Annotated in this window: 53 protein-coding genes and 5 tRNA genes (2 of these 58 cut by a window edge); 41 read left to right on the forward strand and 17 right to left on the reverse strand. The window is 66.1% G+C overall.

From position 1 onward, the window contains the following. The 10 genes from rng to M8A51_RS01390 all read left to right on the forward strand — a co-directional run. Positions 1–733: the 3' portion of a ribonuclease G gene (gene rng / locus M8A51_RS01345; protein ID WP_251776318.1), read on the forward strand. The gene continues 728 nt to the left of window position 1, outside the view; the window shows 733 of its 1,461 coding nt (coding positions 729–1,461); the start codon falls outside the window, past its left edge; the stop codon is at positions 731–733. 231 nt (positions 734–964) lie between these two features. Next, the gene (gene tolB, locus M8A51_RS01350) at positions 965–2,242 is read left to right on the forward strand and encodes a Tol-Pal system beta propeller repeat protein TolB (protein WP_251776319.1); all 1,278 of its coding nucleotides are present in this window, start codon (positions 965–967) and stop codon (positions 2,240–2,242) included. A 104-nt stretch (positions 2,243–2,346) separates the two neighbouring features. Next, positions 2,347–2,892 (forward strand): peptidoglycan-associated lipoprotein Pal, encoded by a 546-nt coding sequence (gene pal, locus M8A51_RS01355; RefSeq protein WP_251776320.1) that lies wholly within the window; start codon positions 2,347–2,349, stop codon positions 2,890–2,892. A gap of 10 nt (positions 2,893–2,902) precedes the next feature. After that, positions 2,903–3,691, forward strand: a complete 789-nt coding sequence (gene ybgF, locus M8A51_RS01360) for a tol-pal system protein YbgF (protein ID WP_251776321.1) — start codon at positions 2,903–2,905, stop codon at positions 3,689–3,691. 56 nt (positions 3,692–3,747) lie between these two features. Beyond that, complete coding sequence (locus M8A51_RS01365) at positions 3,748–4,863, forward strand: YeeE/YedE family protein (protein ID WP_251776322.1); 1,116 nt, start codon at positions 3,748–3,750, stop codon at positions 4,861–4,863. Positions 4,864–4,867: 4 nt separating this feature from the next. Beyond that, entirely contained in the window at positions 4,868–5,635 is a 768-nt protein-coding gene (locus tag M8A51_RS01370) for a tRNA threonylcarbamoyladenosine dehydratase (protein WP_251776323.1), read from the forward strand. Positions 5,636–5,672: 37 nt separating this feature from the next. Then, positions 5,673–5,748 (forward strand) — tRNA-Lys (locus tag M8A51_RS01375). Between the two features lie 35 nt (positions 5,749–5,783). Next, positions 5,784–5,859 (forward strand) — tRNA-Lys (locus M8A51_RS01380). A gap of 142 nt (positions 5,860–6,001) precedes the next feature. After that, positions 6,002–6,523, forward strand: a complete 522-nt coding sequence (locus tag M8A51_RS01385; RefSeq protein ID WP_251776324.1) for a hypothetical protein — start codon at positions 6,002–6,004, stop codon at positions 6,521–6,523. A gap of 12 nt (positions 6,524–6,535) precedes the next feature. Beyond that, positions 6,536–6,886 (forward strand): ArsC family reductase, encoded by a 351-nt coding sequence (locus M8A51_RS01390; protein ID WP_251776325.1) that lies wholly within the window; start codon positions 6,536–6,538, stop codon positions 6,884–6,886. A gap of 176 nt (positions 6,887–7,062) precedes the next feature. Here the strand turns inward: M8A51_RS01390 and acnA are convergent, their stop codons facing one another. Continuing rightward, on the reverse strand, positions 7,063–9,822 hold the full coding sequence (gene acnA / locus M8A51_RS01395; RefSeq protein WP_251776326.1) for an aconitate hydratase AcnA: 2,760 nt from the start codon (positions 9,820–9,822) through the stop codon (positions 7,063–7,065). 155 nt (positions 9,823–9,977) lie between these two features. Between acnA and M8A51_RS01400 the strand changes: the two genes are divergently transcribed. Then, positions 9,978–10,742: a DUF72 domain-containing protein gene (locus M8A51_RS01400; RefSeq protein ID WP_251776327.1), complete on the forward strand. Its 765-nt coding sequence runs from the start codon at positions 9,978–9,980 to the stop codon at positions 10,740–10,742. Here M8A51_RS01400 and M8A51_RS01405 read toward each other — a convergent pair. The 10 genes from M8A51_RS01405 to M8A51_RS01450 form a co-directional block, all read right to left on the reverse strand. Beyond that, on the reverse strand, positions 10,720–11,304 hold the full coding sequence (locus M8A51_RS01405; RefSeq protein ID WP_251776328.1) for a thioredoxin fold domain-containing protein: 585 nt from the start codon (positions 11,302–11,304) through the stop codon (positions 10,720–10,722). The two genes, M8A51_RS01400 and M8A51_RS01405, sit on opposite strands and share 23 nt — an antisense overlap. Before the next feature lie 84 nt (positions 11,305–11,388). Next, complete coding sequence (locus tag M8A51_RS01410; protein ID WP_251776329.1) at positions 11,389–12,018, reverse strand: protocatechuate 3,4-dioxygenase; 630 nt, start codon at positions 12,016–12,018, stop codon at positions 11,389–11,391. A 117-nt stretch (positions 12,019–12,135) separates the two neighbouring features. Then, entirely contained in the window at positions 12,136–14,727 is a 2,592-nt protein-coding gene (gene acnB / locus M8A51_RS01415; RefSeq protein ID WP_251776330.1) for a bifunctional aconitate hydratase 2/2-methylisocitrate dehydratase, read from the reverse strand. Positions 14,728–14,883: 156 nt separating this feature from the next. Then, complete coding sequence (locus M8A51_RS01420; protein WP_251776331.1) at positions 14,884–15,348, reverse strand: hypothetical protein; 465 nt, start codon at positions 15,346–15,348, stop codon at positions 14,884–14,886. Positions 15,349–15,457: 109 nt separating this feature from the next. Then, positions 15,458–16,651 (reverse strand): 2-methylaconitate cis-trans isomerase PrpF, encoded by a 1,194-nt coding sequence (prpF, locus tag M8A51_RS01425; protein ID WP_251776332.1) that lies wholly within the window; start codon positions 16,649–16,651, stop codon positions 15,458–15,460. A 29-nt stretch (positions 16,652–16,680) separates the two neighbouring features. Then, complete coding sequence (gene acnD / locus M8A51_RS01430) at positions 16,681–19,272, reverse strand: Fe/S-dependent 2-methylisocitrate dehydratase AcnD (protein WP_251776333.1); 2,592 nt, start codon at positions 19,270–19,272, stop codon at positions 16,681–16,683. 9 nt (positions 19,273–19,281) lie between these two features. Beyond that, a complete protein-coding gene (gene prpC / locus M8A51_RS01435; RefSeq protein WP_251776334.1) occupies positions 19,282–20,442 on the reverse strand; it encodes a bifunctional 2-methylcitrate synthase/citrate synthase in 1,161 nt (386 codons plus the stop codon). 9 nt (positions 20,443–20,451) lie between these two features. Further along, positions 20,452–21,336: a methylisocitrate lyase gene (prpB, locus tag M8A51_RS01440; protein ID WP_251776335.1), complete on the reverse strand. Its 885-nt coding sequence runs from the start codon at positions 21,334–21,336 to the stop codon at positions 20,452–20,454. A 2-nt stretch (positions 21,337–21,338) separates the two neighbouring features. Next, positions 21,339–22,382, reverse strand: coding sequence for an HpcH/HpaI aldolase/citrate lyase family protein (locus M8A51_RS01445; RefSeq protein ID WP_407062186.1), 1,044 nt, complete (start codon positions 22,380–22,382; stop codon positions 21,339–21,341). A gap of 91 nt (positions 22,383–22,473) precedes the next feature. Then, positions 22,474–23,460: a malate dehydrogenase gene (locus tag M8A51_RS01450; RefSeq protein ID WP_251776336.1), complete on the reverse strand. Its 987-nt coding sequence runs from the start codon at positions 23,458–23,460 to the stop codon at positions 22,474–22,476. A 204-nt stretch (positions 23,461–23,664) separates the two neighbouring features. Between M8A51_RS01450 and M8A51_RS01455 the strand changes: the two genes are divergently transcribed. From M8A51_RS01455 to accD, 18 genes are all read left to right on the forward strand, one after another. After that, entirely contained in the window at positions 23,665–24,441 is a 777-nt protein-coding gene (locus M8A51_RS01455) for a GntR family transcriptional regulator (protein WP_251776337.1), read from the forward strand. Positions 24,442–24,548: 107 nt separating this feature from the next. Further along, on the forward strand, positions 24,549–24,968 hold the full coding sequence (sdhC, locus tag M8A51_RS01460) for a succinate dehydrogenase, cytochrome b556 subunit (protein WP_251776338.1): 420 nt from the start codon (positions 24,549–24,551) through the stop codon (positions 24,966–24,968). Between the two features lie 20 nt (positions 24,969–24,988). Then, positions 24,989–25,387, forward strand: coding sequence for a succinate dehydrogenase, hydrophobic membrane anchor protein (gene sdhD / locus M8A51_RS01465; RefSeq protein ID WP_251776339.1), 399 nt, complete (start codon positions 24,989–24,991; stop codon positions 25,385–25,387). 5 nt (positions 25,388–25,392) lie between these two features. Beyond that, positions 25,393–27,168: a succinate dehydrogenase flavoprotein subunit gene (gene sdhA, locus M8A51_RS01470; RefSeq protein WP_251776340.1), complete on the forward strand. Its 1,776-nt coding sequence runs from the start codon at positions 25,393–25,395 to the stop codon at positions 27,166–27,168. 26 nt (positions 27,169–27,194) lie between these two features. Further along, complete coding sequence (locus M8A51_RS01475; RefSeq protein ID WP_251776341.1) at positions 27,195–27,902, forward strand: succinate dehydrogenase iron-sulfur subunit; 708 nt, start codon at positions 27,195–27,197, stop codon at positions 27,900–27,902. 37 nt (positions 27,903–27,939) lie between these two features. Then, positions 27,940–28,209, forward strand: coding sequence for an FAD assembly factor SdhE (locus tag M8A51_RS01480; protein ID WP_251776342.1), 270 nt, complete (start codon positions 27,940–27,942; stop codon positions 28,207–28,209). Positions 28,210–28,238: 29 nt separating this feature from the next. Next, positions 28,239–29,552, forward strand: coding sequence for a citrate synthase (locus M8A51_RS01485; protein WP_251776343.1), 1,314 nt, complete (start codon positions 28,239–28,241; stop codon positions 29,550–29,552). Positions 29,553–29,688: 136 nt separating this feature from the next. Then, a complete protein-coding gene (leuC, locus tag M8A51_RS01490) occupies positions 29,689–31,107 on the forward strand; it encodes a 3-isopropylmalate dehydratase large subunit (protein WP_251776344.1) in 1,419 nt (472 codons plus the stop codon). Between the two features lie 12 nt (positions 31,108–31,119). Next, positions 31,120–31,251 (forward strand): entericidin A/B family lipoprotein, encoded by a 132-nt coding sequence (locus M8A51_RS01495; RefSeq protein WP_251776345.1) that lies wholly within the window; start codon positions 31,120–31,122, stop codon positions 31,249–31,251. A 49-nt stretch (positions 31,252–31,300) separates the two neighbouring features. Next, positions 31,301–31,948: a 3-isopropylmalate dehydratase small subunit gene (leuD, locus tag M8A51_RS01500; protein ID WP_251776346.1), complete on the forward strand. Its 648-nt coding sequence runs from the start codon at positions 31,301–31,303 to the stop codon at positions 31,946–31,948. 126 nt (positions 31,949–32,074) lie between these two features. Beyond that, positions 32,075–33,154: a 3-isopropylmalate dehydrogenase gene (leuB, locus tag M8A51_RS01505; protein ID WP_251776347.1), complete on the forward strand. Its 1,080-nt coding sequence runs from the start codon at positions 32,075–32,077 to the stop codon at positions 33,152–33,154. 104 nt (positions 33,155–33,258) lie between these two features. Further along, positions 33,259–34,392, forward strand: coding sequence for an aspartate-semialdehyde dehydrogenase (gene asd / locus M8A51_RS01510; RefSeq protein ID WP_251776348.1), 1,134 nt, complete (start codon positions 33,259–33,261; stop codon positions 34,390–34,392). A gap of 280 nt (positions 34,393–34,672) precedes the next feature. After that, positions 34,673–37,222: a FimV/HubP family polar landmark protein gene (locus M8A51_RS01515; protein WP_251776349.1), complete on the forward strand. Its 2,550-nt coding sequence runs from the start codon at positions 34,673–34,675 to the stop codon at positions 37,220–37,222. A 31-nt stretch (positions 37,223–37,253) separates the two neighbouring features. Continuing rightward, positions 37,254–38,036: a tRNA pseudouridine(38-40) synthase TruA gene (truA, locus tag M8A51_RS01520; RefSeq protein WP_251776350.1), complete on the forward strand. Its 783-nt coding sequence runs from the start codon at positions 37,254–37,256 to the stop codon at positions 38,034–38,036. Between the two features lie 13 nt (positions 38,037–38,049). After that, positions 38,050–38,724: a phosphoribosylanthranilate isomerase gene (locus M8A51_RS01525; protein ID WP_251776351.1), complete on the forward strand. Its 675-nt coding sequence runs from the start codon at positions 38,050–38,052 to the stop codon at positions 38,722–38,724. A 4-nt stretch (positions 38,725–38,728) separates the two neighbouring features. Continuing rightward, positions 38,729–39,958: a tryptophan synthase subunit beta gene (trpB, locus tag M8A51_RS01530; protein WP_251776352.1), complete on the forward strand. Its 1,230-nt coding sequence runs from the start codon at positions 38,729–38,731 to the stop codon at positions 39,956–39,958. Next, positions 39,955–40,785 (forward strand): tryptophan synthase subunit alpha, encoded by an 831-nt coding sequence (gene trpA, locus M8A51_RS01535; RefSeq protein ID WP_251776353.1) that lies wholly within the window; start codon positions 39,955–39,957, stop codon positions 40,783–40,785. Before trpB ends, trpA begins: the two co-directional genes overlap by 4 nt. After that, positions 40,782–41,654, forward strand: a complete 873-nt coding sequence (gene accD / locus M8A51_RS01540) for an acetyl-CoA carboxylase, carboxyltransferase subunit beta (RefSeq protein ID WP_251776354.1) — start codon at positions 40,782–40,784, stop codon at positions 41,652–41,654. The genes trpA and accD overlap by 4 nt, the downstream gene beginning before the upstream one ends. A gap of 132 nt (positions 41,655–41,786) precedes the next feature. On the opposite strand, the gene M8A51_RS01545 is transcribed toward accD, so the two are convergent. After that, a complete protein-coding gene (locus M8A51_RS01545; RefSeq protein WP_251776355.1) occupies positions 41,787–42,149 on the reverse strand; it encodes a hypothetical protein in 363 nt (120 codons plus the stop codon). Between the two features lie 237 nt (positions 42,150–42,386). Here M8A51_RS01545 and folC point away from each other — a divergent pair, with 237 nt between their 5' ends. The 10 genes from folC to M8A51_RS01595 all read left to right on the forward strand — a co-directional run bounded on the left by folC (position 42,387) and on the right by M8A51_RS01595 (position 50,378). Continuing rightward, a complete protein-coding gene (gene folC, locus M8A51_RS01550) occupies positions 42,387–43,709 on the forward strand; it encodes a bifunctional tetrahydrofolate synthase/dihydrofolate synthase (RefSeq protein ID WP_407062187.1) in 1,323 nt (440 codons plus the stop codon). A 65-nt stretch (positions 43,710–43,774) separates the two neighbouring features. Beyond that, on the forward strand, positions 43,775–44,539 hold the full coding sequence (locus tag M8A51_RS01555; protein ID WP_251776357.1) for an SPOR domain-containing protein: 765 nt from the start codon (positions 43,775–43,777) through the stop codon (positions 44,537–44,539). Between the two features lie 3 nt (positions 44,540–44,542). After that, positions 44,543–45,034, forward strand: a complete 492-nt coding sequence (locus tag M8A51_RS01560) for a CvpA family protein (protein ID WP_251776358.1) — start codon at positions 44,543–44,545, stop codon at positions 45,032–45,034. A 28-nt stretch (positions 45,035–45,062) separates the two neighbouring features. After that, a complete protein-coding gene (gene purF, locus M8A51_RS01565) occupies positions 45,063–46,580 on the forward strand; it encodes an amidophosphoribosyltransferase (protein ID WP_251776359.1) in 1,518 nt (505 codons plus the stop codon). A gap of 12 nt (positions 46,581–46,592) precedes the next feature. Continuing rightward, positions 46,593–47,828 carry an O-succinylhomoserine sulfhydrylase gene (locus tag M8A51_RS01570; protein ID WP_251776360.1) on the forward strand — a complete coding sequence of 412 codons (1,236 nt, stop codon included), beginning with the start codon at positions 46,593–46,595 and terminating at the stop codon, positions 47,826–47,828. Continuing rightward, positions 47,825–49,225: a glutamate--tRNA ligase gene (gltX, locus tag M8A51_RS01575; protein WP_251776361.1), complete on the forward strand. Its 1,401-nt coding sequence runs from the start codon at positions 47,825–47,827 to the stop codon at positions 49,223–49,225. Before M8A51_RS01570 ends, gltX begins: the two co-directional genes overlap by 4 nt. Before the next feature lie 87 nt (positions 49,226–49,312). Beyond that, positions 49,313–49,388 (forward strand) — tRNA-Ala (locus M8A51_RS01580). Between the two features lie 49 nt (positions 49,389–49,437). After that, a tRNA-Glu gene (locus tag M8A51_RS01585) sits at positions 49,438–49,513 on the forward strand. Between the two features lie 57 nt (positions 49,514–49,570). Then, positions 49,571–49,647, forward strand: a tRNA-Asp gene (locus tag M8A51_RS01590). 86 nt (positions 49,648–49,733) lie between these two features. Next, positions 49,734–50,378, forward strand: coding sequence for a 2'-5' RNA ligase family protein (locus tag M8A51_RS01595; RefSeq protein WP_251776362.1), 645 nt, complete (start codon positions 49,734–49,736; stop codon positions 50,376–50,378). Here the strand turns inward: M8A51_RS01595 and M8A51_RS01600 are convergent, their stop codons facing one another. Genes M8A51_RS01600 through M8A51_RS01620 form a run of 5 tightly spaced genes read right to left on the reverse strand, consistent with a single transcriptional unit; the run spans position 50,379 to position 53,923 of the window. Next, positions 50,379–50,543 carry a hypothetical protein gene (locus tag M8A51_RS01600; protein ID WP_251776363.1) on the reverse strand — a complete coding sequence of 55 codons (165 nt, stop codon included), beginning with the start codon at positions 50,541–50,543 and terminating at the stop codon, positions 50,379–50,381. After that, positions 50,540–50,968 (reverse strand): carboxymuconolactone decarboxylase family protein, encoded by a 429-nt coding sequence (locus M8A51_RS01605; RefSeq protein WP_251776364.1) that lies wholly within the window; start codon positions 50,966–50,968, stop codon positions 50,540–50,542. The genes M8A51_RS01600 and M8A51_RS01605 overlap by 4 nt, the downstream gene beginning before the upstream one ends. 44 nt (positions 50,969–51,012) lie before the next feature. Continuing rightward, entirely contained in the window at positions 51,013–51,930 is a 918-nt protein-coding gene (locus M8A51_RS01610; protein WP_251776365.1) for a DMT family transporter, read from the reverse strand. An 8-nt stretch (positions 51,931–51,938) separates the two neighbouring features. Continuing rightward, the gene (locus M8A51_RS01615; protein ID WP_251776366.1) at positions 51,939–52,436 is read right to left on the reverse strand and encodes a methylated-DNA--[protein]-cysteine S-methyltransferase; all 498 of its coding nucleotides are present in this window, start codon (positions 52,434–52,436) and stop codon (positions 51,939–51,941) included. Further along, positions 52,433–53,923, reverse strand: a complete 1,491-nt coding sequence (locus M8A51_RS01620; protein WP_251776367.1) for an Ada metal-binding domain-containing protein — start codon at positions 53,921–53,923, stop codon at positions 52,433–52,435. The genes M8A51_RS01615 and M8A51_RS01620 overlap by 4 nt, the downstream gene beginning before the upstream one ends. 175 nt (positions 53,924–54,098) lie before the next feature. Here M8A51_RS01620 and M8A51_RS01625 point away from each other — a divergent pair, with 175 nt between their 5' ends. Beyond that, positions 54,099–55,490 (forward strand): phosphomannomutase/phosphoglucomutase, encoded by a 1,392-nt coding sequence (locus M8A51_RS01625; protein ID WP_251776368.1) that lies wholly within the window; start codon positions 54,099–54,101, stop codon positions 55,488–55,490. 138 nt (positions 55,491–55,628) lie between these two features. Next, positions 55,629–56,337: the 5' portion of a lipid IV(A) 3-deoxy-D-manno-octulosonic acid transferase gene (waaA, locus tag M8A51_RS01630; protein WP_251776556.1), read on the forward strand. 575 nt of this gene lie beyond the right edge of the window; the window shows 709 of its 1,284 coding nt (coding positions 1–709); the start codon lies at positions 55,629–55,631; the stop codon falls past the right edge of the window.

A 56,337-nucleotide genomic window follows, 5' to 3' on the forward strand; every position in this document is an offset into this window, starting at 1 on the left:
TGCCGAGTACACGCCGAGTTCGGTCCAGAGGCTGCAGCTGTACCGTGGCGAGCGTCCGATCTTCGACCTGTTCAACATCGACCAGGAAATCGAGAAGGCGCTCGCGCGCCGCGTCGATCTGAAGTCGGGCGGCTACCTCATCATCGACCAGACCGAGGCGCTGACGACGATCGACGTCAATACCGGGGGCTATGTCGGTGCGCGCAACTTCGACGACACGATCTTCAAGACCAATCTCGAAGCGGCCCAGGCCATCGCGCGGCAGCTGCGCCTGCGCAACCTGGGCGGCATCATCATCATCGACTTCATCGACATGGTGCGCGAGGACCACCAGGACGCGGTGCTCGCTGAGCTGCGCAAGCAGCTCTCGCGCGACCGGGTCAAGATGACCGTCAGTGGTTTCACGCAGCTGGGGCTGGTCGAGATGACGCGCAAGCGCACGCGCGAGTCGCTGGCCCATATGCTGTGCGAGCCGTGTCCCACCTGTGCCGGCAAGGGCAACGTGAAGACCCCGCGCACCGTGTGCTATGACATCCTGCGCGAGATCGTGCGCGAGGCGCGGCAGTTCAACCCGAAGGAATTCCGGGTGGTCGCCTCGGCTGCCGTGGTCGAGATGCTGCTCGACGAGGAAAGCCCGCACTTGGCGGCCTGTTCCGACTTCATCGGCAAGCCGATCTCGCTGCAGACCGAACCGACGATGTCGCCCGAACAGTACGACATCGTGTTGCTGTGACGCCCAACGACGGGCTCGAGCCGAGGTGCGGGGAACTCTCGCGGCAAATCGGGGACTACCTCGGGGATCTGGTCTTTGCCGGATTTCGTTACTACGGTTACCGGTTATGCGCGTGCCGCACAACGGCGAGCGATCGAGGGCGCGGGATGATGGCTTCTTTTGCCCATGCCGCGACAATACGATGGTCGTCGCGGTTTGCGGCCCCTGCCTAGGAAGGATGCAAGAAGGTCAATGAACAACTGGTCCCGTCGTAGCTTTCTGTCCATGCCCGCTGCCCTGGCGGCAGGTCCCGCGCTGGCGCAGTTCCGTGTCGACATCTCCGGTGTCGGCGCCACGCAGTTTCCGATCGCGATCGCGCCTTTCCGCGGCGAGGCGGGGTGGACCCAGCAGGTGTCGACCATCGTTCGCGCCGACCTGGAGCGCAGTGGCCAGTTCCGCGGCATCGACGTGCGCGACGCCGCGCTCGACGAAGCCGCGCGGCCGGTGCCCCAGGATTGGCGCAGTCGCGGTGCCGACGCACTGGTGGCCGGCAGCCTCAGCAAGCTGGCCGACGGCCGCGTGGACGTACGCTTCAAGCTGTGGGATACCGTGCGGGGACAAGACCTGGGAGGCCAGGCTTACGCAGTGGTCGAAGCCGACCTGCGTCTCGTGGCTCACCGCATCGCCGACTACATCTACGAGAAGCTGACCGGCGAGAAAGGCGTGTTCGCGACGCGCATCGCCTACGTCACGCAGGCTGCCAAGCGCCACACGCTGTGGGTCTCCGATTCCGACGGCGAAGGGGCGCAAGTGGCGCTCGCCAGCGCCGAGCCCATCATCTCGCCCGCCTGGTCTCCGAATGGCAACGAGCTGGCCTACGTCTCGTTCGAGACCAAGAAGGCCGTCGTCTATTCGCAGGACATCGCCACCGGGCAACGCCGGCCGCTCGCCGCGTACAAGGGTTCGAACAGTGCGCCGGCGTGGTCGCCTGACGGCCGGCAGTTGGCGGTGGTGCTGACGCGTGACGGCCTGTCTCAGATCTACACGATGAGCGCCAGTGCCGAGAACCTGCGCCGCCTGACGACCAGCTCCGGTATCGACACCGAGCCGGTCTTCACGGCCGACGGCAGCTCCATCTACTTCGTCAGCGACCGTGGAGGGTCGCCGCAGATCTATCGCATGCCCGCAGCTGGCGGCGCGCCGCAGCGCGTGACCTTCAGCGGCAGCTACAACATCAGCCCCGCGATCAGTCCGGATGGCCGCTGGATGGCCTACGTGACGCGCAACGCCGGCGGCCAATTCCGCTTGCAGCTGATGGAGCTGTCGTCCGGCACCATCACGTCGATCTCCGAGACCAACGACGACGAAAGCCCGAGCTTCGCTCCCAACGGCCGGTTGATCCTCTACGCCACCCGCTCACAGGGCCGCAACGTGTTGATGACCACCACGCTCGATGGCAAGATCAAAGCCACCTTGCTGTCCAACCGCGGCGATGTCCTGGAACCGGTCTGGGGACCTTTTTCGCGCTGAACGGGTCTGACTCGTTGTTCCGGCCCGTCCGATCTGACGAGCGGGCCTTGTCCACCCGGCGCGGCCATGGGGCACGCGCCTCGTTCTTCACAGGAGAAATCGTCATGAAATTTCGCACTGCCTCCTCCATGCTGGTGGCCGCATGCATGCTCGCGGTACTGGCGGGCTGCGGGTCCAGCGTGAAACTCGATGAGACGCCGGTCGAGAGCCGTACCGGCACACCGGTCGGTCAGGTCGGCGCCCAGGGCGGCCGCACCTCCCAGTCGCAGGTGTCGCCGGTGGATCTCTCTGCCCAGCAGAACCCGAACGGTGCGGCCGGCCAGTTGGCCCGGGTCGTCTACTTCGACTTCGACAGCTATGTCGTGAAGGACGAATATGCACCGACGATCGCGTCGTACGCGCGGTCGCTGGCCGGCAATGCTCAACGCCGCTTGACGATCGAGGGTCACGCCGACGACCGCGGTGGCCGCGAGTACAACCTTGCGCTGGGTCAGAAGCGCGCCGAGGCGGTGCGCAAGTCGCTCGAACTGCTTGGAGTGAAGGAAAACCAGATGGAAGCGGTGAGCTACGGCGAGGAGCGCCCCGCGATGCAGGGCGCCAGCGAGGAAGCCTGGGCCAAAAACCGCCGTGCCGAACTGAACCTGCGCTGAGCGGAATCCGATGAAGTACCTCCTACATGGCAGCCGGCTGCGTGCCGCCGTTCGCCTGGCACTGCTGGCATTGACGTTCGCCGTCACCGCGCCGGCTCATGCGCTGTTCGGCGACGACGAGGCACGCAAGGCAATTCTCGACCTGCGCCAGAAGGTCGACCAGGCCCATGAACAGCATCGTGCCGAGCAGGCGCGCATGGCCGAGCAGCTCGACGTGCTGCGCCGCAGCCTGCTCGACCTGAACAACCAGCTCGAGCAGATGCGCGGTGAACTCGCGCGCATGCGGGGCCAGGACGAGGAGGTGGCTCGACAGCTCTCCGAGATGCAGCGCCGGCAGACCGATCTTTCGCAAGGCATCGACGAGCGCATCCGCCAGATCGAGCCGCAGAAGACGGTCGTCGACGGCAAGGAGTTTCTGGCCCGTCCTGACGAAAAGCGCGACTACGAGGCGGCGCTGGACCTGTTCCGCAAGGGCGAGTTCTCTGAAGCCGCGGCGGCCTTCTCGTCGTTCCAGCGACGCTATCCCGGCAGCGGCTACAACGAGGCCATCCTGTACTGGCTCGGCAACGCCCAGTACGGCAAACGCGACTACAAGGACGCGATGGCGTCGTTCCGCAATCTGGTAGCGCTGGCGCCCGCGCATCCGCGCGCGCCCGAGGCGCTGCTGTCCATCGCGATGTGCCAGATCGAACTGAAGGATCGTCCCGGCGCCCGCAAGACGCTGGAGGAGCTGATCAAGACGCATCCGCAGAGCGAGGCCGCGGCCGAGGCCAAGGAGCGGCTCGCATCGTTGCGCTGAAGCAGGCGCGACCCCACGCCGGCGCGGCTTTGGTCCGCCTCTTACAATTCGACGCCATGCCGGACGTCGATCTCTCCTCCGTCGCAGCCCAGGTCCTCTGGGCTGCTTTTGCTTTGTCGGTCGCTTTTGGGGCGATTGCGCAGCGCACGCACTTCTGCACGATGGGCGCGGTGTCCGACATCGTCAACATGGGCGACTGGACACGCATGCGCATGTGGGTCATGGCGATGGGCGTCGCCATCGTCGGTTTCAACGCGATGGTCGGCCTGGGATGGGTCGACGCGTCCGAGACGCTGTACGGCGGGCCCCGCCTGATCTGGCTGTCGGCGCTGGTTGGCGGCTTCCTGTTCGGCGCCGGCATGGTGCTCGGCTCGGGCTGCGGGAGCAAGACGCTGATCCGCATCGGTGGCGGCAACTTGAAGTCGCTGGTCGTCTTCATCACGTTAGGGCTGGCGGCCTATGCCACTCTGCGTGGCATCACGGCCGTAGCGCGCGTCAACACCGTCGACGCAGCATCGATCACGCTGGGCACCGGGCAGGATCTGCCGTCGTTGATGAGCGCGGCGACCGGCTGGTCGAAGACGACCCTCGCCTGGGTGCTCGGCTTGGGGCTCGGCGGGGCTGGCATCGCCTGGGCGCTGGCAAAGCCCGAAGGGCGCTCCGGCAACACCGTGCTGGCCGGGCTGGGCATCGGCGCGGTGATCGTGGGCGTCTGGTGGGTCTCGGGCGTGCTCGGCTATGTTGCCGAAGACCCGAATACCCTGCAGGAGGCCTTCGTCGCAACGAACTCGCAGCGCATGGAGTCGCTCAGCTTCGTCGCCCCGGTCAGCTACACGATCGACTGGCTGATCTTCTTCAGCGACACCAGCCGTGTGCTGACGTTGGGGATCGTCTCGGTCGTCGGCGTCGTCGTCGGCTCGGCACTTTATGCACTCGCTACGCGCAGCTTCCGCTGGGAAGGCTTTCGCGACGCCGAGGACACCGCCAACCACCTGATCGGCGGTGCACTGATGGGCGTGGGTGGCGTCACCGCGCTTGGCTGCACGGTCGGGCAAGGGCTGTCGGGCATTTCGACGCTGGGATTGTCGAGCTTCATCGCGCTCGCCAGCATCATCGCCGGGGCCGTTGCGGCACTGAAGTACCAGGTATGGCGGCTCGAGCGCATGGTCTGAAGCCATGAGCGAGCCGCAAACCGCAACGATCGCTGCTGACGACGAGCGGCGCTTCGGTGGCCTGCGCAGGCTGTACGGGACCGCCGGCTACGAGTGGATACGCGCGGCTCGCGTCGCCGTGGTCGGCGTCGGTGGCGTCGGCTCTTGGGCTGCCGAGGCGCTGGCGCGCAGCGGCGTCGCCGAATTGACGCTGATCGATCTCGACCATGTCGCCGTCTCCAACATCAACCGGCAGATCCACGCGCTGGAGCACACCCTGGGCCAGGCCAAGGTCGAGGCACTGCGCGAGCGCATCGGTGCGATCCACCCGCGATGCACCGTGCATGCCGTCGAGGAGTTCGTCGACGCGCACAACTGGCCTGCGCTGCTGCCGGCGCCTGTCGACGCCGTCATCGACTGCTGTGACCAGGTGCGCGCAAAGGCGGCGATCGCGAGCTGGGCGCTGCGCGAGGGCGTCTTTGCGGTCACGGTCGGTGCCGCGGGCGGCAAGCAGCGCGCACAGGACGTGGAGGTGGCCGACCTGTCGCAGACCACGCACGACCCGCTGCTCGCAGCGCTGCGCCAGCGCTTGCGCAAGGAGCACGGCGCCGCACGTGTCGGGGCGATCGGCCTGACATGCGTCTTCTCGCGCGAGAACATCGTGCGGCCCGCGGAAAGCTGTGATCTGGACGGCAGCCTCAACTGCCACGGCTATGGTTCGGTCGTCAGCGTGACGGCAACCTTCGGGCTCGTCGCGGCAGGTGAAGTGATGCGCCGCGTGGCAGGTGCTTGAGCAGCCTGCAGCGATTGGTTATACTCTAAGGCTTCGCGGGTTGTTAGCTCAGTTGGTAGAGCAGCGGACTTTTAATCCGTTGGTCGCAGGTTCGAATCCTGCACAACCCACCAAGCGCGATTCAAAATATCGCTTGGGATCCATGCGAGGGCTCTTAGCTCAGTTGGTAGAGCAGCGGACTCTTAATCCGTAGGTCGAGTGTTCGAGTCACTCAGGGCCCACCAAAACTTCGAAAGCCGGCTTCCTGTTTCCCCAGGAGCCGGCTTTTTCGTTGTCGGGTCTTGCCAGACCGGACGTGCGGCTCCAAAAGGACGAGTTCACACTTGCACTTTGACGGCGACTTGCATGAGACACAAAGGGGCAGCAATGAAAGCCATGTTCTCCTCCCGCTTCTTGCCGAAACACGCAGGCGCCGTGTTGAGCTGCGCCTTGCTGGGCGCTTGCGCGGGCTACTCACCTGGCGACCTGAAGCCGGGTACGCCGGCGACCGAGGTGATAGCGCGCATGGGCCCGCCAACGGGCGAATACCAGCGACCGGACGGATCGCGCAGGCTCGAGTTTGCGCGCGGCCCGTACGGCAAGCACACCTACATGGTCGACGTGGACACGCAAGGCCGTGTCACCGGCTGGCAACAGGTGCTGACCGAGCCCGTGTTCAATGCCATCCCTCGGGGGGCGAGCCGCGACGAGGTGCTGCAGCGGATCGGCCGGCCATCGGACCGCATGGTGATCCCCCGGCGCAATGAGCTGGTCTGGTCGTACCGCTACGAATCGCCGTTCTGCCAGTGGTTCCAGGTCAGCCTGGACCGGACGACGAACCAGGTCACCGAAACCGGCTATAACGTCGACCCGATCTGCGACGCCAACGACGACCGCAGCGATTCCTGAAACACCGGTCCGATGATCACCGTCTACGGCATTCCGAACTGCGACACCGTCAAGAAGGCCCGGCGCTGGCTCGACGAGCGCGGCGTGGCCTACACCTTCCACGACTTCAAGAAACAGGGCGTGCCCGAGACACGGCTCGACGCCTGGATCGAAGCGCGCGGCTGGGAGAAGCTCGTCAATCGACACGGCACGACCTGGCGCAAGCTGGACCCCTCCGCCCAGGCGGCGGTGCAGGATGCCGCCAGCGCGCGTGCCTTGATGCTGGGCCAGCCGAGCGTGATCAAGCGGCCGGTGATGGAGGCCGACGGCGAGGTGCTGGTGGGGTTTGACGAGCAGGCTTATGCGCGGGTTGCGCAGGCGTGACTGGCATCGCCTTGATCGGAAGACGACCGGTGGGCTGGAGCCTGGAGCCCACCCTACAAGCCCCGGCGCCTCGCGCACGGCTTACGCCGGCACAGCGACCACCGCGGATCCGGCTCTGCCGGTCCGCCAGTGGTGCCCCCTTGAGGGGGCGGCCGAAGGCCGTAGGGGGTGATCCATCAAGCCAATAGCTGACGCAGCACGAACGGCAGGATGCCGCCGTGCTTGTAGTAGTCGACCTCGATCGGCGTGTCGATGCGCAGCTTCAGCGTGACCTGCTGCTCGGTGCCGTCGGTGCGCCGGATCACCAGCGTGGCGTCCTGCTGGGGCTTGATGTCGGAGCCGACCAGAATGTCGAACTCCTCGTCGCCCTTGATGCCGAGCGTCTCCCACGAGTCGTTGCCGAGGAACTGCAACGGCAGCACGCCCATGCCGACGAGGTTGGAGCGGTGGATGCGTTCGAAACTGCGCGCGACCACGGCCTTGATACCGAGCAGCTGCGTGCCCTTGGCGGCCCAATCGCGCGACGAGCCGGTGCCGTATTCCTCGCCGCCGAAGATCACGGTGGGCGTGCCCTGCGCGATGTACTTCATCGCGGCGTCGTAGATGAACATCTTCTCGCCGCCCGGCTGGAACAGCGTGAGGCCGCCTTCCTCGCGCGAGCCGTCCTCGCGCGGCGGGATCATCAGGTTCTTGATGCGCACGTTGGCGAAGGTGCCTCGCATCATCACCTCATGGTTGCCACGGCGTGAGCCGTAGCTGTTGAAGTCGGCCTTGACGACGCCGTTCTCCTTGAGCCACCGGCCGGCAGGTGAGTCCTCCTTGATGGAGCCCGCAGGAGAGATGTGATCGGTGGTGATGGAATCGCCGAACAGCGCCATGGCACGCGCGCTCTTGACGCCGGCCTCGACCTGCTGCGGGGTCATCGTGAAATCCTGGAAGAACGGCGGCTCGGCAATGTAGGTCGACGCCGGCCAGTCGTAGACCTGACCCTTGACGCCCTTGATCTGCTCCCACAGCTTGCCGGGCTTGCTGGCGACCTTCTCGTAGTTTTCCTTGAAGGCCTTCGGGTTCATCGCGTACTTCATGAACTGGTAGATCTCGTCGCTCGACGGCCAGATGTCGCCGAGGTAGATGTCGCGCCCGCCCTTGCCCTTGCCGACCGGCTCGGTCATCAGGTCCTTCGTGACCGTGCCGGCGATCGCGTAGGCGACCACCAGCGGAGGCGAAGCCAGGAAGTTCGCCTTGATGTTGGGGTGGATGCGCGCCTCGAAGTTGCGGTTGCCCGACAGCACGGCGGCGCAGACCAGGTCGTTCCTGTAGATGACTTCGTTGAACTCGGACGCCAGGTCGCCGGCGTTGCCGATGCACGTGGTGCAGCCATAGGCCGCCACGTTGAAGCCCAGTTTCTCGAGATAGGGCAGCAGGCCCGCCTTCTCGAGGTACTCGGTCACGATGCGCGACCCGGGCGCCAGCGAGGTCTTGATGTGCGGTTTGACCTTCAGCCCGGCCTCGACGGCCTTCTTGGCCAGGATGCCGGCCGCCAGCAGGACGCCCGGGTTGGAGGTGTTGGTACACGACGTGATCGCGGCGATCAGCACGTCCCCGTTGCGAATGTCGATGCCGTTCGCCGCCGGGAAGACCTGGTCCAGCTTGTCGGCAGGCTGATTGAAGCCGTTCTCGGCCGTCGGCTTGCTGAACAGCTCGGTGAAGCTCTCCTTCAGATGGCCGATCTCGATGCGGTCCTGCGGGCGCTTCGGCCCCGCCAGGCTGGGGGCGACCGTGCCGAGGTCGAGCTTGACGACCTTGGTGTAGTTCAATTCGCCGGGGCCCGGCACGCCGAACAACTGCTGCGCCTTGAAGTAGGCCTCGAAGGCCTCGATTTCCTGCTTGGTGCGACCCGTGCCGCGGAAGTACTCGATGGTTTTCTCGTCGACCGGAAAAAAGCCCATCGTCGCGCCGTATTCGGGGGCCATGTTGGCGATCGTGGCGCGGTCGGGCAGCGCCAAGGTGCGCGTGCCGTCGCCGAAGAATTCGACGAACTTGCCGACCACCTTCTCGCGTCGCAGGATCTCGGTCACCGTGAGCACCAGGTCGGTGGCGGTGACGCCTTCGCGCAACGCGCCGCTCAGCTCGAAACCGACCACGTCCGGGGTCAGGAAGTACACCGGCTGGCCCAGCATGCCGGCCTCGGCCTCGATGCCGCCCACGCCCCAGCCGACCACGCCGATGCCGTTGATCATCGTGGTGTGGCTGTCGGTGCCGACCAGCGTGTCGGGGTAGTGGATCTTGTCCGCGCCCTTGTGCACGCCTCGTGCCAGGTACTCGAGGTTGACCTGGTGCACGATGCCGAAGCCGGGAGGCACGACGCCGAAGGTGTCGAAGGCCTGCATGCCCCACTTCATGAACTCGTAGCGCTCCTGGTTGCGTTGGAACTCGAGCTTCATGTTCAGGTCGAGCGCCTTCTTGCTGCCGTAGTGGTCGACCATCACCGAGTGGTCGACGACCAGGTCCACCGGCACGAGGGGTTCGATGGTCTTGGGATTCTTGCCGGTCTTGGCGGCCACGGAGCGCATCGCGGCCAGGTCGGCCAGCAACGGCACCCCGGTGAAGTCCTGCAGCACGACGCGCGCCACGACGAAGGGAATCTCGTCGACCCGCTCGGCGACGGGTTGCCAGTTGGCCAGCTGGGCAACGTGTTCGGGCGTGACCTTCTGGCCATCGCAGTTGCGCAGCACGCTCTCGAGCACGATGCGGATGGACACCGGCAGCCTGGCGATGTTGGGGTACTGCTTCGCGAGTTCGGGCAGCGAGAAGAATCTGCCTTCCTTGCCCGAGGCCGTCGTGAAGGTCTTCAGGGTCTTGGCGTAGGCGTGCGGGCGGGCGGGAGCGGCGGCGGTGGCTTTGTTCGGGGCTTTCTTCAGAGCGGCATCGGCCATGGGTGAACTCCGTGTGCTTTGTGGGGCGTGTGTGGGGAGAAAGGTCGTGACGATTGTCGCAGTTTGAGCCGGTGCGACAAGGCGCCCCCCGGGTCTGCGCATGGCCGTTACGCCGTGTGGCAGAAGGCCCCGCGGCTCTCGCTATCCTGCGGTCCATGATCGTGACCGGTACGGCGGGCTGGAGCGTGCCACGGAGCGTGGCCGGGCGCTTTCCCGGGCCGGGGACCCACCTGGCCCGTTATGCCCGCCTCTTCCCTGCTGTGGAGATCAACAGCTCGTTCTACCGTCCCCACCGGCAGGAGACCTACGCTCGGTGGGCCGCCTCGGTCCCGGCAGGCTTTCGCTTCGCAGTGAAGCTGCCGCGGTCGATCACCCACGAACAGCGGCTGCGCGGCATACGCGCGCCACTCGACGCTTTTCTTGCAGAGGTTGCCGGGCTCGGCGATGCCTTGGGGCCGCTACTGGTACAACTGCCGCCGTCGCTGCGTTTCGACAGTCGCGCAGCGGCCGGGTTCTTCGATCTGCTGCGCGAACTGCATGCCGGGCCGGTGGTGTGCGAGCCCCGGCATGCGACCTGGTTCGAGCCGCAGGCCGACGAGCTGCTGAAGCGTCAGCGGGTCGGACGGGTGGCGGCCGATCCGGCGCCCGTGCCCCCGGCGGCCCGGCCCGGCGGCTGGCTCGGCCCGGCCGACAACGGCGCAGGGGCTGTCGTGTACTGGCGCTGGCACGGGACGCCCCGCATGTACTGGTCGGCCTACGAGCCGGCGCAACTGCAGGCCTGGGCCGACGAGGTGCAGCGGTGGTCGCCGCAGGCCGACGCGTGGTGCATCTTCGACAACACGGCGGCGGGCGCCGCCATCGAGAACGCGTTCGACTTCGACAAACGGCTCGGGACTGTCAGATCCCCACCATCGCGCTGAGCGCCGCGGCGTCGACCGCGCCCGGTTGCATGCCGTACTGGCCGGTCTTGGCGTTCTTGAACACGATCAACGGCACGCTCTCGGCGCCGAGACTGTTGAACAAGTCGGTGTTGGCCTTGATCTTGGCCTTCACCTCGTCGGGCAGGTTCTGGCTTGCCGTGATGCCGCCCTTGCGCTCGAGCACGAGACGCTCGTTCTCTTCCATTGCCGCAGAGGGATCGGCCGCAGACAGGATGGTCGCGCTTTGCGGGCCGGACGACGGGCGCAGCCAGCCGAGCGGGATCCACACCATCTTCAGCTGAGTTTGCAGCGGCTTGGCATTGGCCCACAGCTGTGCGCAATGCGGGCAGGCCGGATCGAAAAACACGTAGACGGTATTGGCGGCCATGACCGGGCCGACGCTGAAGCCGGAGGCCTGCCGCGCGAGCTCGTAAGCTTCCTGGGGCGACTTCTTGACCGCAGGAGCGGCCGGCGTCGCGGAAGCGGCGGGCTTGTCGTCGCAGGCGGCGAGCCCGAGTGAGGCGAGAGCAAAGGCGGTCAGGGTGAAAGTGCGACGGTTCACTGGAAGTCCTCTTGGTAGGCGGCGCCAGGATCGGAGGCCCGCGAAGGCCGAGATCGTAGCGCCAAGCGGGGCGTCGTGGAGTCGTCAGGCCTCGACGACGATCGGGAAGCTGGCCTGCAGGCCGCCGGCGACGGCGCGGAAGGGCACGGTCACCGCTGCCCGGGCCGTGGCATCGAGGCCGCGCCACAGCCCGTCGCGCCGGTTGCCCGGCTCGCCTTCGACATAGAGCTGGGTGGTCAGCAACTCGCGCGAACTCAGGCGCACCTTGACGTGGATGTGCGGCGTGCGGCCCGTGTAAGGCACCGGGCGTATGGTCCGGAAGCGGTACGTCCCGTCGGCGCCGACCGCCGCCCGGCCGTAACCCTGGAATGCCGGATCGGCCCGACCCCCGTCGCCAGGGTGGTGATAGCGTCCCTGGTGATCGCACTGCCAGATCTCGACCACCGCGCCGGACACCGGCCGGCCGAGGGTGTCGACGACACGGCCGTCCAGCCACGTCGGCTGTCCTTCCCGGTAGCGCCGGTCACCCTGCGCCAGCAGGTCGAAGTCGGTGTCGGCGGGCAGCTCCACCGGGTAGAACGGTCCCTCGGTCTGGCCCGGGGTCGGCTGCAGGCGCGTTTGCGCTCGCACGGGCGCCAGGAGCGCAGGGAAGGCGACGAAGGCGGCCGTACCGGCGAGCAGGGTGCGCCGTGGCAGACGAGGGGAGCGGTCCATGGTGCGAGGGTGGGCGTGCAGTTCTGCATAGACCCGCGCCGCCGAGGATGGTTGCACCGGCGCGCACAAAAGCAAAAAGGCCCGCACGAGCGGGCCTTCGCGCGGCGGCGGGCGGTGTCAGACCGTCACTGCCTTCGCCACTTCGCTGAATTCCTCGATCTGGTCGAAATTCATGTAGCGGTAGACCTTGGCGCCGTCCTGGTTGATGACGCCCATGTCCGCGTGGTACTCCTCCACGGTCGGGATGCGGCCGAGCTTGGAGCAGATCGCCGCCAGCTCCGCCGAGCCCAGGTAGACGTTGGTGTTCTTGCCCAGGCGGTTCGGGAAGTTGCGGGTCGAGGTCGACATGACAGTGGCGCCTTCGCGCACCTGCGCCTGGTTGCCCATGCACAGGCTGCAGCCCGGCATCTCGGTGCGCGCACCCGCCGTGCCGAACACGCCGTAGTGGCCTTCCTTGGTCAGCTCGGAGGCGTCCATTTTGGTCGGCGGCGCCACCCACAGCTTGACCGGGATGTCGCGTTTGCCTTCCAGCAGCTTCGACGCTGCACGGAAGTGGCCGATGTTGGTCATGCACGAGCCGATGAACACCTCGTCGATCTTGGCACCTTGCACGTCGGACAGCGTCTTCGCGTCGTCCGGGTCGTTCGGACAGCAGACGATGGGCTCGGTGATCTCGGCCAGGTCGATCTCGATCACGGCGGCGTACTCGGCGTCGGCGTCCGGCTGCAGCAGTTCGGGCTTGGCCAGCCATTGCTCCATGGCACGGATGCGGCGCTCGAGGCTGCGCTTGTCCTGGTAGCCGTTGGCGATCATCCACTTCAGCAGCGTGATGTTGCTGTTGAGGTATTCGATGATCGGCTCCTTGTTCAGATGCACCGTGCAACCCGCGGCGGAGCGCTCTGCCGAAGCATCGGACAGCTCGAACGCCTGTTCGACCTTGAGGTTGGGCAGGCCTTCGATTTCGAGGATGCGGCCGGAGAACAGGTTCTTCTTGCCCTGCTTGGCGACCGTCAACAGGCCCTGCTTGATCGCGTACAGCGGAATGGCGTGCACCAGGTCGCGCAGCGTGATGCCGGGCTGCATCTGCCCCTTGAAGCGCACCAGCACGCTTTCGGGCATGTCCAGCGGCATCACGCCGGTGGCGGCGGCGAATGCGACCAGGCCCGAGCCGGCAGGAAAGCTGATGCCGATCGGGAAGCGGGTGTGGCTGTCACCGCCGGTGCCCACGGTGTCGGGCAGCAGCATGCGGTTCAGCCAGCTGTGGATCACGCCGTCGCCCGGGCGCAACGCGACGCCGCCGCGGTTGCTGATGAAGCTTGGCAGCTCGCGGTGCATCTTCACGTCCACCGGCTTGGGATAGGCCGCGGTGTGGCAGAAGCTCTGCATCACGAGGTCGGCGCTGAAGCCGAGGCAGGCCAGGTCCTTCAGCTCGTCGCGCGTCATCGGGCCGGTGGTGTCCTGCGAACCGACGGTGGTCATGCGTGGTTCGCAGTAGGTGCCGGGGCGCACGCCCTGGCCTTCCGGCAGCCCGCAGGCTCGGCCGACCATCTTCTGCGCCAGCGTGTAGCCCTTGGTGGAACGGGCCGGCGACTGCGGCAGGCGGAACACGTCGGCCGCCGGCAGGCCCAGGAACTCGCGCGCCTTCGCGGTCAGCGAGCGACCGATGATCAGGTTGATACGCCCGCCCGCGCGCACCTCGTCGAGCAGCACGTCGGACTTGAGCTGGAACTCGGCGACGACGCCGCCGTTCTTCTCGATCTTGCCGTCATAAGGGTAGATGTCGACCACGTCGCCCATCTCGAGCGTGGCGACGTCGACCTCGATCGGCAGCGCTCCGGAGTCTTCCTGGGTGTTGAAGAAGATCGGGGCGATCTTGCCGCCCAGCGTCACGCCGCCGAAGCGCTTGTTGGGCACGAAGGGGATGTCCTCGCCCGTGGCCCAGATCACGCTGTTGGTCGCCGACTTGCGTGACGAGCCGGTGCCGACGACGTCGCCCACATAGGCCACCAGGTGGCCTTGCTTCTTCAGGTCTTCGATGAACTGGATCGGGCCGCGCTTGCCGTCTTCTTCGGGCTGGAAGGCCGCGCCGGGGCGGGCGTTCTTCAGCATCGCGAGGTAGTGCAGCGGGATGTCGGGGCGGCTCCAGGCGTCCGGGGCGGGGGAGAGGTCGTCGGTGTTGGTCTCGCCCGGCACCTTGAACACGGTGACGGTGATCTTGCGTGCCACTTCGGGGCGCGAGGTGAACCATTCGGCGTCGGCCCACGACTGGACGACCGCCTTCGCATGCGGGTTGCCGGCTTTGGCCTTCTCGGCCACGTCGTGGAAGAAGTCGAACATCAACAGCGTCTTCTTCAGGCCTTCGGCGGCGACCGGTGCCACCTCGGTGTCGTCGAGCAGGTCGATCAGCGGCTTGACGTTGTAGCCGCCCACCATCGTGCCGAGCAGCTCGGTGGCTTTGGCGCGCGAGATCAGCGCGACCTTCAGGTCGCCGTGCGCCACGGCCGACAGGAAGGACGCTTTGACCTTCGCTGCATCGTCCACGCCCGGTGGCACGCGATGGGTCAGCAACTCGACCAGGAACTGCTCCTCGCCGGCCGGCGGGTTCTTCAGCAGTTCGATCAACTCGGCAGTCTGTTGGGCCGACAAGGCCAGTGGCGGGATGCCGAGCGCGGCGCGTTCGGCGACGTGGTCGCGATAGGTTTGCAGCATGGTGGGCTTTCGCAGAGATCGGCCGGCACCCATGGCGGCCGGCTACCCTTGTATTTTATGTCTTATATAAGACTTTGGAAGATATTTTCCGAGGACTTCACAATGAGAAGGGGCTGCCTCTCGGCAGCCCCTTCTTCTGAAACTCGGCGGATGAATTCAGTTGGCTTGCGCCGCTTTCACCGCTGCGGACGCCGCCCGCTGGCGCTCGTGCACGCAATCGTCGACCATGCGTTGGCCCTGGCGCACGTTGAGCAGCATCGACTTGTTGGCAATCTGCAGGTAGAGCGTTTCTCCCCGCACGTCCTCCAGTCGCATCGCGCCGGTCGACGACAGCACCGGCTTCATCAGCCAGGTGCGTTGCCCGTGGCTCAGGTCGACATAGCCGGGATGCTGGCTGCTCGGCGTGATGTTCACGGACTGGTTGAACTCGCACTGGCTGACGCCGGTGTGCACCATGCTGGCAGCGCTCAGTTGCTCGGGCGAGGCTGCGGCGACCACCGTCGCCGACGCAGCAGCCGGTGCCTTCTTCTTGCCGCCGGCGCTCTGAGCATGGGCGACGCCCGCGCACATCAGTAGGCCGGCGAATACCACGGTCGCCGCCCGCATCGAAGTCTTGTCCACGGTTGTCTCCTCTCTCTCACAGGTGGGAAGACTTCGGATTGTGAGACGGTGCGTTTTGTAACACCACGCCCAGCGAGACTGGAACGAGACAAATTTGGCGACTTGCGAATCAGAATGCATCGGCCGGCACATGCACCCAGCCTTGCATCAGCACCCGGGCGCTGCGGCTCATGACGGCCTTGGTGACCACCCACTCTCCGTTCTGCTGGCGCGCCTCGGCGCCGACACGCAGCGTGCCCGACGGATGACCGAAACGCACCTGCTGTTGAACGCCACCGCCGGCCGCGAGATTCACCAGAGTGCCTGGAATGGCAGCCGCCGTTGCGATGGCCACCGCCGCGGTCCCCATCATCGCGTGGTGCAGCTTGCCCATCGACAGTGCGCGCACCAGCAGGTCGATGTCGCCGGGGGCCACATGCTTGCCGCTGGATGCGGTGTAGCCGGCCGGCGGGGCGACGAAGGCAATCTTGGGCGTGTGTTGGCGCTTGGCGGCTTCGTCGATGTGCCGAATCAAGCCCATGCGCACGGCAGCGTGGGCCCGGATCGTCTCGAACATCATCAACGCCTTCGCGTCCCCGTTGATGGCCTCCTGCAGTTCGGTCCCGGTGTAGCCGATGTCTCTGGCGTTGACGAACACGGTCGGGATGCCGGCGTTGATCATCGTTGCCTTGAAGGTGCCGATGCCCGGCACGTCGAGCTCGTCGACCAGCTTGCCGGTCGGAAACATCGCGCCCCCGGCGTCGCCTTCGCCCTCATCGGCCGGGTCGATGAACTCCAGCTGCACTTCCGCCGCAGGAAACGTCACGCCGTCGAGCTCGAAGTCGCCTGTTTCCTGGACCACGCCTTCGGTGATCGGCACGTGCGCGACGATGGTCTTGCCAATGTTGGCCTGCCAGATCCGCACGGCGCAGACGCCGTTGCGGGGAATGCGCGCCGGGTCAATCATGCCGGCGCCGATGGCGAACGGCGCGACCGCCGACGAGAGGTTGCCGCAGTTGCCGCTCCAGTCGACGAAAGGCTGGTCGATCGACACCTGACCGAACAGGTAGTCCACGTCGTGGTCGGGCCGGGTGCTCGGCGCAACGATGACCGTCTTGCTGGTGCTCGACGTCGCCCCGCCCATGCCGTCGATCTGCTTGGCATAGGGGTCGGGGCTGCCGATCACGCGCAGCAACAGCCGGTCGCGTGCCTCACCGGGCACGCGGCAGCGCTCGGGCAGGTCTTCCAGGCGGAAGAACACGCCCTTGCTGGTGCCGCCGCGCATGTAGCTCGCGGGGATCTTGATCTGTCGTGCATGGGCCATTGGCTTGCCTTTTGTCTCCGCCGTGCGGGTCAGTGCGTCGTCGACTCGAGGAAGTCTTTCGCGAAGCGTTGCAGCACGCCGCCGGCTTCGTAGATCGACAACTCCTCCGCGGTGTCGAGCCGGCACGTCACCGGCACCTCGACGCGCTCTCCGTTGCGGCGATGAATCACCAGCGTCAGGTCGGCGCGCGGCTCGCGCTCGCCGGTCACGTCGTAGGTTTCGGTGCCGTCGATGTTCAAGGTCTTGCGGTTCACGCCCGGCTTGAACTCGAGCGGCAGCACCCCCATGCCGATCAGGTTGGTGCGGTGGATGCGCTCGAAGCCTTCGGCCACGATGACCTCCACGCCGGCCAGCCGCACGCCCTTGGCGGCCCAGTCCCGCGACGATCCCTGGCCGTAGTCGGCGCCGGCAACGATGATCAGCGGTTGCTTGCGCTGCATGTAGGTCTCGATGGCCTCCCACATGCGCGTGATCCTGCCCTCCGGCTCGATGCGGGCGAGCGACCCGGGCTTGATCTTGCCGTCGACGACGGCCATCTCGTTCTTCAGCGTCGGGTTCGCGAAGGTGGCGCGTTGGGCGGTCAGATGATCGCCCCGGTGCGTCGCATAGGAGTTGAAGTCCTCCTCGGGCAGGCCCATCTTCGCCAGATATTCGCCGGCAGCACTGTCCGGCAGGATGGCGTTCGACGGCGACAGGTGGTCGGTCGTGATGTTGTCGCCCAGCACCGCCAGAGGGCGCATGCCCTTGAGCGTGCGTTCGCCTGCCAGCGCGCCCTCCCAGTACGGCGGGCGGCGGATGTAGGTGCTCTGCGGGCGCCAGTCATAGAGCGGGCTGACGTTCGAGCTGGCCTGTTCGCGTTGCTCGAACATCGGGATGTACACCTGACGGAACATCTCCGGCTTGACGCTCGATCTGACGATGGTGTCGATCTCCTCGTCCGAGGGCCACAGGTCTTTCAGTGTGATCGGCTTGCCGGTGGCGTCCGTACCGAACGCATCGCGCTCGATGTCGAACCGGATCGTGCCGGCGATCGCGTAGGCGACGACCAAGGGCGGCGAGGCCAGAAACGCCTGTTTCGCGTAGGGATGGATGCGTCCGTCGAAGTTGCGGTTGCCCGACAACACCGCCACGGAGTACAGGTCGCGGTCGATGATTTCCTGCTGGATCTTCGGGTCCAGCGCACCGGACATTCCGTTGCAGGTGGTGCAGGCGAACGCGACGACGCCGAATCCGAGCTCCTCGAGCTCACCCTTCAGGCCTGAGCGCTCCAGGTACAGCGACACTGCCTTGGAGCCGGGCGCCAGCGACGTCTTTACCCACGGCTTGCGCGCGAGGCCCAGCCGATTGGCATTGCGGGCGAGCAGGCCGGCCGCGATGACGTTGCGCGGGTTGCTGGTGTTGGTGCAACTGGTGATCGCGGCGATGATGACGGCACCGTCGGGCATCTGTCCCGGCACGTCCTGCCAACTGCCGGCGATGCCCTTGGCGGCGAGATCGGTCGTCGCCACGCGGGCGTGAGGGTTCGACGGGCCGGCCATGTTGCGCACCACGCTCGACAGATCGAACTGCAGCGTGCGCTCGTACTGCGCCGTCTCGAGGCTGTCCGCCCACAGGCCGGCCTGCCGCGCGTAAGTCTCGACCAGCTTCACCTGTTCGTCGTCGCGGCCGGTGAGCTTCAGGTAATCGATGGTCTGCGCATCGATGAAGAACATCGCCGCGGTGGCGCCGTACTCGGGCGCCATGTTGGAGATGGTCGCGCGGTCGCCCAGCGTCAGCGCCGAGGCGCCTTCGCCATGAAACTCGAGATAGGCGCCGACGACCTTGGCCTTGCGTAAAAACTCGGTCAAGGCCAGCACGATGTCGGTCGCGGTGATGCCGGGCTGTGGTTTGCCTGAAAGCTCGACGCCGACGATGTCCGGCAGGCGCATCCACGAGGCACGGCCCAGCATCACGTTCTCGGCTTCCAGGCCGCCGACACCGATCGCGATGACGCCCAGGGCATCGACGTGCGGTGTGTGGCTGTCGGTGCCCACCAGCGTGTCGGGGAAGGCGACGCCGTCTTGCGCATGGATCACCGGTGACATCCGCTCCAGGTTGATCTGATGCATGATGCCGTTGCCCGGCGGGATCACGTCGACGTTCTCGAACGCGAGCTTGGTCCAGTCGATGAAGTGGAAGCGGTCTTCGTTGCGTCGGTCTTCGATCGCACGGTTCTTGGCGAAGGCGTCGGGATCGTAGCCGCCGCACTCGACGGCCAGCGAGTGATCGACGATCAACTGCACCGGCACGACCGGGTTCACTTTCGCCGGGTCGCCGCCTTGCTCGGCGATCGCGTCGCGCAGCCCGGCCAAATCGACCAGCGCGGTCTGGCCGAGGATGTCGTGGCACACCACGCGCGCCGGGAACCATGGAAAGTCCCGTTCGCGCTTGCGTTCGATGAGCTGCTTCAGGCTGTCGGTCAGGATGGCGGGGTCGCAGCGGCGCACCAGGTTCTCGGCATGCACGCGCGAGGTGTAGGGCAGCGTGTCCCAGGCGCCCGGCTGGATTGCGTCAACGGCCGCGCGCGCATCGAACCAGTCGAGCGCGGTGCCGGGCAATCGCTTGCGATAGGCGGTGTTCATCATCGTTCCTTACTTGCGTTCCTCGAGCGGCACGAACTTCAGATCTTCCGGCCCCACGTAGTTGGCGCTCGGGCGAATGATCTTGCCGTCGATGCGTTGCTCGACGATGTGCGCACTCCATCCGGAGGTGCGCGAGATCACGAACAGCGGCGTGAACATCGCCGTCGGCACACCCATCATGTGGTAGCTCACGGCGCTGAACCAGTCCAGGTTGGGGAACATCTTCTTCACGTCCCACATGATCGACTCGAGCCGTTCGGCGATGCTGAACATCTTCATGTTGTTCGCGTCGACCGACAGCCGGCGTGCGACGTCCTTGATGACCTTGTTGCGCGGGTCGCTGAGCGTGTAGACCGGGTGGCCGAAGCCGATGATGACTTCCTTGTTCTCGACACGGCGGCGGATGTCGGCCTCGGCCTCGTCGGGCGAGTCGTAGCGCTTCTGGATCTCGAACGCGACTTCGTTGGCGCCGCCGTGCTTGGGTCCGCGCAGCGCCCCGATGGCGCCCGCGACGGCCGAGTACATGTCGGAGCCCGTGCCAGCGATCACGCGGCCAGTGAAGGTGGAAGCGTTGAACTCGTGCTCGGCGTACAGGATCAGCGAGGTGTGCATGGCCTGCACCCACAGCTCGCTCGGCCGGCTGCCGTGCAGCAGATGCAGGAAATGCCCGCCGATGGAGTCGTCGTCGGTTTCCACCTCGATGCGCCGACCGTTGTGGCTGTAGTGATACCAGTACAGCAGCATCGAGCCCAGGCTCGCCATGAGCTTGTCGGCAATGTCGCGTGCACCGGGATGGTTGTGATCGTCCTTCTCGGGCGACACGCAGCCGAGCGTGGAAACGGCGGTGCGCATCACGTCCATCGGGTGTGCACCGGCGGGCAGTTGTTCCAGCACGGCTTTCACCGCAGCAGGGATGCCGCGCAGCGCCTTCAGCTTGCTCTTGTAGGCCACCAGCTCCGAGACGTTGGGCAGCTTGCCGTGCACCAGCAGGTGGGCGATTTCCTCGAACTCGCATGATCCGGCGAAATCGAGGATGTCGTAGCCGCGATAGTGCAGGTCGTTGCCTGTGCGACCGACGGTGCACAGTGCGGTGTTGCCGGCGGCAGTGCCCGACAGGGCGACGGATTTCTTCGGCTTGAAGCCGGGCGCTGCGGTGGGGGGCTGGCTCATGGGGTCTCCTTACTTCTTGGCCGCAAAGAGGGCGTCCAGGTGTTGCTCGTAGGTGTGGTAGCCGATGCGGTCGTAGAGTTCATCGCGCGTCTGCATCAGGTCGACCACGTTCTTCTGGTGCCCGTCGCGGCGAATCGCCTGGTACACGGCTTCGGCGGCCTTGTTCATTGCGCGGAAGGCCGACAGCGGGTAGAGCACCATCGCGACATCCGCCGAGCGCAGCTCGTCCACGGTGAACAGCGGTGTCTTGCCGAACTCGGTGATGTTGGCAAGCACCGGAACCTTCACTGCGTCGACGAACCTGCGATACGTCGGCAGGTCATAGGCGGCTTCGGCGAAGATGCCGTCAGCGCCGGCTTCGACGCACTTCAGCGCGCGCTCGATCGCGGCATCGACGCCCTCGACAGCGATCGCGTCGGTGCGGGCGATCAGGAAGAAGCGCGGGTCGGTCTTCGCGTCGGCGGCGGCCTTCACGCGGTCGGCCATTTCCTGGGCAGAGACGATCTCCTTGCCCGGTCGGTGGCCGCAGCGCTTGGCGCCGACCTGGTCCTCTATGTGGCAGGCGGCAGCGCCGAACTTGATCAGGCTCTTGACCGTGCGTGCGATGTTGAACGCGCTGGGGCCGAAGCCGGTGTCGATGTCCACCATCAGCGGCAGCTCGCACACGTCGGTGATGCGCCGTACGTCGGTCAGCACGTCGTCGAGAGTGTTGATGCCGAGGTCGGGCATGCCGAGCGAGCCGGCGGCGACCCCGCCGCCCGACAGGTAGATCGCGCGATAGCCCGCCCGCTGTGCGAGCAGCGCGTGGTTGGCGTTGATCGCGCCGATGACCTGCAGCGGTGATTCCTGTTGCAGCGCCTCGCGAAAGCGTGCGCCGGGGGTGAGGGTGCTCATGATCAGGATGTCTCCGTGAAGAAGGCGGCAAGGGCTGCAGGCGGCAGCGCGCGTCCGGTGCGATGCGCGCGTTCCAGCACATGCCAGTAGTAGCGGTAGCTCGCGCGGTCGTGCAGCGTGTCGCTGCCTCGTGTCTTGTGGCGCACGGGCCCCCAGCCGACGGCTTGCGCGGCCAGCAGGATGGCAGCGCCGTCCTCGACGTCCTGTTCGTCGGGCGCAAAAGCTTCGACGATGGGCAGGATCTGATTCGGGTGGATGCTCCACATGCGGGTATAGCCGAGTTCGCGCGCGGCCTTGCGCGCTGCCGCGCGCAGCGCGTCGAGGTCGTTGAACTCGGTGACGACGCCGTGCGAAGGGGTCTTGCCGGCCGCATGGGCGGCGGCGGAAATCTCGGTCTTGGCGCGCAGCACCAGCGGGTGGCGGAACTGTCCCTCGGCGCTCATGCCGTGCGCAGGAATGGCGCCGCGGTGTGCCGAGACGAAGTCCATCAGGCCGAAAGACAGCGACTCGACGCGCGGGTGAGCGGCGATATGCCAGACGTCGCGCAGCGCGCCGTGCGTTTCGATCAGTACATGGACGGGCACCCGGCGTGGCAGGCCGATGCCGGCCGTGATCGCATCGATGCGCCGGCAGGCCTCGGCGACGTCTTGCGCATGCCTGGGCTTCGGCACCATCAGGTAGGCCAGCCGGTCGCCGCAGTGCGAAAGCAGGGTGTGGACCTCTTCGTCGAACACGGCATGGTCGATCGGATGCACGCGCGCGCCGACACGGTTCCAGCGATTGCCAGCACCGTTCACCAGTTCGGCGATCAACAGCGCATGCTCGCGCTCGCCGCCCACCGGAGCGCCGTCTTCTGCGTCCAGCGTCGCGTCGAACACTGCGCTGCCGAAGCGCTCACCCAGTTCCGCCTGCAACGCCAGGCTCTTGCGCATGCGCGTCTCCACGCCCGAGTAGTGATCGCACGCGGGCAGCGTCGGCAGCGCCTCGCCCGCCTCGAACAGGGCCTGCTTCGGATGCGGGGCGGCGGGTTGGTGAGGAAAGGTCAATTGACGTATACGTAAATTCAGGTCCGAAAAAAAGGCCGACGAGCTGTGCGCTGCCGGCCTTCCTCTTGGGGTTGACCCCGGGGCCGCGGTCTTACAGCAGGTGCTTCACGCCGTCCTGCTCTTCCTGCAGCTCCTTCAGCGTCAGGTTGATGCGCTCTTGCGAGAAGGCGTCGATGTCCAGGCCCTCGACGATCTTGTACTCGCCACCCTCGGTGGTGACGGGGTAGCCGAACATCACGTCCTTCGGGATACCGTACTCGCCGTTCGACGGGATGCCCATCGTGACCCATTTGCCGTGTGTGCCCAGGGCCCAGTCGCGCATGTGGTCGATCGCCGCATTGGCGGCCGACGCGGCCGACGACAGGCCGCGTGCCTCGATGATGGCTGCACCGCGCTTGCCGACCGTGGGCAGGAACGTGTTCTTGTTCCACTCCTCGTCGTTGATCATCTGCTTGACGGGCTGCCCGTCGATGGTCGCGAAACGGTAGTCGGCGTACATCGTCGGCGAGTGGTTGCCCCACACGGCCAGCTTCTCGATGCGGGAGACCGGCTTGCCGGTCTTGGCCGCGATCTGGCTCAGCGCACGGTTGTGGTCCAGGCGCAGCATCGCGGTGAAGTTCTTGCGCGGAAGATCGGGGGCCGACTTCATCGCGATATAGGCGTTGGTGTTGGCCGGGTTGCCGACCACCAGCACGCGCACGTTGCGCGATGCGACTGCATTCAAGGCCTTGCCCTGCGCGGTGAAGATCTGCGCGTTGGCGGACAGCAGGTCCTTGCGCTCCATGCCGGGGCCGCGCGGGCGGGCGCCGACGAGCAGTGCGTAGTCGGTGTCCTTGAAGGCAGTCATCGGGTCGCTGTGCGCTTCCATGCCGGCCAGCAGCGGGAAGGCGCAGTCCTCGAGTTCCATCATCACGCCCTTGAGCGCCTTCTGGGCCTTTTCGTCGGGGATTTCCAGCAGTTGCAGGATGACGGGCTGGTCCTTGCCCAGCATTTCGCCGGAGGCGATGCGGAACAACAAGGCATAGCCGATCTGGCCAGCCGCGCCGGTGACGGCCACGCGTACGGGTTGCTTGCTCATTTGAGGAGACTCCAGAGTATCGTTTTGTGGATGGAACGTCGAGGCAACCCGTTCGTGCGCCAAGACACGGGTCGGCCTGCTCCAGCGCGAAGTGTAGGGGAGTCTATGCCTCGGTTTCCATGATGTCAACAGTCTTATGTCTTATATAAGACATCATTCATCTGTTCCTGGACTTCAGGGTGGCATTGTGTTGCAATCGCGCCCATGGCGACTCAGCCTCCCTCATCTCTGTCGGACCTTTCTGCGGCCGCCATCGAAGCGTCCGGGCCCGCATTCAGCCCGCTGTACCAGCAGATCAAGGCATTGATCACCCGCAGCCTGCAGTCGGGCGAATGGAAGCCCGGCGAGGCGATACCGAGCGAGGTCGATCTGGCTGCCCGTTTCAAGGTGAGCCAGGGCACCGTGCGCAAGGCGATCGACGAATTGGCTGCCGAGAACCTGCTGGTGCGTCGCCAGGGCAAGGGCACCTTCGTGGCGACCCACACCGAAGAGAAGGTGCAGTATCGATTCCTGCGGTTGATGCCCGACGACGGAGAGGTTGGCCCCGTCGAGCGCCGCTTCATCGACTGTCGCCGCCTGCGCGCTCCGGCCGACGTGGCCCGCGCGCTCGAACTCAGGTCCGGTGATGCCGCATTGCAGATCCGGCGCGTGTTGTCGTTCAAGGAGCAGCCCGTCGTGTTCGACGACATCTGGCTGCATGGTGGGCTGTTCAAGGGGCTCACCGCCGAGCGGTTGAGCGACTACCGGGGGCCCATGTACGCGCTGTTCGAAACCGAATTTGGCGTCCGGATGATTCGCGCCGAGGAGAAGCTGCGCGCCGTGGCAGCCGACGCCACTTCCGCGTCGCTGCTCAATGTCTCCGAGGGCTCCCCGCTGCTCAGTGTGGAGCGTCTGTCGCATACCTACGGCGACAAGCCGGTGGAGTTTCGCCGCGGTCTGTACAACACGGCCGCGCACTTCTATCGCAATGAAGTGAGCTGACGGTGCGGTGTTTGATGACGTGAAGCGACGCACCGTTGGTGCGTTGCAATAAAATCGACTGGTTTCACCGTCGTTACAGCCGTCTCTTCATAGCGAAAAGGTTGGGTATGCCCGAAATTGCAAAACAAAGACCCGGGACGATGCGCTTGGTCGATGCGCTCCAGTACCGGTTGCCCCTGGCCGGGGTCGTGTCGATCCTGCACCGTGCCAGCGGCCTGCTGATGTTCGTGCTGCTGCCGTTCATCATCTGGCTGTTCGATAAGAGCCTCACGTCCGAAATTTCCTACGGCGAATTCACCAGCGCCTTCACCGCCGGCCTGCTGGGCCTGCCCGGCTGGTTCATCAAGCTCGTGGTGCTGGCGCTCATCTGGGCCTATCTGCACCACTTCATTGCCGGCCTGCGCCACATCTGGATGGACATGTTCCATGCCGTCAGCAAGGAGCAGGGCAAGAACTCCGCGGTGTTCACCCTGGCCGCGAGCGTGCTGTTGACGGTGGCGCTCGGCGTCAAGCTGTTCTGGTCCTGAGCCCGAGAGAGATCCCCCCGATGAACAAAAACTACGGTTCCAAGCGCCTGGTGGTCGGCGCCCACTATGGCATGCGCGACTGGCTGGCCCAGCGCGTTACCGGCGTCCTGATGGCGCTGTTCACCTTGGCGGTGCTGGTTCAGGCGCTGTGGCCCTGGTACCGCCGCGACGAAGCCGGCAACAGGCTGGGTGAGATCGTCGGCTACGACAAATGGGCGGGCATCTTCGCCCAGCAATGGATGAAGGTGCTCACCTTCGTCGTGATCCTTTCGCTGCTGTACCACGCTTGGGTCGGCATGCGCGACATCTGGATGGACTACGTCAAGCCCGTAGGAGCGAAGCTCGCGCTGCAGGTGTTCACCATCGTCTGGTTGGTCGGTTGCGCCGGTTGGGCGATCCAGGTCCTGTGGAGGCTTTGAAAGAAATGCAAATCGGAACGTCTCTCCCCACCCGCAAGTTCGACGTCGTGATCGTCGGCGCCGGCGGTTCCGGCATGCGCGCCTCGCTGCAGCTGGCGCTGGCCGGGCTCAACGTCGCGGTGCTGTCCAAGGTCTTCCCGACCCGCTCGCACACGGTCGCCGCACAAGGCGGCATCGGCGCCTCGCTCGGCAACATGAGCGAGGACAACTGGCACTACCACTTCTTCGACACCGTCAAAGGTTCCGACTGGCTCGGCGACCAGGACGCCATCGAGTTCATGTGCCGTGAGGCGCCCAAGGTCGTCTACGAACTCGAGCACTTCGGCATGCCGTTCGACCGCAATCCCGACGGCACGATCTACCAGCGCCCCTTCGGTGGCCACACTGCGAACTATGGCGAAAAGCCGGTGCAGCGTGCTTGCGCCGCTGCCGACCGTACCGGCCACGCGTTGCTGCACACGCTGTACCAGCAGAACGTGCGCGCCCGCACGAACTTCTTCGTCGAATGGATGGCGCTCGACCTGATCCGCGATGCCGAGGGCGACGTGGTCGGCGTGACGGCGCTCGAGATGGAAACCGGCGAGGTCTACATCCTCGAGGCCAAGACGGTGCTGATGGCCACCGGTGGGGCCGGTCGCATTTTCGCGGCATCGACCAACGCATTCATCAACACCGGCGACGGCCTGGGCATGGCGGCACGTGCCGGCATCCCGCTCGAAGACATGGAGTTCTGGCAGTTCCACCCGACGGGCGTGGCCGGCGCGGGCGTGCTGCTCACCGAAGGCTGCCGCGGCGAGGGGGCGATCCTGCGCAACGCCAATGGCGAGCGTTTCATGGAGCGCTATGCGCCGACGCTGAAGGACCTGGCGCCGCGCGACTTTGTTTCGCGCTCGATGGACCAGGAGATCAAGGAAGGGCGCGGCTGCGGTCCGAACAAGGACTACGTGCTGCTCGACATGACCCACCTCGGCGCCGAGACCATCATGAAGCGGTTGCCGTCGGTCTATGAGATCGGCCACAACTTCGCGAACGTCGACATCACGAAGGAGCCGATCCCGGTCGTGCCGACCATCCACTACCAGATGGGCGGCATTCCGACCAACGTCTACGGCCAGGTGGTGGTACCGAACAACGGCGTGCCGAACCAGATCGTGAACGGCCTGTACGCAGTGGGCGAGTGCTCCTGCGTGAGCGTGCACGGTGCCAACCGCCTGGGCACCAACTCGCTGCTCGACCTGGTGGTGTTCGGCCGCGCGGCCGGCAATCACATCGTCGACTACAACCTGAAGAACAAGTCGCACAAGCCGCTGCCGAAGGGGGCCGCCGACCGCACGCTGGAGCGCCTGGCGCGTCTCGACTCGGCTTCGGGCGGCGAATACGCGCAGGACGTCGCCAACGACATCCGCAACACCATGCAGGCGCATGCCGGCGTGTTCCGCACCCAGGCCATGATGGATGAGGGCGTGACGAAGATCCTCGAGGTCGATCAGCGCGTGAAGAGCATTGGCCTGAAGGACAAGTCCAAGGTGTTCAACACCGCCCGAGTCGAGGCGCTGGAGGTCGAGAACCTGATCGAAGCCGCGAAGGCGACGATGACCTCGGCCGCCGCTCGCAAGGAAAGCCGCGGTGCCCACGCGCACAACGACTACCCGAGCCGCGACGACGCCAACTGGATCAAGCACTCGCTGTGGTACAGCGAAGGCAACCGGCTGGACTACAAGCCGGTCAACATGAAACCGCTGACGGTGGAATCCATTCCGCCCAAGGTCCGCACCTTCTGATGGCGTCACACCCGCAGGAACCCACGATGAGCCAGAAACGTACCTTCCAGATCTACCGCTACGACCCGGACAAGGACGCCAAGCCCTACATGCAGACCCTCGAGATCGAACTCGAGGGCAACGAGCGCATGCTGCTGGACGCGCTGGTCAAGCTCAAGGCGGTCGATCCGACCCTGTCGTTCCGTCGCTCCTGCCGTGAAGGCGTGTGCGGCTCGGACGCAATGAACATTAACGGCAAGAATGGCCTGGCGTGCCTGACCAACATGCGCACGCTGCCCGGCACCATCGTGCTGCGCCCACTGCCCGGCCTGCCGGTGATCCGCGACCTCATCGTGGACATGACGCAGTTCTTCAAGCAGTACCATTCCATCAAGCCCTACCTCGTCAACGACACCCCGCCGCCCGAGAAGGAGCGCCTGCAGACGCCCGAGGAGCGCGAAGAGCTCGACGGTCTGTACGAATGCATCCTGTGCGCGAGCTGCTCCACGAGCTGCCCCAGCTTCTGGTGGAACCCTGACAAGTTCGTCGGGCCCGCCGGCCTGTTGCAGGCCTACCGCTTCATCGCCGACAGCCGCGACGAAGCGACCGGCGAGCGCCTGGACAACCTGGAAGACCCGTACCGCCTGTTCCGTTGCCACACGATCATGAACTGCGTCGACGTCTGCCCGAAGGGGCTGAACCCGACAAAGGCGATCGGCAAGATCAAGGAACTGATGGTCAGGCGCGCGGTGTAAGCCGCTTCAGGCTGTTCAGCTGCAAGCAAGGCCTATCATGGACACTGCGCTTCTCGACGAACGGGCCCTGAGCAAGCTGCGCTGGCGTTGCCGCCGTGGCCTGCTCGAGAACGACCTGTTCGTCGAGCGGTTCTTCGCTCGCCACGAGAGCACCCTGACGGTGCGGCAGGCGCAAGGGCTGCAGGCCCTGATGGACTTGTCCGACAACGATCTGCTGGATCTGCTGCTGGCCCGCAAGGAACCGGACGGCGAACTAGATCGGCCCGAGGTCCGCGAGGTCCTCCGGTCGATGCGCCAACCGGCCTAACGACTCTCGAAAACCCCCAAGGAAATGCCATGACACCGTCAGACGTGAAAGCCACCCTTTCGTTCTCCGATGGCAGCCCCAACATGGAGCTGCCCATCTACAAGGGCACCATCGGCCCGGATGTGATCGACATCCGCAAGCTGTATGCGCAGACCGGCAAGTTCACGTACGACCCGGGCTTCCTGTCGACCGCGTCGTGCAATTCGAGCATCACGTATATCGACGGCGACAAGGGCGAGCTGCTGTATCGCGGCTACCCGATCGAGCAGCTGGCGGTGAACTGCGATTTCCTCGAGACCTGCTACCTGCTGCTGTACGGAGACCTGCCGAACGAAGCCCAGAAGAAGGATTTCGTCTCCCGGGTGACCAACCACACGATGGTCAACGAGCAGATGCAGTTCTTCCTGCGCGGCTTCCGCCGCGATGCACATCCGATGGCCGTGCTGACCGGCCTGGTGGGCGGACTGTCGGCCTTCTATCACGACAGCACCGACATCAACAACCCGGAACACCGTGAGATCTCGGCGATTCGCCTGATCGCGAAGCTGCCGACGCTGGTGGCGATGGCCTACAAGTACTCGATCGGCCAGCCGTACATCTATCCGAAGAACTCGTTGAACTACGCCGCGAACTTCACCCGCATGATGTTCGCGACACCGTGCGAGGAGTACGAGCCGAACGACGTGGTGGTGCGCGCGCTCGACCGCATCTTCATCCTGCATGCCGACCACGAGCAGAACGCCTCGACCTCGACGGTGCGCCTGTGCGGCTCGTCCGGCACCAACCCGTTCGCGGCCATTGCCGCGGGCGTGGCCTGCCTGTGGGGCCCGGCGCACGGTGGTGCCAACGAGGCCTGCCTGAACATGCTGGAAGACATCCAGAAGATGGGCGGCGTGGCCAAGATCGGTGAGTTCATCGGCAAGGTCAAGGACAAGAACTCCGGCGTGCGCCTGATGGGATTCGGCCATCGGGTCTACAAGAACTACGACCCGCGTGCCAAGCTGATGCGTGAAACCTGTCACGAAGTGCTGACCGAGCTGGGCCTGGGCGGCGACCCGCTGTTCAAGCTGGCGATGGAACTCGAGAAGATCGCACTGGAAGACGAATACTTCGTCTCGCGCAAGCTCTACCCGAACGTCGACTTCTACTCCGGCATCGTCCAGCGTGCGATCGGGATCCCGGTATCGCTGTTCACCGCGATCTTCGCGTTGGCACGGACTGTCGGCTGGATTGCCCAGCTCAACGAGATGATCGGCGACCCCGAGTACAAGATCGGCCGTCCGCGCCAGCTCTATGTCGGCTCCGGCAAGCGCGACGTGAAACCGATCGGCCAACGAGGCTGAGGAGTCCTGGCCGGTCTCCTCGACCTGTCGCCACAGCAAACCCCGGCCCTGGAGCCGGGGTTTTTGCTGCTGTGCAACTAAAATCGACGGTTCGCGCTCCGCGCAACTCCACGCAACTGCCACTCGCGAGTCACCCATGGGCCGCACGCTGTACGACAAGATCTGGGACGAGCACGTCGTCCACACCGAGGAAGACGGCACCGCCGTCCTCTACATCGACCGCCATCTCGTCCACGAGGTGACCAGCCCGCAGGCCTTCGAGGGCCTCGACATCGCGGGCCGCAAGGTGTGGCGCCTGTCGGCCAACCTCGCAGTGAGCGATCACAACGTGCCGACGACCGACCGCAGGCAGGGCATCGCTGACCCGATCTCGCGCCTGCAGGTCGATACGCTCGACAAGAACTGCGACCGCTTCGGCATCACCCAGTTCAAGATGAGCGACAAGCGCCAGGGCATCGTGCACGTGATTGGCCCGGAGCAGGGCGCCACGCTGCCCGGCATGACCGTGGTCTGCGGTGACTCGCACACCTCCACGCACGGCGCCTTCGGGGCGCTCGCGCACGGCATCGGCACCAGCGAGGTCGAGCACGTGCTGGCCACGCAGACGTTGCTGGCCCGGAAGGCCAGGAACATGCTGATCAAGGTCGAGGGGCAAGTGCCGCGCGGCTGCGGCGCCAAGGACATCGTCCTGGCGATCATCGGCCGCATCGGCACGGCGGGCGGCACCGGCTACACGATCGAGTTTGCCGGCAGCGCGATCCGGTCGCTCAGCATGGAAGGGCGCATGACGGTGTGCAACATGGCGATCGAGGCAGGTGCCCGCGCTGGGTTGGTGGCCGTCGACGACACCACCATTCAATACGTCAAGGGCCGGCCGTACTCGCCGGCCGGCGTCGAGTGGGACCAGGCCGTGGCCTACTGGCGCACACTGCATTCCGACGCCGATGCCGAATGGGATGCTGTCATTGAACTCGACGCGGCGCAGATCAAGCCGCAGGTGACCTGGGGTACGTCGCCGGAGATGGTGCTCGCTGTCGACGACCGAGTACCCGACCCCGAGAAGGAGAAGGACGCTGTCAAGCGTGCCGCGATCGAGCGCGCGCTGCAATACATGGCGCTGGAACCGAACAGGGCGATGAGCGACATCCGCATCGACAAGGTATTCATCGGTTCGTGCACCAACTCCCGCATCGAGGACCTGCGCGAGGCGGCGGCCGTGGTGCGGCGTGTCGGCGGCCGCGTCGCTTCCAACGTGAAGCTTGCGATGGTCGTGCCGGGTTCGGGTCTCGTGAAGGAACAGGCCGAGCGCGAAGGGCTGGACCAGGTGTTCAAGGCGGCCGGTTTCGAGTGGCGCGAACCGGGCTGCTCGATGTGCCTGGCGATGAACGCCGATCGGCTGGAGCCGGGCGAGCGCTGCGCCTCCACCTCGAACCGCAACTTCGAGGGCCGCCAGGGCGCCGGTGGTCGCACTCACCTCGTCAGCCCTGCGATGGCGGCAGCCGCTGCGATGGAAGGGCATTTCGTGGACGTGCGGCGCATTGCCGGAGGGACGTGAGGAGAGAGGCGCATGAAACAACGCATTGCACTGCTGATCGCCGCCCTTGCCATGCTGGCCGGCTGCAATACCTTCCAGGGCTTCGGCAAGGACGTCCAGAAGGCCGGCGAGAAGATCGAGGACGCCGCCGCCCGCCGCAAATAGCCGAGTGGGCCCCGGCCGGAAGACCGGCCCTCACGACAAGAGACACACCATGCAAGCATTTCGAGTGCACAAGGGGCTGGTGGCCCCGATGGACCGCGAGAATGTCGACACCGACGCCATCATTCCGAAGCAGTTCCTGAAGTCCATCCAGCGCACCGGGTTTGGGCCGAATCTGTTCGACGAATGGCGCTACCTGGATGCCGGCCAGCCGGGCCAGGACCCGGCTGCGCGCAAGCCGAACCCGGATTTCGTGCTCAACCAGCCGCGCTACCGGGGTGCGTCCGTCCTGCTCGCGCGCAAGAACTTCGGCTGCGGCTCCAGCCGCGAGCATGCGCCGTGGGCCATTGAACAGTACGGCTTTCGCGCCTTGATCGCGCCGAGCTTCGCTGACATCTTCTTCAACAATTGCTTCAAGAACGGGTTGCTGCCCATCGTGCTGGCCGAGCACGAGGTCGCCAGGCTGTTCGACGAGGTGCACGCCTTCGTGGGCTACGAATTGACGGTGGATCTGGAGCGTCAGGTCCTGGTGAAGCCGGACGGCACCGAGTTGGCGTTCGATGTGCAGCCCTTTCGTAAGTACTGCCTGCTCAACGGCTTCGACGACATCGGTCTGACGCTGCGTCACGCCGAGAAGATCAAGGCCTTCGAGGCAGAACGGCTCGCGACGAAGCCATGGCTGAACCACAGGATCGTCTGACCCCCCTTACAGCCTTCGACCGCCCCTCAAGGGGCGCCACTGGCGGACCGCGGAGCCGGATCCGGATCCACGGCGGCCGCTGGCTCACGTGATGCCTGGCCCGCCGGGCCTGCGAGGAAAGAAATGATGAAGATTGCAGTGTTGCCGGGTGACGGCATCGGGACCGAGATCGTGGCCGAGGCCGTGAAGGTGCTGCGTGCACTGGACCTGCCGTTCGAAACGGAAGAAGCGTTGGTCGGCGGTGCCGCCTATGAAGCGCACGGCCATCCGCTGCCGGATGCGACGCTCAAGCTCGCCCAGGAGGCGGATGCGGTGCTGTTCGGTGCCGTCGGCGACTGGAAGTACGACAAGCTCGAGCGTGCGCTGCGGCCTGAGCAAGCCATCCTGGGCCTGCGCAAGCACTTGGAGCTGTTTGCCAACTTTCGCCCGGCGATCTGCTACGAAGAGCTCACGCATGCGTCGAGCCTGAAGCCTGAGCTGGTCGCCGGGCTCGACATCCTGATCATCCGCGAGCTGACCGGCGACATCTACTTCGGCCAGCCACGCGGGCGCCGCACATCGCCGGATGGTCCTTTTGCCGGTCAGCCGGAAGCCTTCGACACCATGCGCTACAGCCGCCCGGAAATCGAACGTATCGCACACGTCGCCTTCCAGGCCGCTCGCAAGCGAGGCAAGAAGGTCACCAGCGTGGACAAGGCCAACGTGCTGGAGACCTTTCAGTTCTGGAAGGACGTGGTGACCGAGGTGCATGCGCAGTACCCCGACGTGGAGCTGGAACACATGTACGTCGACAACGCGGCGATGCAGTTGGTGAAGGCGCCGAAGAAATTCGACGTGCTGTTCACCGGCAACATGTTCGGCGACATCCTCAGTGACGAGGCCGCCATGCTGACCGGCTCGATCGGCATGCTGCCGTCGGCGTCGTTGAACGCGCGCGGGCAAGGTTTGTACGAGCCCAGCCACGGCTCCGCGCCCGACATCGCCGGCAAGGGCGTTGCCAACCCGTTGGCGACCATCCTCAGTGCGGCGATGATGCTGCGCTTCAGCCTGAACCAGGAAGCCGCGGCGGCGCGCATCGAGGCGGCAGTGAAAAGCGTACTGGCGCAAAACCTGCGCACCGCCGATATTTACAGCGAAGGCACGACGAAGGTCGGCACGAAGGAGATGGGCGACGCGGTTGTCGCCCGCCTGAAAGCGCAGGGCTGACACCGGCGAGCATGGGCCGACGGCCCTCGACTTCAGGCCGGCCCGGTGCCGCCGCGACGGCACCGGGCCGGCTCCAAGAGCAAGACTGAACAGGATCAAGAGAAATGGCGACGACTTTGGTAGGACTGGTGGGCTGGCGCGGTATGGTCGGCTCGGTGCTGATGGACCGCATGCAGCAGGAGAACGACTTCGCGCTGATCGAGCCGGTGTTCTTCAGCACCAGCAATGCGGGCGGCGCAGCCCCGTCGATGGCGAAGAACGAAACCACGCTGAAGGACGCCTTTGACCTCGAGGCGCTGAAGCGCTGCGACGTCGTCATCACGGCGCAAGGCGGCGACTACACCACCGAGGTCTTCCCGAAGCTGCGCGCGGCGGGCTGGAGGGGGCACTGGATCGACGCAGCCTCGACGCTGCGCATGAAGGACGACGCCGTCATCGTCCTTGACCCGGTCAACCTGCCCGTCATCAAGAATGCGCTCGTGCAGGGCGGCCGCAACTGGATCGGCGGCAATTGCACCGTCAGCTGCATGCTGATGGGCGTCGGTGCGCTCTACAAGGCGGGACTGGTCGAGTGGATGAGCACGATGACCTACCAGGCGGCGTCGGGCGGCGGCGCGCAGCACATGCGCGAGCTGCTGACGCAGTTCGGCACGCTGAACGCCGAGGTCAGGGCACTGCTTGGCGACCCGAAGAGCGCGATTCTCGAGATCGACCGCAAGATCATCTCGAAGCAGCGCGCGCTGTCGACCGATGAGACCGCGAACTTCGGCGTGCCGCTGGGCGGCTCGCTGATCCCGTGGATCGACAAGGATCTCGGCGACGGCGTCAGCCGCGAAGAGTGGAAGGGCGGCGCCGAGACCAACAAGATCCTCGGCATCGGCCCCGGCTTCGCGGCACCCGCCATTCCTGTCGATGGCTTCTGCGTGCGTGTCGGCGCGATGCGGTGCCACAGCCAGGCGTTGACTTTCAAGCTGAAGAAGGATGTGCCGCTGGCCGACATCGAAGCGATGATCGCCAACGACAATGCCTGGGTGAAGGTGGTGCCGAACACGCGCGAGGCGACGGTGCGTGACCTGACGCCGGTGGCCGTCACGGGCACTCTGACCATTCCCGTGGGGCGCCTGCGCAAGATGGCGATGGGGCCGGAGTACCTGGGTGCGTTCACCATCGGCGACCAGCTCCTGTGGGGGGCGGCCGAGCCGTTGCGACGCATGTTGCGCATTCTGCTGGACGCCTGAAAAAGCGTGCCCCGGGCACAGGGGCGTTGTGGACAGGCGACAGTAAACGCCCCGTTACAACGCCCCCATTCGCTAAAGAATGTCAGTAATTGCATGAGCTTGTCAGCGTATCTGCTTGATGTTATTGTGATTTCTGCAATTCCCTGCGGGGTTTTAGTGAACTATGCTCCTCAGAATGAAGGCCGTGCTGGGTCGGCCGCTTGATCCATTGGGAGACGCCTTGAAACGAAACAAACGATCCGTAGGGCGTTTCGCTCTGTCGGGAGTCGCTGCCGCGGCCATGTTCCTGGCTGCCGGCAATGCGGCTGCGCTCGGCCTCGGGCGACTGACAGTGCAATCCGCGCTGGGTGAGAACCTGCGCGCCGAGATCGACGTCACCAGCCTGACGCCGGAGGAGGAAGCGAACTTCCGCGCCCGCATCGCCGCACCGGACGCCTACCGGGCCGCCGGCGTCGAGTACAACCAGGCTTTGCCGGGCGCACAGATCACGCTGGAGCGGCGCACCGATGGCCGCCCTTACCTGCGCATACGCAGCGACCGCGTCGTGCAGGAGCCTTTCGTTGACGTGATCCTTGAGCTGTCCTGGGCCTCGGGCCGGCTGGTGCGCGAGTACACGCTGTTGCTCGACCCGCCGACGACACGCCAGGCTGCTGCTCCGGCGGCGCCTCCCGCCATGTCTTCACAGGCACCCGCGCCGCGTGCCGCGGCGCCGGCACAGGCTCCGGCCGCTGCACCCGCAGCCCGCGCTCCGGCGCCCGCCCCCGCCGCAGCCGCTGCTCCCGCTCCTGCCGAGCGCCGCCAGACGGCTCGCTCGGAAGCATCGCCGTCGGGCGCCGACGAGATCGACGAGTACACCGTGCGCCGCGGCGATACGCTTTACGGCATCGCGTCGCGCGTGCAGCGCTCGGGCGTATCGCTCGACCAGATGCTGGTCTCGCTGTACCGGGCCAACCCCCAGGCGTTCATTGGCGACAACATGAACCGCCTGAAGAGCGGGACCGTGTTGAACGTACCGGGGGCTGAACAGGCCCAGTCGGTCTCGCAGGCGGAAGCCCGCCAGGTGATCCAGGCCCAAAGCGCTGATTTCGCGGCCTACCGCCAGCGTCTGGCGGGTGCGGTTCCCGACGCCGGCACCAGTGAACCGAGCCGTGAGGCCTCCGGCAAGGTCGAGGCCGCCATCGAAGACCGCAAGGCGGCCGCTGCGCCGTCACCCGACCGTCTGACCCTCAGCAAGGGCGGTGTTGCCGCTGCTGCCAAGGGGCCGACGCCGGAGGAGCGTATCGCGAAGGAGCGTGAGCGCCGCGAAGCCGAGACCCGCGTTGCCGAGCTGTCGCGCAACCTCGACGATCTGAAGAAGATGGCCCCGGCCGCCAGTGCACCGGCCGCGGCTCCCGCCCCGGCGCCGGCTGCGCCTGCCGCGCCCAGCGTGCAGGTTCCGGTTGCAGCACCTGTGGTGCCGGCGCCCGCTTCTGCGCCTTCGACCACGGTGGCCGAGGCGCCGGCTTCCGCTCCTGCGATGGAGGCGCCGGCCGCCAGCGTTGCCGAGGCCTCTGCGCCCGAAATCGCCGACGCTGCCAGTGTGCCCGCCTCGGCGCCCGCCGCGGTCGAGCCGCAGCCGCGGCCCCCAGTCGCCGCCCGCGAAGAACCTGGCATGCTTGACGAATTGCTCGAGAACCCGCTGGTGCTGCCGGCGGCGGGCGGCCTGGTCGCGCTGCTGCTCGGCTTCGGCTTCTACCGCCTGCGCGCGAAGTCCAAGAAGGACAGCGGCGAAACGTCGTTCCTCGAAAGCCGTCTCCAGCCCGACTCGTTCTTCGGCGCGAGCGGCGGTCAGCGCATCGACACGAAGGACGCGTCCGGAGCGCCTTCGTCGCTGAGCTACTCGTTGAGCCAGCTCGATGCCATCGGCGACGTCGATCCGGTCGCCGAGGCCGACGTCTATCTGGCCTATGGTCGGGACCTGCAGGCCGAGGAGATTCTGAAAGAGGCCATGCGCGCCAACCCGGACCGCCTGGCCATTCGCACCAAGCTGCTGGAGGTCTACGCCAAACGCCGCGACACCAAGGGTTTCGAACTGCTGGCAACGCAGCTTTACGGGCTGACGGGTGGCGAGGGCGAAGACTGGGCCCGGGCGCAGGAACTGGGTCAGCAGATCGACCCCGAGAACACGCTGTACAAGCCCGGCGGGGCACCGGCCGAGGCGAAGTTCGCCGAAGGTCGCGCCGAACCGCTGGGGGCCAGTACGATGCCGCAGTCCATCATGCCGACGCCCTCGAAGTTCGAGGACCCGGCAGACGCTGGGATCGATCTGGACCTCGACCTGCCGCTGGGCAATACGCCGGCTGCGCCGCCGATGGACCCGGACGTCACCAAGCCGTTCAATGCCCCGCCGGCGGCCGAGCTGCCGGCACTCGACGCGCTCGATTTTTCGACGCCCGCACCGGCTCCGGCGTCTGCGGGTGTTCAAGACCTTGACATGGCTTTCGACCTGCCAGACGTGGCAGCGCCTGCGCCCGCCCCGGCTGCGGGGCCGTCGTCGAAGGCGATGGAATTCGATCTCGGCGGCATTTCGCTGGACCTCGATGGCGTCAAGGAAGCTGCACTCAACTTCGGTTCGCCGCGCAGCCAGCCAGGTGGCCTCGACGAACTCGCTGACCTGGATCTGGGTGGCGGCGAGGCGGGCGATCCGCTGGCCCGCAAGCTCGAGCTGGCAGAAGAATTTCGTCAGATTGGCGACCGCGAAGGTGCACGCGAACTGCTGCAGGAAGTGGTGACGAAGTCGAGTGGCGCATTGAAGGCCAAGGCCGAGACCATGCTCGCCGAGTTGGTCTGACCGTAGTGCAGCAGCCGGGAGCCGCACCGCATTGAGGATCGCGCTCGGCGTCACCTATCGCGGAACCGCCTACAACGGCTGGCAGAGCCAGCCGGGCGGTGTCACCGTCCAGGATCGTCTCGAAAACGCCCTGAGCCGTTTTGCCGGCCAGGGCGTTCGTACGATCTGCGCCGGTCGCACCGATGCCGGGGTGCACGGGATGAACCAGGTGGTTCACTTCGACACGGCACTGGAGCGCGAACCCTTTTCCTGGGTGCGCGGTCCGAACACCTACCTCCCTGCCGATGTCGCCGTGCAGTGGTGCCACCGGGTGTCCGATGGCTTTCACGCCCGCAACAGCGCGCTCGGGCGCCGCTATGCCTACATCCTGCGTGAGTCGGCGGTGCGGCCGGCTCTGGAAACCGGCCTGGCGGGTTGGGTGTTTCGGCCGCTGGATGGCGCGGCGATGCGCGCGGCCGCGTCGTTGCTGATCGGCGAACATGACTTTTCGGCCTTCCGTTCTTCGGAATGCCAGGCGAAATCACCGGTCAAGACGCTGCGCGAGATCACGATCGAACGGCACGGGGCATACTGGCGGTTCGAGTTCGAGGCGAGCGCCTTCCTGCACCACATGGTGCGCAACCTGATGGGCTGCCTGGTTGCGGTGGGCGCTGGCAGCCAGCCGCCCCAGTGGGTGGGCGAGGTGCTCGCAGGACGCGACCGCCGCCGTGCGGCGCCGACGTTTTCGCCCGACGGGCTGTACTTCCTCGGGCCGCGTTACGACCCGGCCTACGGACTGCCGCAGAGCAATCTTGCGGCGGACTGGTTGCCATGACGAGCCTCTACGCATGCAGCACCCACAACGCACACGCATCAAGATCTGCGGTCTGACCCGCGAGGCCGATGTCGACGCTGCCGTCGAAGCCGGCGCCGATGCGGTCGGCTTCGTGTTCTATGCGGCCAGCCCGCGTGGCCTGACCCCGCAGCGCGCGGCGGTGCTGGCGCGTCAGCTGCCGCCCTTCGTGACACCGGTGGGGCTGTTCGTCAATGCCGAGCCTGCCGATGTTGCAGCGGCCTGCGAGCGGATACCGAACCTGCTGTTGCAGTTCCACGGCGACGAGGTGCCCGATGCCTGCGAGCGGTACGGCCGGCCCTACCTGCGCGCGGCCCGGATGTCACCCGGCTTCGATTTGCTACACTTTGCGGCTCGATACGCCACCGCGTCCGCGCTTTTGCTGGACGCCTTCGTCGAAGGCTATGGTGGCGGCGGAAAGGTCTTCGATTGGTCACTCATTCCACCAAGCGTTCCCCGTCCAGTCGTTTTGTCTGGTGGGTTAACGCCTGCAAACGTGACCGATGGGATTCTTCAGGTACGGCCCTGGGCCGTTGATGTGAGTTCCGGCGTCGAAAGCGCGAAGGGCATCAAGGATGCCGATGCGATCCGCCGGTTCTGTGTAGCCGTCCGCGAAGCCGATGCTCGCGTCGCGACGCCGAAGCTTGAACAGCGCCACTTCCTGACCTGAAGCCATGATTCAGTATCAACAACCCGACGCCCGGGGTCATTTCGGGCCGTACGGCGGCTCCTTCGTCGCCGAAACCCTCGTCCACGCGCTGGACGAACTGAATGCCGCCTACGAGAAGTACCGCACCGATCCGGCGTTCGTCGCCGAATTCCGCAACGAGCTGGCGCACTACGTCGGCCGGCCCAGTCCGGTCTACCACGCCGCGCGCACCAGCCGCGAGATGGGCGGCGCGCAGATCTTCCTGAAGCGCGAAGACTTGAACCACACTGGCGCGCACAAGATCAACAACACGATCGGCCAGGCCTTGCTGGCCAAGCGCATGGGCAAGCCACGCGTCATCGCCGAGACGGGTGCCGGCCAGCACGGCGTCGCGACGGCGACGATCTGCGCGCGCTACGGCCTTGAATGTGTCGTCTACATGGGCAGCGAGGACGTCAAGCGCCAGTCGCCGAACGTCTACCGCATGCATTTGCTCGGTGCCAAGGTGGTGCCGGTCGAAAGCGGCTCGAAGACCTTGAAGGACGCGCTCAACGAGGCGTTGCGCGACTGGGTCACCCACGTCGAGAACACCTTCTACATCATCGGCACCGTCGCCGGTCCGCACCCCTATCCGATGATGGTGCGCGACTTCCAGAGCGTGATCGGTGATGAATGCGTGAAGCAGATGCCTGAGATGACCGGCCGCCAGCCCGATGCGGTGGTGGCGTGCGTCGGCGGGGGCAGCAATGCCATGGGCATCTTCTATCCGTATATCCCTTATGAAGAAACGCGACTGATCGGCGTCGAGGCTGCAGGACAGGGGCTCGAGACCGGCAGGCATGCGGCCTCGTTGAGTGCCGGCTCGCCCGGGGTGTTGCACGGCAACCGGACCTATCTGCTGCAGGACGACAACGGCCAGATCATCGAGACGCATTCGGTCTCGGCCGGCCTCGACTATCCCGGGGTGGGCCCCGAGCATGCGCACTTGAAAGACATCGGCCGTGCCGAGTATGTCGGCATCACCGACGACGAGGCACTGCAGGCCTTCCACTACCTGTGCCGCACCGAAGGCATCATTCCGGCGTTGGAGTCCAGCCATGCCGTGGCTCATGCGATGAAGCTCGCCAAGACCATGCGCCCTGACCAGTCCATTCTCGTGTGCCTGTCCGGCCGCGGCGACAAGGACATCGGCACCGTCTCGACGCTGACAGGCACCAGCCTGCCGGACGTGCAACTGCCGGGAGCGACGCAATGAGCCGCATCCAGCAGACGTTCGCCCGCCTGCAGCAGGCGCGGCGCAAGGCGCTGATTCCCTATGTGACGGCAGGCGACCCCTACCCCGAGGCGACAGTCGAGTTGATGCTTGCGCTGGCGCGCAATGGCGCCGATGTGATCGAACTCGGCGTGCCGTTCTCCGACCCGATGGCTGACGGTCCGGTCATCCAGAAGGCGGCCGAGCGGGCCCTCGCGAAGGGTATCGGCATGGCGCAAGTGCTGGCCTACGTGCGGGAATTCCGTGCGAAGGACAACGTCACGCCCATCGTACTGATGGGCTACGCGAACCCCATCGAGCGCTATGACCAGCGTCACGGCGCCAGCGCTTTTGTCGCCGCTGCCCAGGCGGCCGGCGTGGACGGCGTGCTGGTGGTCGACTATCCGCCGGAAGAATGCGAGGACTTCGCCGCGACGCTGGCCTCGCACGGCATGGACCCGATCTTCCTGCTCGCACCCACCTCGACCGAGCAACGCATGAAAGACGTCGGCCGCGTCGCCAGCGGCTATGTCTATTACGTTTCGCTGAAGGGCGTCACCGGCGCGGGCCACCTCGATACCCGGGCGGTCGCCGAGATGGTGCCGCGCATCAAGTCTCACGTGAAGGTGCCGGTCGGCGTGGGTTTCGGCATCCGCGACGCCGCGACCGCCAAGGCAGTGGGCGCGGTGGCCGACGCCGTCGTGATCGGCTCCCGCCTGGTGCAATTGCTCGAAGAACAGCCGCGCGAACGCGTGGCAGACGCAGGAGGGCGCTTCATCGCGGAGATCCGCGCTGCCCTCGACACTCTCTCGGAAGGAGTTCACGCATGAGTTGGCTCGAAAAACTGCTGCCCAACAAGATCCAGCAGACCGACCCGGCCGAGCGCCGCTCGGTGCCGGAAGGCCTGTGGATCAAGTGCCCGTCGTGCGAATCGGTGCTTTACAAGACCGACCTCGAGCAGAACGTCTACGTCTGCCCCAAGTGCTCGCACCACCACCGCATCAGCGCGCGTGCACGGCTCGATAAGTTCCTCGACGCCGAGGGGCGCTACGAGATCGGCCAGGAGGTCGTTCCGGTCGACCCGCTGAAGTTCAAGGACAGCAAGAAGTACCCCGATCGCCTGAAGGACGCGATGGAGACCACCGGCGAGACCGATGCGCTCGTCGTGATGGGCGGCGCCGTGCACAGCATCCCGGTCGTGGCGGCGTGCTTCGAGTTCGACTTCATGGGCGGCTCGATGGGCTCGGTGGTCGGCGAGCGCTTCGTGCGGGGCGTCGAGACCGCGGTGGAGCAGAAGACACCCTTCATCTGCTTCACGGCCACCGGCGGCGCCCGCATGCAGGAAGGCCTGCTGAGCCTGATGCAGATGGCCAAGACGAACGCCGCACTGACCCAACTGGCGAAGGCGAAGTTGCCTTACATCAGCGTGTTGACCGACCCGACCATGGGCGGGGTGTCGGCGAGCTTCGCCTTCATGGGCGATGTCGTGATGGCCGAGCCGAAGGCGCTGATCGGTTTTGCCGGGCCGCGAGTGATCGAGAACACCGTGCGCGAGAAGCTGCCGGAAGGCTTCCAGCGGTCGGAGTTCCTGCTGCACAAGGGGGCGCTGGACATGATCATCGACCGTCGCGAGTTGCGGCAAACGGTGGCGCGCGCGCTGGCGATGTTGCAACGGCAGCCGGCCGACGCGGTGGCTTGACGACGCTTCGCGGCCTCTGTGCCGTTTGATTTGGCAATATGAAAACCGGCAGGCGAGCCTGCCGGTCGGAATGAGGAGGCCGGACAGGATGAGGAAATCCTGTCCGGCAGGGGCTTGAGCTGGAGGACCAGCTCAAATCCCTGCAAGAGCCCCCAAGCCCACCAGCAGCATGCTGAGCACCAGACCTGCGGCACCCACACCCCGAAGGATGTTGCGTGCCTTCTGGCGGTGCTTGCCGAAGCATGCACCCACCTCACCAGCGCTGGCTTTTGCCACTCCACCCAGGAGGGCGAAGTAGGCGCCAGCCTTCACCAGGAGGTGAGAGGCACTGTCCACATGGTCGACGATGGCGAAGGCCAGGCAGATCATGAGGACAGGGAGCAGGACTGCGGAAAGGAATGAGATGAGGATGTGCTTCAGGCTTCCCAGCCCTGAGTAGGAGTGGCGAGTGGTGCCAGTCTTGCCAGAGTGGGTGGGACGAGAAGACGCGCTCATGGCGACGTTTCCTTCCGGGAGGACAACAGGGGACCTTGCAGAGATGTGACTGGGGCGTTCCCGACAGGGAGACCCGAGCACGAGCAGGGTGTAGGGCGCCCCGGCTTCGGTACAAGGGGGGCTGGACATGTAGTTACCATCGCTGGGCCGGCGCTCGACCGTCGCTACCCGGCCCTGTCGTCTTCAGCCCTGTTTCAGCGGCCGCTTGCACTCCATTTCTTTGCAATGCCTACCTCCGTGCCAACTTCTCTGTCCGAATGGCTCGCTCACTGCGAGCGGTTGCACCCTGCCACCATCGACCTCACCCTCGCCAGGGTGCAGGCGGTCGCTGAGCGGCTCGGGCTGCGCTTCGAATGCCCCGTCTTCACCGTGGCCGGCACCAACGGCAAGGGCTCGACCTGCGCGATGCTCGAGGCCATCCTGCTGCAAGCTGGCTATCGCGTGGGCGTCTACACGTCGCCGCACCTGGTGCATTTCGAGGAGCGCTGCCGCGTCAACGGCGAGGTGGTGCAGGCCGACGCGCTGCTGCCGCACTTCGAAGCGGTCGAGCAGGCGCGCGGCGGCGAGTCGCTGACCTATTTCGAGTTCACGACGCTGGCCATCCTTCGGCTGCTTTCCGTGAGCGAGCTTGATGCCGCGGTGCTGGAAGTGGGCCTGGGCGGCCGGCTCGATGCGGTGAACGTCATCGATGCCGATTGCGCGGTGATCACCAGCATCGACCTCGATCACATGGATTTTCTCGGGCCCGACCGCGTATCGATCGGCCGCGAGAAGGCGGGCATCATGCGGCCGGGCAGGCCAGCGGTGGTCAGCGACCCGATGCCGCCGGCCAGCGTGATCGAGCATGCACAAGCCATCGGCGCCGATCTTCGGCGATTCGGGCACGATTTCAACTACGCCGGGCAGCAAGGCGGCACCGGCGGTTGGCAGCAGTGGTCGTGGGCCGGGCGCAGCAAGCGCTACAACGGGCTGGCGTACCCGGCACTGCGCGGCGCGAACCAGTTGCTGAACGCCTCCGGCGTGCTTGCTGCGCTGGAGACGCTGCACCAGCGGCTGCCGGTCACCGCGCAGGCGGTGCGCAACGGGCTCGCACTGGTGGAGTTGCCGGGACGGTTCCAGATCGTGCCGGGGCAGCCGACGCTGGTGCTCGACGTCGCCCACAACCCGCACGCGGTGGCCACGCTGGCGCAGAACCTCGACCAGATGGGCTTCTACCCGCGCACCCATGCGGTGTTCGGCGCGATGGCAGACAAGGACGCTGCGGCCATCCTGAGGCGCATGGCGCCGCTGGTGAACGCCTGGTACTTCACCGACCTGCCGACGTCCCGCGCATCCAGTGCGTCGGCGCTGGCCGGCCTGTGGAGAGAGAGCGCCGGGACGCTGGGTGTCTCCGCCGGCCAGACCACCGCAACATGTCACGCGAGCCCGATGCAGGCCTTGCATGCGGCCCTCGAAGCTGCAGACCCCACTGATAGAATCCTCGTCTTCGGTTCGTTCTACACGGTGGGGGGCGTGCTGGAGCAGGGAGTGCCCCGGCTCACGGCAAAACACGTCGGCTGACTGCTCCCTTCCGGGCCGCCGGGCCTCCTTGTCTGTCCACCGCCGCGGTTCAACTTCTTCGACGCATGGGTTTGCTCTCCTTCTTCAAGCGTTCTGCGGCAAACCCGCCCGCACCCGCTGCGGCGCCCGAATCGGTCGAGCAGGCGCGCGCGCGCGCGCGCCACCGTCTGATCGGCGCTGCCGTGCTGGTCCTGATCGGCGTGATCGGGTTCCCGCTGCTGTTCGAGACCCAGCCCCGTCCCATCCCCGTCGACCTGCCGATCGAGATCCCGCAGCGCGACGGTGCGCCGCCCCTCGCGGTCCCGGCGCCGAAGCCCGCACCCGAGCCGACACAAGCGCCAGCACCTGCCGAACGCAGCGGTGACGTGATCGATGAATCGGCGGCCGAGGCCGGGCGGGAGGTCGCCGCCGATCCCACGGCTCCGATGCCGGCGCCTCGGCAGGAAACGGCCCGCGCCGAGCCCAAACCTGCCGCAGCCACGCCGCCCAAGCCCGAACCGTCCCGTCCGGAACCGCCCAAGCCGAGCGCCACCGATGCTGCGCGTGCACGGGCCCTGCTCGAAGGGCGCGATACGGCCAAGCCTGCTGCGGCCGCTTCCGACAGCCGCTTTATCGTCCAGGTGGGCGCCTACAGCGAAACCGGCAGTGCGCGCGACATGCGGCTGAAGGTCGAAAAGCTCGGCCTGAAGACCTACACGCAGGTGATCGACACCGGATCGGGCAAACGCGTGCGCGTGCGTGTCGGTCCCTTCGCGAGCCGCGAAGAGGCCGATCGTGCTGCTGCGAAGCTGAAGGCCGCGGGCCTGCCGTCGGCCGTGCTGACGCTTTGAACGATGGCGTTCGCCTGGGTCGACATCGCGCTGCTGGCGCTGCTGCTGATCTCGATGATCGTCGGCCTGGTGCGCGGCCTGGTGTTCGAGGTGCTGTCGGTGGCCGGCTGGGTGGTGGCCTACGTGGCCGCACAGTGGATGACGCCGCACATCGCGCACCAGATCCCGATCGGCACGAGCGGCTCGATGATCAACCACGTCGCCACCTTCGCGATTGTCTTCATCGGCGCGTTGTTCATCTGGGGGCTGGGCGCCTGGCTCGTCAAGAAGCTGGTGCGGGCGAGCGTGCTGAGTGCCGCTGACCGGGTGTTCGGCGCGGGTTTCGGGTTGGTGCGGGGCTTGTTGATTGCACTGGTCGTCGCCACCTTGGTGACCTGGACACCGCTGGCGCGCAGCGCCGCCTGGCAGGAATCGCGTGGCGCAGCCATGCTGCAGGACGTGCTCTCGGGCTTGAAACCCCTCATGCCGGCAGAGCTGGCGCAGCGGCTACCCTAGCGGATAGCGCAAGACGGAAGGTGAAGTTATGTGCGGCATCGTAGGCGTCATCTCGAAGGCGCCGGTCAATCAGCTGATTTATGACGCGCTGCTGCTGCTGCAGCACCGCGGACAGGATGCGGCCGGCATCGTCACGGCCACGGGCAGGAAGTTCTTCATGCACAAGGCGCGCGGCATGGTGCGCGACGTCTTCCGCACCCGCAACATGCGCGCGCTGCCGGGGACCATGGGCTTGGGCCAGGTGCGCTACCCGACGGCGGGCAACGCCTACAACGAGGAAGAGGCGCAGCCCTTCTACGTCAACGCGCCGTTCGGCCTGGTGCTGGTGCACAACGGCAACCTGACCAACGCCCATGCGTTGCGCCAGGAACTGTTCGCGATCGACCGTCGGCACCTGAACACCGATAGCGACTCCGAAGTGCTGCTCAATGTCGTGGCGCACGAACTGGAGCTTGCCGCTCGCGATCTGCCGCTGACGCCGGAAGAAGTCTTCAAGGCGGTGCGTGCGGTGCATCGCCGCATCAAGGGCTCGTATGCGGTGGTCTGCCTGATAGCAGGCCATGGCCTGCTGGTGTTTCGCGACCCCTACGGTATCCGCCCGCTGTGCTATGGCGAGGCCGAGACGCCGGACGGCAAACAAGTCCTGGTGGCCAGCGAATCGGTCGCTCTGGAAGGCACCGGCCACCGGGTGGTGCGGGACGTGGCGCCGGGCGAGGCGCTGTTCATCGACCTCGACGGCAATGTGCACGCCCAGCAATGCGCCGAGCAGCCGTCGCTGCACCCGTGCGTGTTCGAGTTTGTCTATCTCGCACGGCCGGATTCGGTGATCGACGGCATGTCGGTCTACCAGGCTCGCCTCAACATGGGCGAGACGCTGGCGCAGCGCGTGATCTCGACGATGCCGCCGAGCGAGATCGACGTCGTGATTCCCATTCCGGAATCGAGCCGCCCGTCGGCGATGCAGCTGGCACAGAAGATCGGCAAGCCGTACCGCGAAGGCTTCGTGAAGAACCGCTATGTCGGCCGCACCTTCATCATGCCGGGGCAGTCGGTGCGCAAGAAGTCGGTGCGGCAGAAGCTGAATGCCATCGCGCAGGAGTTCAAGGGTCGCAATGTGCTGCTGGTCGACGATTCCATCGTGCGCGGCACCACGTCGAAAGAGATCGTGCAGATGGCACGCGAAGCCGGGGCCCGCAAGGTCTACATGGCCTCGGCCGCGCCGCCGGTGCGCTTTCCGAATGTCTACGGCATCGACATGCCGACCAAGAGCGAGCTGATCGCGCACGACCGCAGCATCGAGGAGATCCGGCAGTTCATCGGCGCCGATGCCTTGATCTATCAGGACGTCGCCGCGATGAAGCGGGCGGTCGGAATGCTGAACCCCAGGATCGAGGGCTTCGAAGCGTCGTGCTTCGACGGTTGCTACATCACCGGAGACGTGTCGGCCGAGGACTTTGCTGCGATGGCAACGCAACGCGCGTCGCAGGGCGACGAGGAAGACGCGCAGCGTTCGCGCCTGTCGCTGCAAAGCGCCGGCGAACATTGACGGAACTGCCCCATGAACGACAAGAAAATTCCGCGCGTCGACCTGCCGCCCGATGTGCGGCTCGACACGCTGGCCGTGCGTGAAGGCCTGCCGAATTCGCCCTGGGGCGAGAACTCCGAGGCGCTGTTCCTGACGAGCAGTTTCGTTCACCCCGATGCCGCAACAGCGGCGGCGCGTTTCGCCAACGAGGAAGAGGCCTTCGTCTACACCCGCTTCACCAATCCGACGGTGATGATGATGGAGCGCCGCCTCGCCGCGATGGAGGGCACCGAGGCCTGCATTGCAACCTCCAGCGGCATGGCGGCGATCCTGCTGCTCGTGATGGGCCTGCTCAAGGCCGGTGACCATGTCGTCTGCTCGCAAAGCGTGTTCGGCTCGACGATCAAGCTGCTGGCCGGCGAGTTCGGCAAGTTCGGCGTCGAGACCAGCTTCGTGTCGCAGACCGACGTCAGTGAATGGCGCAAGGCCATGAAGCCCAACACCAAGCTGCTGTTCGCCGAGACGCCCAGCAACCCGTTGACCGAGATCTGCGACATCCGGGCTCTGGCCGACATCGCCCACAACGCGAGTGCACTGCTGGCGGTGGACAACTGTTTCTGTTCGCCGGCGCTGCAACAGCCGGCCAAGCTGGGCGCCGACCTGATCATCCATTCGGGCACCAAGTACCTCGACGGCCAGGGTCGCGTGATCGCCGGCGCGTTGTGCGCGAGCGAAGCGCTGGTGAACGACAAGTTCGTGCCCGTGATGCGCAGTGCGGGCATGTCGCTGTCGCCGTTCAACGCGTGGGTGGTGCTGAAGGGGCTGGAGACGCTGTCGATCCGCATGCAGGCGCAAAGTGCCCGCGCGCTGCAATTGGCGCAATGGCTCGAAGCGCATCCGGCGGTCGAGCGTGTCTACCATCCCTGGCTCGCCTCGCATCCGCAGCATGAACTGGCGCTGCGCCAGCAGAGCGCAGGTGGTGCGGTCGTGTCCTTCGTCGTGCGTAGCCAGCAAGCCGCTGGCGCTGCGCTTGCGCGCAGGAATGCCTTTGCGGTGGTGGACGCCACGCGCATCTGCTCGATCACGGCCAATCTCGGCGACACGAAGACCACCATCACCCATCCGGCCAGCACCTCGCACGGCCGCCTGACCGAGGAGCAGCGCCTGGCCGCCGGCATCACGCAGGGCATGCTTCGCGTGGCGGTCGGACTGGAAGACCTGGAAGACCTGAAGGCCGACCTCGCACGCGGCCTGGACCCCCTCGCATGACGATTCGCAAAGTACGCACCCGCATCGCTCCGTCGCCGACCGGCTTCCTGCATCTCGGCACCGCGCGCACCGCGCTGTATTCATGGGCCTACGCTCGCCACCATGGCGGTGAACTCGTGCTGCGCATCGAGGACACCGACGTCGCGCGCTCGACCCAGGATTCCGTCGACCAGATCCTGGCCTCGATGAAATGGCTGGGTCTCGATTTCGACGAAGGGCCGATCTACCAGATGCAACGGCTGGCGCGCTACCAGGAGGTGGTCGATCGCCTGATCGAGCAGGGCAAGGCCTACCGCTGCTATTGCACGCCGGAGGAACTCGACGCGATGCGCGAAGAGCAGAAGGCGCGCGGCGAGAAGACACGCTACGACGGCCGCTGGCGCCCCGAGTCCGGCAAGCTGCTGCCGCCGCCTCCCGAGGGCGTGAAACCGGTCGTGCGCTTTCGCAATCCGCTCGACGGCGACGTGACCTGGGACGATCTCGTGAAGGGGCCGATCACCATCAACAATCGCGAGATCGACGACCTGATCATTCTGCGGCCTGACGGCGTGCCGACCTACAACTTCGCGGTGGTCGTCGACGACTGGGACATGGGCATCACCCACGTGTTTCGGGGTGACGAGCACGTCAACAACACGCCGTGGCAGATCAACATCTTCCATGCGCTCGGCGCACCGCTGCCGCAGTTCGGCCATGTACCGGTGATCCTGGGCGACGACGGACTGAAGCTGTCGAAGCGCCGCGGCGCGGTCAGCGTGACGGCTTACGAAGAGGGCGGCTACCTGCCCGAGGCGATGTTGAACTATCTGGCCCGCCTCGGCTGGAGCCACGGGGACGACGAGTTGTTCACCCGCGAGCAACTGGTGGCGTGGTTCGACGGCTCGCATCTGTCGAAGAGCCCCGCACAGTGGGACCCGGCGAAGCTGTCGTGGGTCAATGCCCAGTATCTGAAGCAGGCGGACGACGAACGCCTGGCCCGGCTGGTCGCCGATCAGCTCAAGCAGCGCGGGCTCGATGCCGGCGGGCGGGCAGGCCGGCTGCCCGCGATGTGCACCTTGTTCAAGGACCGTTGCAGCACGACGGTCGAGTTGGCCGACTGGTTGTCGATGTACTTCGCGCCGGTGCACCCCGGCGAGCAGGACTTGGCCGGCCACGTGACCGATGCGGTCCGGCCGGCGCTCGCCTCGCTGGCGGCCAGGCTCGAAACCTGTGACTGGACCAAGGCGGCCATCAGCCAGTGCATCAAGGAAACCATCGCGGAACACGGCCTCAAGATGCCGCAACTCGCGATTCCCGTGCGTGTGCTGGTGTGCGGGCGCGCCCAGACGCCGTCGGTCGATGCGGTGCTTGAGCTGTTCGACCGCGAGACGGTGGTCGGCCGCTTGCATCGTCGATAAAAAGCGTTATATACTCTCGGTCTCGCTTGAACGGCGCGAAACCCGGCAAAAAGCTCACGAGCTTGGCGCACGAACAGACAAGTTCACGGGGGTATAGCTCAGCTGGGAGAGCGCTTGCATGGCATGCAAGAGGTCAGCGGTTCGATCCCGCTTACCTCCACCACGATTCACAAGATCCGGTGGCGCGCGGTTCAGGAAGTACGAAGATTTAAGTCCCCTTCGTCTAGAGGCCTAGGACACGACCCTTTCACGGTTGTAACAGGGGTTCGAATCCCCTAGGGGACGCCAAGTTTGGCAAGGCTTGCGCCAAGAACCAGAGTTCGAAGCGGAAACTTGCTGCCACGCGGAGTGGTAGTTCAGTTGGTTAGAATACCGGCCTGTCACGCCGGGGGTCGCGGGTTCGAGTCCCGTCCACTCCGCCAAGTTCGAAAGCCGTTGCATCCACCAGGTTGCAACGGCTTTTCCGTTTCTGACGACTGCCCGGGACGAGTGGCCTCATCATGGCGCAATGGACACCTTGCGTTCAGACCTTCCCCCGCAGGGCAGCCTGCCGGGTTTCGATACGCCGTCGGATCTGTTCGATCTCGACGGCGCGGACGAAGTCCGCGGGCATCGCAAAGGCTACCTGCTGTTTTTTGCGATCTTTCCCGACGCAGCGGATGCACACCGTATCGCGGCGGCCGCCTCGGATATGCGCATCGGTCATGGTTTGAACGGCTCCTTGTTGTTGCCCGAGCGCCTGCACCTCACGTTGCACGCCGTCGCCTCGTTCAGCACTCTCGTGCCGCGGTTCATCGTCGATGCTGCCTGCGCGGCAGCGCGCAGCGTGGCCTGCGCTCCGCTGTCTGTCACCTTCGACCGTGCCATGAGCTTCGCCGGCAGCAAGGCCTTCGTTCTGCGCAGCGATGCGGCCAGCGATCAAGGCATCGCCTACTTGAGGCACTCCTTGACTGTGGCATTGCGGCGGGCCGGGCTTCGTCCGCGAGCGTCACACACTCCTCACATGACGCTGCTCTATGACACGCGACGCATCCCTGAGCACGGCATTGAACCGATGCGCTGGACGGCGACGCGCTACGCGCTGATCCTCAGTCATGTCGGCGCGACCCACCACCAATGGGTCGATCAGTGGCCCCTCGATGGAAGGGCCTGATCAGTCGCCCTTCAGGCGCTTCTCGAGTTCGCGTTTGCTCTCTTGCCGCTCGGCCGAACGGCTCTTGCGATGCGCCCCTGCCTTACGCTGGGCTGCCGCAGGCACCAGTGGGTTGCGCGGCTTCGGCGTCGGGATGCGCAGCTTGTGCTTGCGGGCAGAGGTCACTTCGGCTCGGCCCGGTACTGCTCGATCACCGCGGCGGCGGTGCGGAAGCCTTCGATCGCGGCGGGGAAACCGCAGTAGACCGCGCTGTGCAGCAGGATCTCCTTCAGCTCGTTCACGGTCACGCCGTTGTTCAGTGCGCCGCGCAGATGGCCTTCGAGTTCCTTGTGCTTGCCGAGCGCCACCAGCATCGCAACGGTCAGCATGCTGCGGGTTTTCAGCGGCAGGCCTTCACGGGTCCACACGGTGCCCCAGGCAAACGCGGTCACGAGTTCCTGCAGCTCGGCCTGGAAGTCCCCGGCGTTGTTCAACGAACGCTCGACGTGGGCGTCGCCGAGCACCTTGCGGCGTACTTCCAGGCCCGGCCCGAAGACGTCGGCGATGGGCGTGCAGGGTTCGAAGGGAAGGGGGGTTGGGTCCTGGCTCATGGCAATGCTGGCGCGCCGAGTGCTGAAAATCGCGCGATTCTCGCTCAACGGCTCGTTGGCGATACCGGCGTTGCCGGCACAACTGTTTTGCGCGGCCGCGGCAGCAGACCCGTGGCAAGGGCGGTGCCGAGCAGGATCACCACGCTGCCGATGATCATGGCGAGCGTGACGCCTTCGTCGAGGAACAGCCAGCCCCACAGCACGGCAAAAGCGGGAATCAGGAAGGTCACCGCGATGGCATTGGCCGGCCCGACGCGCGATATCAGACGGAAGAACAGGATGTAGGCGACGCCTGTACACAGCAGGGCCAGCGCGATCGTCGCGCCCCACGCCTTTGGCGATGGCATCTCGGCGGGCCACCACAACACGGCCGGCACGGCCAGGAACAGCGCAGCCGAGAGCTGCGTGCCAGTGGCCACCGCAAGCGACGGCACGCCGGAGAGGAAGCGTTTGATGTAGCTGGCCGACAGCCCGTAGCACAAGGTCGCCGCCAGGCAGGCGACGACGGCCCAACCGGTCGACGCGGCGCCGGGCTTGAAGCTGGCCTTGTCCCACGCCAGCCACAGCACGCCGGCAAAGCCGATCGCAAGACCGGCAGCACGCCATCGGGTCGGCTGATCTTTCAGCCACCACCAGGCGATCAGCGCGCCGAACAGCGGGGTCGTTGCATTGAAGATGGACGACAGACCCGCCGTGATCGACAGCGCGGCATAGCTGAAGCACAGGAAGGGCAGCCCGCTGGTGAGCAGGCCGGCTATCGCCAGGTGCCCCGCATGGCCGCGCAAGACGTGCAATTGCCCGTGCAGGCCCAGCACGGGCAGCAGGAACAGGGCGGCCCCCGTCACACGCACGGCCGACAGCGCGACCGGACCGAACTCGCCCGCGCCCAGGCGCATGAACAGGAAAGAGGCGCCCCAGATGGCGGCCAGCAGCAGAAGGTCGGAGAGGTCTCGGGTTTTCATGAATTCATTCAAATGGCGAGCACGCCTTCGAGACGCAGCAGCGCGGCCTTGCGTTCCAGGCCGCCGGCATAGCCCGTCAGGCTGCCGCCGCTGCCGATGATGCGGTGGCACGGCACGATGATGGACACCGGGTTGCGCCCCACGGCGGCACCGACGGCGCGCGTCGCGGTGATGGAACGGACCTGCTCGGCGATGCGCCGGTACGTGAGCGTAGCGCCCAGCGGCACTTCCAGCAGAGCCAGCCATACATTGCGCTGAAAACCCGTGCCGAGCAAGTCGAGCGGGACCGCGAACTCCCGGCGCTGCCCGCGCCAGTACTCGTCCAGCTCGTGCGCGGTCTGCTGCAGCAGCGGGTCGTCGTCGGCCACTGGGGCGTCGAGCGTGCCGGGATGGTCCTTCTGGCCCTCGAACCACAGACCGGCCAAGCCTTGGGCGGTGCGGGCCAGCAGGATGTTGCCGAGCGGCGAGTCGATATGGCGTTGGGCGATGTACGGACGGGGCGTCATGGCGTGATGGGGGCCGGTGTAGTAGGGGCCGCGCCCAGTGAGCCCCACAACCGCAGCACGGCATAGGAGCGCCACGGGCGCCAGGCCTGCGAACGCTGCTCGGCGTCACGTGGATTGCAATCCATGGCCTTCAGCACGGCGACGTCGCGTGGCGGAAACGCATCGGGCCAGGCCAGCGCCCGCATGGCAATGTAGTGGGCTGTCCAGGGACCGATACCGGGCAGCGATTCGAGCAGCGCGATGGTAGCGCTCGCGGGGCTTGCGCTGTTGAAGCGGGCTTGCAACACATCCCACTGCTGTGCGAGCGCGAGAATGGCTGCACAACGCTGGCGCAGGATGCCGAGCGTACCGAGGTTGGACGGTGCCAAGGCCGCCAGCCGTGCCGGCGACGGGAACGACCGCGACACCAGCCCGGGCCATGGCGTGGCGATCGGTTCGCCGTACGCGTCGACCAGCCGAGTGGCCAGTGTGCGGGCCGCTGCCACCGTGACCTGCTGGCCGAGCACGGCGCGGACGGCGAGCTCAAACGCGTCGAGCGAGCCTGGCAGCCGCGTGCCGGCACCCGGTAGCTCGTGCAACGCCTGCTCGATGACATCAGGCATCGCGTCGAGATCGAGCCAGCGGCGCACTGCGCGGATCAGCGCTGCGCTCGAATCGGCGAATTGCGGGGCCAGTTGCACCTGCACCAGAGGCTTGCCCTCGACAAAACGCACCTGCAGCCAGCCGCTCGCCTCGCGCCCGGGCGGTCCGACGCGCAGACTGCGCCGGATGCCGGGTGCACTGCCTTCCACCTCCACGTGCTCCACGCCGGGGATCGCACGTTGCGCCAGAAAGCGCAGCATCGCGTGCCGGTCATAGGGCTCTCGATAGGCCAGCTGCAGCGTCAGCGCCTCGGCTGACGGTGTGCGAGGGCCGGCGCGCCGGCGCAGCGCGGTCGGGTTGAGGCGGTAGCGCTCGATGAAAGCGGCATTGAAGCGCCGCAGGCTGCCGAAACCGCTGGCGAGTGCGACCTGCGTGATGGGCAGGGTGGTATCGGTCAGCAGTTGCTTCGCGAGCAGCAGGCGGCGGGTCTGCAGGTATTGCAGCGGTGTCACGCCGTGTTCGGTCGCGAAGATCCGGCGCAGGTGCCGATCGGTGATGCCGAGCGTGCGGGCCAGCGCCTGAATGCTCGTGTCGCCGCGGACGTCGGCATGTCGATCGAGCCAGGCGGCGGCCTGGTGCGCGAGCGTGCGCGACGCGTCCATCACCGACCAGGCGATGCCACCGCCCGGTGCAATCTCCGGGCGGCACTTCAGGCACGGCCGGAACGCCGCGGCCTCGGCCTGTGCGGCACTCGCGAAGAACCGGCAGTTCTCACGTCGCGGCGTGCGCACCCGGCAAATCGGGCGGCAGTACACGCCGGTCGAGGTGACGCCGACGAACAGCACGCCGTCGAAACGGGCGTCGTGGGCTTTGAGCGCGAGGTAAGCGGCGTCGGCGTCGAACATGGGGACCATTATCGGCAGTGGCGGTCCCGGTACTGGCCGTTTTCGGACATGTGGCCCACGGCTTGCGTGGACACTCGCTGCCCGTGCCGTCACGTAAACGGCCGGACACAAGCGGCCCGGAGGGCGTCCCTACAATCTTGTGCACACAGGCAGTTCAACAAAGGGAGTGCTATTCATGAAAGTTGCAGCATCGATCTTCAAGGCCTACGACGTGCGTGGCATCGTCGGGCAGACGCTGGATGTCGCCGTGGCCGAGCACCTCGGCCGTGCATTTGGCACCGAGGCGCGTGCGCTCGGCGAGACGACCGTCGCGGTCGGCCGTGACGGCCGGCTGTCCGGGCCGTCGCTGTCGGCTGCGTTGATCATGGGGCTGCGCAGCACCGGGTGCGACGTGATCGAGCTGGGCCCGGTGACGACACCGATGACTTATTACGTGGCCTCGACGCGCTGCCGGTCCGGCATCCAGGTGACTGGCAGCCACAATCCCAAGGACTACAACGGCTTCAAGATGGTGCTGGCCGGCCGCGCGATCTACGGCGATGAGATCCAGGGCCTGCGCCGCCGCATCGAGGAAGAGGACTACACCAGCGGCGCCGGCGGGCTGATGCAGCTCGACGTGCTGAAGGAATACAGCGACCGTATCACCGGCGACGCGAAGCTGGCGCGGCCGATGAAGATCGTGATCGACTCCGGCAACGGCATCCCTGGCGCCTCGGCTCCCGGCATCCTGCGTGCGCTTGGCAGCGACGTGACCGACCTCTACTCGGAGGTCGACGGCGACTTTCCGAACCATCACCCTGATCCGTCCAAGCCCGAGAACCTGGCCGACCTGATCCGCACAGTGAAGGAAACCGGCGCCGAGCTCGGCCTGGCCTTCGACGGCGACGGTGATCGCCTCGGCGTGGTCACCCGCGACGGCAACGTGATCTACCCTGACCGTCAACTGATGCTGTTCGCACAGGACATCCTGGCGCGCAATCCTGGTGCGTCGGTGATCTATGACGTCAAGTGCACGCAGCGTCTGGCGCCGGCGATTCGTGACGCCGGTGGCGTGCCGGTGATGTGGAAGACCGGGCATTCGCTGGTGAAGGCCAAGCTGAAGGAGATCGATGCACCGATCGCCGGCGAGATGAGCGGCCACATCTTCTTCAAGGAGCGCTGGTACGGCTTCGACGACGCCACCTATACGGCAGCACGTCTGCTCGAGATCCTGTCGCGCCACGCCGACCCGAGCGCGGTGCTCGACGGGCTGCCGACCAGCTTCAGCACGCCCGAACTCAACGTGCCGTGCGCCGAAGGCGAGCATCACCAGGTGATCGAGCAACTGCGCCAGCGCATCGCCGGCGGTGCACGTTTTGAAGGCGCCAAGGAAATCATCACCATCGACGGCATTCGCGCCGAGTACGAAGACGGCTTCGGACTGGTGCGCGCGTCCAACACGACGCCGGTGCTGGTGTTGCGCTTCGAGGGGCACACGCCGCAGGCGCTGGAACGCATCGAGCTGGAATTCATGGCCGCGCTGCGGGCGGTGAAACCCGACGCTCAAGTGGGCGCGAGCGCGCACTGAAACCCGGCGCTGCGGGCGCCCGGCTTTCGTAGACAATCGCCCGGTGCGCCAACGTCCTGTCACATCGGTGCCCCTTGTCGGGGCGCCCGTTCCCCCTCCCGGCCCTCGCCTGAGCGAGGGGGGCCTGCCTTGAGCGCGATGCGCCGGGGCGTGGCGCGTCATGCCTATTCGCTGCTGCTGTCGGTGCTGAAACCGGCCTATCTTTTCAAGCTGTGGTGGCGCGGCCGCGATGAGCCGCTGTACCGGCATGCCGTCCTCGAGCGCCTGGGCGTCTATCGCCACCAGCGCTCGGAAGGGTGGGTATGGATCCATGCGGTATCCCTGGGCGAGACCCGGGCGGCTGCCAGCCTGGTCGAAGCACTGCGCGAGCAACTGCCCGGCATGCAACTGCTGCTGACGCATGGCACCGCCACCGGGCGCGAGGCCGGGCGCGCCCTGCTGCGCCCGGGCGATGCGCAGGCCTGGCTGCCGTACGACACCCCTTCGGTCGTCAGACGCTTCTTCGCGCAGTTCCGCCCGCGCGCCGGCGTGCTGATGGAAACGGAGGTGTGGCCCAATCTGCTGCATGCCGCCCACGCGGCGAGCGTGCCCATGGTGCTGGCCAATGCCCGCCTGAGCGAAAAAAGCCTGCGACAGGCGAAGCGCCTCGAAGCGGTGATGCGCCCGGCCATCGATACGCTCGCGATGGTGCTGGCGCAGACGCCGGACGATGCAACCCGGTTGCGCGAAGCCGGTGCGATCAACGTCGAGGTGTGCGGCAACTTGAAGTTCGACATGACGCCTGCACCCCAGTTGCTCGCGCTCGGGCGCAGCTGGCGCAGGGCGGTGTCGCCGCGGCCGGTGGTGT

The organism is Caldimonas mangrovi, from assembly GCF_023721835.1.
In the GTDB taxonomy this organism is placed as follows: Bacteria; Pseudomonadota; Gammaproteobacteria; order Burkholderiales; family Burkholderiaceae_C; genus Caldimonas; species Caldimonas mangrovi.

Bases quoted from the DNA above. Each gene is read 5' to 3' on its own strand.
- tolB (WP_251776319.1), top strand. From the start codon at position 965: ATGAACAACTGGTCCCGTCGTAGCTTTCTGTCCATGCCCGCTGCCCTG.
- pal (WP_251776320.1), top strand. From the start codon at position 2,347: ATGAAATTTCGCACTGCCTCCTCCATGCTGGTGGCCGCATGCATGCTC.
- ybgF (WP_251776321.1), top strand. From the start codon at position 2,903: ATGAAGTACCTCCTACATGGCAGCCGGCTGCGTGCCGCCGTTCGCCTG.
- M8A51_RS01365 (WP_251776322.1), top strand. From the start codon at position 3,748: ATGCCGGACGTCGATCTCTCCTCCGTCGCAGCCCAGGTCCTCTGGGCT.
- M8A51_RS01370 (WP_251776323.1), top strand. From the start codon at position 4,868: ATGAGCGAGCCGCAAACCGCAACGATCGCTGCTGACGACGAGCGGCGC.
- M8A51_RS01385 (WP_251776324.1), top strand. From the start codon at position 6,002: ATGAAAGCCATGTTCTCCTCCCGCTTCTTGCCGAAACACGCAGGCGCC.
- M8A51_RS01390 (WP_251776325.1), top strand. From the start codon at position 6,536: ATGATCACCGTCTACGGCATTCCGAACTGCGACACCGTCAAGAAGGCC.
- acnA (WP_251776326.1), bottom strand. From the start codon at position 9,822: ATGGCCGATGCCGCTCTGAAGAAAGCCCCGAACAAAGCCACCGCCGCC.
- M8A51_RS01400 (WP_251776327.1), top strand. From the start codon at position 9,978: ATGATCGTGACCGGTACGGCGGGCTGGAGCGTGCCACGGAGCGTGGCC.
- M8A51_RS01410 (WP_251776329.1), bottom strand. From the start codon at position 12,018: ATGGACCGCTCCCCTCGTCTGCCACGGCGCACCCTGCTCGCCGGTACG.
- acnB (WP_251776330.1), bottom strand. From the start codon at position 14,727: ATGCTGCAAACCTATCGCGACCACGTCGCCGAACGCGCCGCGCTCGGC.
- prpF (WP_251776332.1), bottom strand. From the start codon at position 16,651: ATGGCCCATGCACGACAGATCAAGATCCCCGCGAGCTACATGCGCGGC.
- acnD (WP_251776333.1), bottom strand. From the start codon at position 19,272: ATGAACACCGCCTATCGCAAGCGATTGCCCGGCACCGCGCTCGACTGG.
- prpC (WP_251776334.1), bottom strand. From the start codon at position 20,442: ATGAGCCAGCCCCCCACCGCAGCGCCCGGCTTCAAGCCGAAGAAATCC.
- prpB (WP_251776335.1), bottom strand. From the start codon at position 21,336: ATGAGCACCCTCACCCCCGGCGCACGCTTTCGCGAGGCGCTGCAACAG.
- M8A51_RS01450 (WP_251776336.1), bottom strand. From the start codon at position 23,460: ATGAGCAAGCAACCCGTACGCGTGGCCGTCACCGGCGCGGCTGGCCAG.
- M8A51_RS01455 (WP_251776337.1), top strand. From the start codon at position 23,665: ATGGCGACTCAGCCTCCCTCATCTCTGTCGGACCTTTCTGCGGCCGCC.
- sdhC (WP_251776338.1), top strand. From the start codon at position 24,549: ATGCCCGAAATTGCAAAACAAAGACCCGGGACGATGCGCTTGGTCGAT.
- sdhD (WP_251776339.1), top strand. From the start codon at position 24,989: ATGAACAAAAACTACGGTTCCAAGCGCCTGGTGGTCGGCGCCCACTAT.
- sdhA (WP_251776340.1), top strand. From the start codon at position 25,393: ATGCAAATCGGAACGTCTCTCCCCACCCGCAAGTTCGACGTCGTGATC.
- M8A51_RS01475 (WP_251776341.1), top strand. From the start codon at position 27,195: ATGAGCCAGAAACGTACCTTCCAGATCTACCGCTACGACCCGGACAAG.
- M8A51_RS01480 (WP_251776342.1), top strand. From the start codon at position 27,940: ATGGACACTGCGCTTCTCGACGAACGGGCCCTGAGCAAGCTGCGCTGG.
- M8A51_RS01485 (WP_251776343.1), top strand. From the start codon at position 28,239: ATGACACCGTCAGACGTGAAAGCCACCCTTTCGTTCTCCGATGGCAGC.
- leuC (WP_251776344.1), top strand. From the start codon at position 29,689: ATGGGCCGCACGCTGTACGACAAGATCTGGGACGAGCACGTCGTCCAC.
- M8A51_RS01495 (WP_251776345.1), top strand. From the start codon at position 31,120: ATGAAACAACGCATTGCACTGCTGATCGCCGCCCTTGCCATGCTGGCC.
- leuD (WP_251776346.1), top strand. From the start codon at position 31,301: ATGCAAGCATTTCGAGTGCACAAGGGGCTGGTGGCCCCGATGGACCGC.
- leuB (WP_251776347.1), top strand. From the start codon at position 32,075: ATGAAGATTGCAGTGTTGCCGGGTGACGGCATCGGGACCGAGATCGTG.
- asd (WP_251776348.1), top strand. From the start codon at position 33,259: ATGGCGACGACTTTGGTAGGACTGGTGGGCTGGCGCGGTATGGTCGGC.
- M8A51_RS01515 (WP_251776349.1), top strand. From the start codon at position 34,673: ATGTTCCTGGCTGCCGGCAATGCGGCTGCGCTCGGCCTCGGGCGACTG.
- M8A51_RS01525 (WP_251776351.1), top strand. From the start codon at position 38,050: ATGCAGCACCCACAACGCACACGCATCAAGATCTGCGGTCTGACCCGC.
- trpB (WP_251776352.1), top strand. From the start codon at position 38,729: ATGATTCAGTATCAACAACCCGACGCCCGGGGTCATTTCGGGCCGTAC.
- trpA (WP_251776353.1), top strand. From the start codon at position 39,955: ATGAGCCGCATCCAGCAGACGTTCGCCCGCCTGCAGCAGGCGCGGCGC.
- accD (WP_251776354.1), top strand. From the start codon at position 40,782: ATGAGTTGGCTCGAAAAACTGCTGCCCAACAAGATCCAGCAGACCGAC.
- M8A51_RS01545 (WP_251776355.1), bottom strand. From the start codon at position 42,149: ATGAGCGCGTCTTCTCGTCCCACCCACTCTGGCAAGACTGGCACCACT.
- M8A51_RS01555 (WP_251776357.1), top strand. From the start codon at position 43,775: ATGGGTTTGCTCTCCTTCTTCAAGCGTTCTGCGGCAAACCCGCCCGCA.
- M8A51_RS01560 (WP_251776358.1), top strand. From the start codon at position 44,543: ATGGCGTTCGCCTGGGTCGACATCGCGCTGCTGGCGCTGCTGCTGATC.
- purF (WP_251776359.1), top strand. From the start codon at position 45,063: ATGTGCGGCATCGTAGGCGTCATCTCGAAGGCGCCGGTCAATCAGCTG.
- M8A51_RS01570 (WP_251776360.1), top strand. From the start codon at position 46,593: ATGAACGACAAGAAAATTCCGCGCGTCGACCTGCCGCCCGATGTGCGG.
- gltX (WP_251776361.1), top strand. From the start codon at position 47,825: ATGACGATTCGCAAAGTACGCACCCGCATCGCTCCGTCGCCGACCGGC.
- M8A51_RS01595 (WP_251776362.1), top strand. From the start codon at position 49,734: ATGGACACCTTGCGTTCAGACCTTCCCCCGCAGGGCAGCCTGCCGGGT.
- M8A51_RS01605 (WP_251776364.1), bottom strand. From the start codon at position 50,968: ATGAGCCAGGACCCAACCCCCCTTCCCTTCGAACCCTGCACGCCCATC.
- M8A51_RS01610 (WP_251776365.1), bottom strand. From the start codon at position 51,930: ATGAAAACCCGAGACCTCTCCGACCTTCTGCTGCTGGCCGCCATCTGG.
- M8A51_RS01615 (WP_251776366.1), bottom strand. From the start codon at position 52,436: ATGACGCCCCGTCCGTACATCGCCCAACGCCATATCGACTCGCCGCTC.
- M8A51_RS01620 (WP_251776367.1), bottom strand. From the start codon at position 53,923: ATGTTCGACGCCGACGCCGCTTACCTCGCGCTCAAAGCCCACGACGCC.
- M8A51_RS01625 (WP_251776368.1), top strand. From the start codon at position 54,099: ATGAAAGTTGCAGCATCGATCTTCAAGGCCTACGACGTGCGTGGCATC.